Raw genomic sequence first — 42,131 nt, forward strand, 5'->3', positions numbered from 1 at the left:
ACTTCATGGATCATTAAGGTAACTCCTTTTATTCTTACAATTTTACATTGTTCTTATTATAACAAGATCATTGGTAAATATTGAGCATTTCAACTTGACCAAAAAAAATAAGCCGGGATCAAACCCTCGGCTTATTCACTAAAAGCAGCCATCTCTTTCGTATCTTCTTCATTAAAAAAGTGTTTCATCGCATAGAATACATCAGCTTTCTTCCGAAGAATATGATAACGGAATTTTTCATGACCTATTGATTTGTAGGCCTGCATTAAACTAGAGGAACGGTTGTATTGATTGACTTCTCCATAACCAAACATTTGTGATACTTCCATAAGCTCATGAATTAAAGACACGCATCGCTTATTATCCGATGTTAAGTTATCGCCATCTGAAAAGTGAAATGGGTAAATATTATAACGGTCTGGTGAATATTTCTCTTGAATTAGATCTAACGCCTTTCGGTAAGCAGATGAGCATATCGTTCCTCCGCTTTCCCCTTTGGAGAAAAAGTCATCCTCTGATACAATTTTAGCCTGCGTATGGTGAGCAATAAACTCAACATCAACAGTCTCATAGTTTTTGTTAAGGAAACGATTCATCCAAAAGAAAAAACTTCTCGCCATATACTTCTCCCATTGCCCCATAGATCCACTGGTATCCATCATAGCAATAACAACGGCTTTAGATTCAGGCTTATCTTGGTCTGTCCAAGCTTTAAATCGGATATCTTCTGGATAAATAGGTGCAAATGAAGAGTCGCCGCCAAGTGCATTACGTTTAAAAGCTTCAAGCATCGTACGTTTTTTATCAATATTCCCAGTCAATCCTGTTTTCCGAATATCCGTAAACTCAATGTCTTCATGAATAATTGTATCTTTTTCCTTTTCAGCTAAATTCGGCAGTGTTAATTCTTTAAAGAAAGCTTCCTCAAGTTCTGCTAATGACACTTCAGCTTCATAATAATCTTCACCAGCTTGATCGCCAGCGCCTTCTCCCTGACCTGGCTTCTTCTGAGCCTCCTGTGACTGACCGACTACATCCCCTACTTCACTGTCCCCATCCCCTTGACCCGCATGCTTATTCTTATCGTAGTTATATCGAATCTTATATTCATCAAGTGAGCGAATAGGGATTTTCACAACACGTTTTCCATTAGACATCACAATATTCTCTTCAGTAATGAGGTCGGGCAGCTGTTTATTCATCGCATCTTTGACTTTTTCCTGGTGTCTCCTTTGGTCATCATAGCCTTTTCGATGGAGGGACCAGTCGTCTTCAGCAATGACAAAATTCTTCTTATCATTCATCCTAAAATTCCCCCTCCTCTTTGTGGATTACTCTATCATATGCAGGACAAGTTCAATGGATGAGACTAATTACGATATGACAACATTTTTTTATTTGAATTTTCAGTTTATTCTACTATTATGATAAATCTTATTTCATCTAAAATAGAAAAACCCCCTTTGTTTTAAAAACAAAGAGGGTTTTTTACTATATTAACCTTCTAATAAAAGATCATAAGGATCTTCAATCATCTCTTTAATGCGGCGAAGGAACTGCACTGCGTCTTTTCCATCAACAATACGATGGTCATAGGATAAAGCAATATACATCATTGGACGAGCTTGGATCGTATCGTCCGGCATTACTTTCGCGCGTTTCTCAATATTGTGCAATCCTAAAATACCGACCTGCGGAGAGTTCAGAATCGGTGTGGAAAGCATAGAACCAAAGATTCCGCCATTCGTAATCGTAAATGAGCCACCTTGAAGGTCGTCCAATTGAAGTTCTTTGTTACGAGCTTTTTGAGCCATGTCCATAATGCCTTTTTCAATTCCGGCAAAATCAAGGCGATCTGCATCGCGAACGACTGGGACAACTAAACCTTCATCAGTAGATACGGCCATACCAATGTCATAGAATTTCTTCTTGATAATTTCATTGCCTTGAATCTCGGCATTAATTAATGGAAATTCTTTAAGAGCACCGACAGCTGCTTTTGTAAAGAAAGACATAAACCCTAGCTTTACATCATGCTTCTTCTGGAATGCTTCTTTACGTTCGCTGCGCAGCTTCATCACATTCGTCATATCTACTTCATTAAAGGTTGTGAGCATCGCTGAACTTTGCTGAGCATCAACTAAGCGCTTCGCAATCGTTTGACGGCGGCGTGACATCTTAATGCGCTCGACCGGCTTATCAAATTCAGTCTTTTCGCTGGACTCTTTTGCTTTTTTATCTTGCTTAGGAGCTTCTTTCTTCTCTTCCTTCTTACTCTCCTTATCACTTCCGCTTGCCGCCGCATCTACATCCTCAGGGCGAATTCTGCCTAGTGGATCTTTTGCCGTGATTTCACTTAAATCAATTCCTAGTTCACGAGCGCGTTTGCGAGCTGCAGGTGTAGCGACTACATCATTTTTAGATCCTTTTTGCTCCGTTGACTCTTTTTTATCTTCCTGTTTATCTTGCTGCTTATCTTCTGCTTTTTCTTCCTTATCTTCTTTTGATTCTTCTTTCTCTTCTTCTTGTTGCTCTTCTTCTTGCTCTGAAGCCTCTTCCTCAGAAGAACCTCCAGCTTCCCCGTTCTCATCGACTTTAGCAATAACGTCTCCGACTTCGACGTCATCCCCTTCATCTTTTAATATTTCAGCGAGTACGCCGCTCGCATCAGCATTCACTTCTACGTTTACTTTATCTGTTTCGAGCTCAAGGATGGGGTCACCCTTTTCAACTTGATCACCTTTTTTTACTAACCACTCGGCGATCGTACCTTCTGTAATGGATTCAGCTAATTCAGGGACCTTGATTTCCTTCATGATTTGTTTCCTCCTTTAGACAACTGTAGCGCTTCATTAATGATTCTTCTTTGTTCTGTTTTATGAATATTTGGTTCACCTACAGAAGGAGATGCACGATGTGGTCTGCCAACATAACGGTGAATCTGTCCTTTTTCCAGCATGCGGTGCAGAATACCTTCGACAAAATACCAGCTTCCCATATTCTGTGGTTCTTCCTGCACCCAAACAAGTTCTTCTAAGTTTGGATATTCTGATAAAATCTCTTTTAAATGCTTCGTTGGGAATGGATAAATTTGTTCCACCCTTACCGCATCTAAAGTTTCAAAGGATTGATCTTCCATCTTCTCGACAGCGTCTTCAATTTCAACCATAATTTTACCGCTGCCTAGCAGCAATGACGTCACTTTGGACTTTTCTTTTTTCGTTTCTTTCGTCAATCCAGGCTGACGTAAGATTGGCTGAAAATTTAATTTACTAAACTTGCTGCTGTCCGTCGCTACTCGTTGATTTCTTAACAAACTCTTCGGTGTCATCAGCACAAGAGGACGAGATTCCTCTTGATCATTGATCGCTGCTTGACGTCTTAGGAGGTGGAAATATTGAGCTGACGAAGTTACGTTTGCGACCGTCCAGTTGTTCTCAGCCGCTAACTGTAAGAATCGTTCTAAGCGGGCACTGGAGTGCTCCGGACCTTGCCCTTCATAACCGTGAGGAAGCAGAAACACCATATTAGACTTCTCTCCCCACTTCGCCCGGCCAGCAGCAACAAATTGGTCAAAAATGACTTGTCCTGCGTTAGCAAAGTCACCGAATTGAGCTTCCCAAATAACTAGGGCTTCTGGTGCTTGTACACTATAACCATATTCAAAGCCAAGTACGCCTGCTTCTGATAATGGACTGTTATAAATATCAAACGAAGCTTTTGCTTGTTCAATACCATGAAGTGGACAATACGTTTCATCTGACTCAATATCATGGAGAACTAAATGACGGTGAGCAAAAGTTCCTCGCTCTGTATCCTGACCAGTGATTCGAATTGGATTTCCATCTTCAATAATGGACGCAAAAGCTAGTGCTTCGGCTGTTGCCCAATCTACCTTATTGCCTTCATCCAGCATATTGCTGCGTTTCTGAAGAATTTTCTCAAGCTTTTTAAACCCATTAAACCCTTCAGGACGCTTCAATAGTTCTTCGTTTAGTTTCTTTAAACGATCTAAATCAATCGCTGTAACGATTTCATCTAACGGCCGTTCTACTCCGCCAGGACGATCTTTCACATCCGCTTCTTTATTTTCATTTTCTTTCATATTATTGTAAATTTCACGCAGATTCTTTTCTACATTATCGAACATTTCTTTAAGTGTACCCTCTTCTATCGTACCTTCTTTTATAAGGCTCTCTTCGAAGTGATGGGACACCGTAGCGTGCTCATCAATTTGTTTATAAAGTAATGGCTGCGTAGAACGCGGTTCATCCATTTCGTTATGCCCGTATCTACGGTAGCCGACAAGATCGATGAGAATATCCTTTTTAAATTTCTTTCGATATTCATAAGCTAGTGATATCGCTGAAAGACAAGCAATTGGATCATCTGCATTTACATGAACAATCGGAATTTCAAATCCTTTTGCCAAGTCACTAGCATAACGAGTGGAACGGCCATCACGACGATTCGTCGTAAAGCCGACTAAGTTATTCGCAATAATATGAATCGTCCCGCCTGTACGATAGCCTGGCAAATCTTTCATATTTAAAGATTCAGCTACGACGCCTTCTCCAATAAAGGCAGCATCTCCATGAATAAGAATGCCAAATGCTTCTTCTTCATCAAGCTGCGCGTATCCAGGCTGCGTGCGATCATCCTGTGCCGCTCTTGTAAAGCCTTGAACGACTGGGTTTACGTATTCTAAGTGGGATGGATTGTGACTTAACGTTACTTGAGTAGATGATTGTTCACCATTACCAATCTCACGGTGAGCACCAAAATGATATTTTACGTCACCTGTCCAACCATAGTTAATTCCTGTTGAACCTTCTGATGGAATCAATTCCTTATCCGGTGAATGGTGGAACTCAGAAAAAATACGGTCGTATGGTTTCCCTAAAACATGAGCCAATACATTTAAACGCCCACGGTGAGCCATCCCCATCATAATGTTGGAGATTTTGTCGGAAGATGCAGCTTGAACAATGTGATCAAGCATCGGTACCATCGAATCGAGTCCTTCGATGGAAAATCGCTTCTGCCCAACAAAAGTCCTTGCCAGGAAATTCTCGAACCCTTCTACAGTTGCTAACCTTTTAAGTAATTGTTTTTTCTCTTCATTCGTTAAATTGACTTGAAATTCAGATGAATCAATTCTATTTTGCAGCCACTGTCTTTCATTCTCGTGACTTACATGATCATATTCAAAGGAGATTGTCCCAGCATACCTCTCCTTAAGGGTGCGTACCACCTGAAGTGCATTGTCTAGTTTCACAGGTGCATCCGGCCATACCAGGTCAGCCGGAATGTTTTTTAAATCCTCTTCGCTTAATCCATATCTAGAAATCTCTAGCATATTCGTAGGTGCTCTTTCATTGCTTCCTACGGCGTAAATTTTTGCATCGAGATGACCATGACGTCGAATAGCCTCAACAAGTTTAAATGCTGAGGTTACTTTTACCATATCTACAGATGAGGTTTGTGCCGCTCCATTTGTCGCCGAAGAAGCAGGTGCACTCATCCACTCAGGTGCTCCATGCTCATCAAACAATTCTTTCAATGTTGAATCTACAGACTTCGGATCTTTTTCATATAATTCATACTGTTCTTCAATATAGCCCATGTTAGGACCGTGAAATTCTTCCCAAAACCTTTCGTTGGCACCTTGATTAGCCACGTCAAATACCTCCAAGTAGTTGTTGTCTAATGCTGGAACGTAAACGTTTGCAAACACACTTACTATTATAGAGTTGAAACGTTATGAAATTCAACATTTATCGCTTTTTTTCTTTTTCTGGATTTTCCCCTCCATTATAACAATAAAGACGCACCGATTGGTACGTCTATTTCACTTTTTTCAGAAAGTTATACACCTTTCTTACTCTTCGTCTTCAAGGACTTGATACGCCGACTCAAATAAAGTGAGCTGACTATCTACAAAAGAAGCGTCCCCTTCTTGTTTTACATAATGATACTTTCCCTCAGCATCTTGTTCTCTAGCTTTTACATTATCGTTTAAAAACAACTGCAGAATTTCAATTAGTCTAACTTTAATGTGATGATCATATACAGGAAACAATAATTCTACTCTTTTCACCATGTTTCTAGTCATAAGATCAGCCGATGATAAGTAGACTCTTTCTTCTCCGTTGTGGTGAAAATAAAAGATTCGGCTATGCTCTAGAAATCTACCGACAATGCTAATCACTCGAATGTTATCACTAACCCCTTCAATTCCAGGGCGTAAACAACAAATCCCGCGTACGATAAGATCGACCTTAACGTTTGCTTGTGAAGCTTCGTAAAGCTTCTTAATAATCTGCTTATCCGTGAGCGAGTTCATTTTTGCCACAATATGCCCATTCCCATGCTCTTTTTGAAACAGAATTTCCTCATCAATCTTCTGAATAAAATCATTTCTAAGATCAAAAGGAGCCATCGAAATATGGTGATAATCAGGCTTTTCCGTGTAGCCGCTCAAATAGTTAAAGAAGTTCGTAGCATCAATGCCAAACTCATTATTCGTTGTAATCAAGCCCATATCTGTATAAATCTTTGCTGTTTGATCATTATAGTTCCCTGTTCCTAGATGAACGAAACGCTCAATCGTGTTTTCCTTTTTTCTAACGACGAGTGTAATCTTACTATGCGTCTTTAAATAGGTCATTCCGTAGATCACGTGACAGCCCGCTTTCTCTAACTCCCGAGCCCACTGCACATTATTTTCTTCATCAAAACGTGCCTTCAACTCAACCAGGACGGTCACTTGTTTTCCGTTTTCAGCCGCCTCTTTCAACGCTTTAATAACCGGAGAGTCTCCACTTACACGATATAGCGTTTGTTTAATAGCCAGAACATCCGGATCTTTTGCCGCATCTGCTAAAAACTCCACAACTGGTTCAAATGACTCATAAGGATGATGTAGAAATATATCACGATCCAAAGCGGCTTCAAATAAGTCTTCCCCATTTTTAATATCACGCAGCGGTTGAGGAATTAACTGTTGGTAAACTAACTCCTCCTTTTCATCTGCCAGTTCTTTATAAAAATCAAATAAATAACTTAGATCCAATGGGCCGTCTGTGATATATAAGTCATCTTCATGAATTTCTAATACACTTAGTAAAAAGCGCACCATTTTATCATCAAGCTTGCCTTTACGAACTTCCAGTCGTACCGCTGCTCCCCACTTCCTTTTTTTCAACTCTTTTTCAATCTCTCTTAACAAATCCCGCGCGCCTTCTTCATGAATCGTCATATCCGCATTCCTCGTAATTCTAAACTCTGTGATTGTTTTCGCTCGATAGCCTTTGAACAGTTTTTCTGCAAAATGGCTGATGACGTCTTCTAATAAAATGAATTGGGAGGAGGAAGGAGCCTTTAATTCTACAAAGCGTGAAATAACAGAAGGAACCTGAACGATCGCCGTTTTTTCCGTCTGATCGTTTAGATCAATTTGATCTTCTAACACGACAGCCAAATTGATCGTTTTGTTTAAAAGTTTTGGGAAAGGACGGTAGGCATCGACAGCCATTGGGGTTAAAACAGGAAAGATCTCCACTTCAAAATAATGTTCAAGTTCTTGTAATTGATCATCGGTAAGGGCATCGATTTCCGTAATCTCAATTCCTTCATTCACTAATTCAGGCTTAATGGCTTGATACGTATCATATTGACTTTTCACGAGACCGTGATTTATGAGAGCGATCTCTTTAAGCTGTTGTTTAGGGGTTAAGCCGGCCTTATTCTCTGGCTTATTATAACCGGCTTTTACTTGATCCTTTAGACCTGCGACCCTAACCATAAAGAATTCATCTAAATTTGAGGAGAAAATGGCTAAAAACTTAAACCGCTCCAGCAATGGTGTTGTCGTATCTTTCGCTTCTTCCAGTACACGTTCGTTAAACGCAAGCCAGCTCAGCTCACGATTATTGTAATACCCGGGATGGTTTAAATTTCTAATACCCTCGTCTGTACTCATTGCCTACTCCCCTTATGACAGTGGTTTCTAAAACAATCGTACTACGCGAATTTTGTCAGCAAACAAAGTTTACGTTAAGTTTTTGTAAAAATTTCAACTGTCCTGCAATGCTACAAATGATAAGCTGATTTTGCTCTTTAACGCTTTTTCTAAATGTTTCTTTTGTTTTTCTCCTTGATATTCTTCAGGCATAAAATCCTTATTACAATAGAGAGTAATGGTGATTTCCTCATTCTTCCTATCGACTTCTAAAGATTCTATTGTGGATCTGCGTGTACTATCAAGGCTGTAGCAAAACTTTAGAAAAGCACCCAGCAAACGAATATGCTTTCGTTCTTCCTTAAGAAACCACGTTTTATACGGATTAATAAATTGCTTAAACACCGTTTTATTTTTAAAAGAGGCCATTAATGCGAGCTTTAAGCGGTCAATGTGCATTAAACCATCGATCGTACGGTTTGCTAATAAGTAAAACGTGTGCTGCGCACTTGCTTCGTCATCAATATATTCCCCAAGATTAAAGACATAACTCGCACGTTTAACATTTGACCAGTCTTCCTTCTTTAAAGAGCCAATTCCCTTTTCGTGAAACTGAGTAAACAGCTCTTTAGCTAAATGTTGCACGTGTTGGATTTGCTTCATATTCAACTCATAATCATTGATAAGCTCTTGAATGCTCTCTTCAAGAACGTTTGGAAACAGATGGGTGCCCATACCTTTAGTGAGCTGCTCATAAAATACACCATCCCTTAAACCTTTACGGCTAAGGATAAAACCGTCCGCTCGTACCGTATCATATAAGCTATGAAATACTTCTGTAGCCGGGATAATAATATCCGCTCGATCTTTTGACAGACCCTCTACTTTTTGCAATTTTTTCATGGATAACGTAAGCAAATAATTCTTAATAAATGAAAGGTCACTATCGAGCATTTTATATTGATGAAGACCAGCTAAAGGATATTCTTTGAGGTTCTGATCAATTTGAACAACATTCCTCGCGCCGCCTCCAATCCCAACCAAAGGGACTTTTTTGCCATTTAACCACGACAGCGTTTGAAAACTGTCTTTTAAAAATTGACGTAAGTTCGTCATCTCTTCTTCAGTAGGAAGATCTTTTTTAAAGAAGCGCTGTTTTAGTGTAACGGCTCCAAACGGAAAGCTATGCGAATGAATAAGTTTGCGATCTTTAAAATACGTAATTTCCGTACTTCCTCCCCCGATATCCACGGTGAACCCTTCCGTTAATGAAGTAGAGTTCACTACAGCTAAATATCCATAGAACGCTTCTTCTTCTTCAGAAAGTATTCTCATATCAAAACGAGTACGTTCCGTCACTTCTTCAAGAATCTCAGCTTGATTAACTGACTGGCGTATGGCCGCCGTAGCCACACAAACCGTTTGTTCCAAATCGTATGTAGCAAGTACTCCTTCAAAGCTTTTCAATGTATCTAGCAGTTTATCAATCCCGTCTCTTGAAAGCTCTCCTTCTTCTTGCAAATAGGTGCTCAGCCTAGCTACAGCTTTTACGTTTTCAACTTCTCGAAGTCTTCCGCCTTTATCTCTCAAATAAACAACTAAACGGATCGAGTTTGAACCAATATCGATGATGCCATAGTACTGTTTCGCCATTCGTTCCACCTGCCCTGCATTTTTGCACATTATAACATAAAGGGACTCTAGACCATGTCTAGAGCCCCTCTGCATGTAGAGAAATCACTTTCTCTGGATTTCCATCTTTTCATTCAAGAATACAGCAAAAGGCTTCGGGAAATGGATCGCTTTCCATGGGCGTACGGTGAGCTTCCTCGGGCTTTGCCCTCGGTGATCTCACCATGTACGTTTCTCCCATAGGAGTCTCACCATTTCCCTTCGCCTTCTACCCAGTCTAATTTTCTTTCAGGGGACAAATTAACTTTGTTGCAATTTCAAAGTGTAAAAATTCCATACGTTATGCAGACACATGATTTTAGGAATACAGGAACGACCCAGGTTTACATCGAATACACAGCAGAGCAATGATTATACAATAATTCCAGAATCTTTATTGTAAATGAAGATTCGCGGCGTCCCGGTTTTATAACTGTTCAGCCTTTTTCCCAATTATCTAAAGGAAATCAAATCTATCTCAGGTTTAGCGGTTTAACAGGCTTCCCACGTATTTTAATAACTCGTTGGCAGAAGTGGAATTGTAGCCATGTTCATCTACAAGGGTAGCGACCACCTCATTGATCTTCTTCAGCTGTTGTTCATCTGGAGTCTTCGTTGACGTTGTAATTTTCACGATATCTTTTAAGTCAGCAAATAGTTTCTTCTGAATCGCTTCTCTTAAGCGTTCATGGGACTGATAGTCGAACTTCTTCCCTTTTCGTGCATAAGCTGAAATTCGAATGAGAATCTCTTCACGGAATGCTTTCTTCGCATTTTCTGAAACGCCAATTTGCTCTTCAATGGAGCGCATAAGTCTCTCGTCTGGATTCATCTCTTCACCCGTTAATGGATCTCTAAGCTTCGTCTTATTACAATAAGCCTCCACGTTATCTAAATAATTATCCATCAGCGTAATCGCTGATTCTTCATAGGAGTACACAAATGCTTTCTGAACTTCTTTCTTCGCCAGGTCATCATACTGCTTACGAGCAAGCGAGATAAACTCCAAGTAACGCTCTTTGTCCTCTTTCGAAATCGAAGCGTGACTATCTAACCCATCCTTGAGTGAACGAAGCACATCCAGTGCATTAATCGAAGTCATTTCTTTTTTAATAATCGTAGAAGAAATTCGGTTAATCACGTAACGAGGATCAATCCCATCCATACCCTCATCCGAGAATTCTTTTTTCAGTTCTTCCACATCTACATCACTAAATCCTTCGAGTTCTTCTCCGTTATATAAATACATCTTCTTCAAAAGATCAATCGATGCTTTTTTCGATTCTTTCAATCGGGTAAGCACGGTGAACATCGCAGCAACCTTTAACGTATGAGGAGCAATATGAACATCCCGTATGTCACTTTCTCTAATCATTTTTTCGTAAATTTTCTCTTCTTCCGTTACTTTTAAGTTATAAGGAATTGGCATGACAATCATTCGTGAATGAAGAGCTTCGTTTTTCTTATTTGCAATGAAAGAACGATACTCTGCTTCGTTCGTATGGGCCACAATGAGTTCATCAGCAGAGATTAAAGCAAATCGGCCAGCTTTAAAGTTACCTTCTTGCGTTAGACTGAGGAGGTGCCAGAGAAATTTCTCATCACATTTTAAGATTTCCTGGAACTCCATTATGCCTCTGTTCGCTTTATTTAGTTCTCCGTCAAAACGATACGCTCTAGGATCAGATTCAGACCCAAATTGAGCAATGGTTGAGAAATCAATGGAACCTGTTAAATCAGCGATATCTTGAGACTTTGGATCGGAAGGACTAAATGTCCCTATACCGGTACGTTTGTCTTCAGAGAAGAACACTCTCTCAACAAGTACATCTTCAATTCGTCCACCATAATCCTGTTCTACACGCATCGTGTTTAATGGAGACAAGCTGCCTTCAATTCGAACCCCATACTCTTCTCTAAATTCATCTCTTAAATGGTGCGGAATCATATGGAGCGGGTCTTCATGCATTGGACAGCCTTTAATTGCAAAAACGGCCCCTTTGTCTGTATAAGAATACTTTTCTAAGCCACGCTTTAATAAGTTAACAAGTGTTGATTTACCTCCACTTACAGGACCCATTAATAGTAAAATTCTTTTTCTAACATCTAACCTGCGTGCAGCTGGATGAAAGTACTCTTCCACTAGTCTTTCCATCGCTTCATCTAATCCGTAAATGTCTTCGTCAAAGAAAGAATATTTCTTGTGATGCGACCCTTCCTCAACTCCGGCTTCTGTAATCATATTATAAACACGAGAATGAGCAGACTGAGCCAAGTAAGGTTTGTCTCTTAATAGCTCTAAATAATCCCTAAAAGTTCCTTCCCACTTCAATTCCTCTTCATGTTCGCGATGATCTTGTATTCTTTTAATAATATCCACTCAACGACCTCCCTCGTCGTAACTAGCAAATTTAATACATCCTATGCGCAGGAGATTGGAAACATTCGTAAAGGTACAAGTTACTTTTGTAACAAGCTATACCGCAAACGTATATTTGCGTGATCGCGCAAGACAGCGCAATAAAAGCGTTTTCCCTTATTATTGGTGCTTCCTTACTTTGACACCGTATAGTCCCCTTGTTAGAATTGTCTTGACTATTTTAATTGAATAAAGGATTACTTATGGAAAGAAGGTCAAGTAAATGGAAACATGGTCCTTTGTTGATTCTGGACATTTGTCGCCAGCCTTAAATATGGCGTTAGATGAAGCCTTGATGAATTGGCATAGTGAAGGGAAAGTCCCTCCCGTGCTTCGCTTTTATGGGTGGAAACCCGCCGGGCTTTCAGTGGGATACTTCCAAAAAGTACAAGGCAGGATTGACCTCGAAGGTGTTAAGAGAAATGGTTATGAGCTAGTAAGAAGACAGACCGGTGGACGGGCTGTTCTTCATGATGATGAATTAACATATAGTATAATTGTTTCAGAAGACCATCCCCAAATGCCCGCTTCCGTAAAAGAAGCCTATCTCGTTCTTTCTCAAGGGCTGCTTGAAGGGTTTAAAGAGCTTACTATTAATGCTGAATTTGCTATCCCTGAAGAAAAGTTAAACTCTACAGGATCAGCCGTTTGTTTTGAAGAACCTTCATGGTATGAATTAATTGTAGATGGAAAGAAAGCCGCTGGAAGTGCACAGACGAGAAAGAAAGGCGTGATTCTTCAGCACGGCTCCATCCCCATTAATGTAGATGAAAATAAGCTGTTTGATATGTTTATTTACAAGAATGAACGCATTAAAGAAAGAGCCCGCAAATCTTTTGCAGATAAAGCCATAGCAATTAACGACATTATTGATCAGCCTGTGGATTATCAAACGACGCGAAATGCATTTAAAACAGGTTTTGAAAAAGGATTGAATATTGAACTGCAGCCTCTCGAAATTAGTGAAGGCCAGTGGAAAGAGATTTATGAACTTTCTGAGAAAAAATACAGCAGTGACGAGTGGAATTATTCTAGATAATAAAAGGAGACGATACAAGTGGCAAAAAAAGACGAATACATACGTAAACCCGATTGGTTAAAAATTAAGATTAATACCAATAAATCCTATACCGGCCTGAAAAAATTAATGCGTGAGAAAAAACTTAATACGGTTTGTGAAGAAGCACGCTGTCCAAATATTCATGAATGTTGGAGTGAACGTAAAACAGCCACTTTTATGATTCTTGGCGATACGTGTACTCGCGGCTGTCGTTTTTGCGCTGTAAAAACAGGTTTACCAAATGAATTAGATTGGGGAGAGCCTGAACGTGTAGCTGAATCTGTAGAAATCATGGGATTAAAACACGTGGTTGTTACTGCTGTAGCACGTGATGACCTAAAAGATGGCGGAGCGGCTGTTTTTGGTGAAACCGTTAAAGCCATTCGCCGACGTGTCCCTGGATGTACTGTTGAAATTCTTCCATCCGACATGAAAGGGGACTATGATAGTCTTCATACACTCATGGGCGGGGAACCAGACATCTTCAACCACAACATTGAAACTGTGCGTCGTCTAACGAAAAAAGTGCGTGCCCGTGCGATGTATGACCGTTCCTTAGAGCTATTGCGCCGAGTAAAAGAAATTCGTCCAAATACACCAACGAAATCCAGCCTTATGGTCGGACTAGGTGAAACGAAAGAAGAAATCATTCAAGCTATGGATGATCTTCTTGCTCACAATGTAGATATTATGACGATCGGCCAATACCTGCAGCCAACGAAAAAACACTTAAACGTGGAGCGTTATTATCACCCTGATGAATTTGAAGAGTTAAAGCAAATTGCGATGGAAAAAGGATTTAAACACTGCGAAGCCGGTCCTATGGTTCGTTCCTCCTATCATGCCGATGAGCAAGTGAATGAAACTTCCGCTCAGCGCCGTATTAAGTATATGCAAGGCTATGAGTCTCAAGGCGAAACACTAGATAAAACAACATTTTAATTATTATAAAAGCCACCTTTATAAGGTGGCTTTTCTCAGCTTGTAGAGAAACCTCAGTTTTCTCTACAAGCATTTTTTACCTTAGGAATGTAAAAGTTTCTTGCGTTAGGAAGAGGAAAGGGTTTTAGGAAAGACCACGCAGGACGCAGGACGAGGAGGATTTTCGTCATGCCCCGCGGAAATCGACTCTTTTTCCAGTTCCTGTTCTTCATACAAAAAAGAAGGAGCCGTGTACTCTCATGTCCACAAGTCGTCCAAGCTTTTTCGACAGCCTGAGAAAGCCACCTTTCAGGGTGGCTTTTCTTATTCTTCTTCGTCTTGTTTTTCTTCATTTTCTTCTTCCGGTTCTTCTGGTTCTTCTCCTTCTTCCTCTTCTTCCTCTTCGCCCTCGTCCACTGCGCCGTCATCTTGTTTTTCCTCATCAGAGTCAGTTTCTTCTTTCTTATCTTCCTTTTCTTCTGCAGGGGGCTCTTCTTCAGTAGAATTAGTAGTCTTCTCAGATTGTTGTTCCTCATTCGTACCTTCTGATGAAGATGAGTTAGAGTTAGAACTAGAGGAGGAAGATTCTGTTGCATTTGATGAATCTGAGGAATTCGATGAACCTGAAGAACTCGATGAGTTGGTTGAACTCGACGGAGTAGAGCTGGGACGGCTGGGAGAGGTTGGAGGTTCTGGCGCATAGGCTTCCTCTTCAGCATTTTCAATATATGTAGACTCCTCTGTCGTGATCGAACCATCAGGGTTAACCTGTTCCTCTGACTGCTCGTCTAATTCTTCACCTTCCTCCAGTTCTTCAGCTACTTCTTTTTCTAAATCATCAACCTCATTTTCAGGAATCTTTCCTTCAATTTCCTCTTCAGGTAACTCCTTTTCTTCTGGTTTTTGACTTTCAATTTGTTCAAGCGTTACTTCAATAGGATCACTTTCTTCTGCCTGGCTCGACCCACATGCCGAGGCGAATAGGAGAACAGCACCAGCGGCGAAGTAACCTATGGCTTTCTTCATCCACACCAATCCTTTCAAAATAGAAATAAATATGTAAAATTATGTCGTATTTATTTTACCAATTATACCATACTCTACTTATACAAAAAGCTGTGTTAAACGAAGATGTCGATATTCTATTGTTGACTAGGAATCCAGTAAATCACATCCGATTTACCACCCTAAGCGTTAACAGATCTACAGAAAAAAGACCGTCAGGAGAGACGGTCTTTATTTTACCAGTAATAACCTCCATAAGGGTAATAAGGAGGCGGCGGACCAGTGGGGCCGTAATAAGGAGTTGGTGGATAATAGCCTCCACCTCCACCATAAAACGGTGGAAATATGGCGCTTCCTAATAATCCTCCTAAGAAGCCTCCCACAAAAGGACCTCCGATAAACCCTCCGAAAAAGCGGTCATCTTCATGATCATATCCGTAAGGTTCCAGGATACGCATATCATCTTGCATGTCGTACGAATAAGGCAGCATGTCATCCCTCCATTGCAAAGCGGGTTCTTTACCTACATTTCAACATATGTCCCGATCCTGGGTCGTGTATGGGCGAAAAGCTCGAACTTTTTAATTAATAACTGCCAAACAATTCACATCAACCTAAAAATGGGGTATAATAACAGTCATCAATGCTTGTCTGTTCAGCTATTAAAGGAGGCCGCTATACATGAAATTAACTTTAATTATTTTAGTGTGCGTAACATACTTAGTTTCGATTTTTTCTGCTGGCTACGATGTAAAGCCAGGTCGTCCAAGAAAATAGTCCATAACAAAAATCGCACCTCTTTAGAAGAGGTGCGATTTTTTCAGCTAGTAGAGAAACCTTAAAGAGTGTAAATTTCCTTGCATTAGAGAGAGTAATGGTTTTAGGAAACGACTCCCTTTCCGCGAGCGAATGGTGTGCCTCCTCGGGCTTTATCAGCCCTCCGGGGTCACACCTTATTCGTATCTCCCTCAGGAGTCTCGCCGTTTCCTAAAACCTTTTTTAAAGTAGATTATTAGAAAAAACCACTTAATCAAGCTGTGCCCTTATGTTAACAGCGTTTGCAAAAGGGCATTCACTCTACGAGGGTTTCAAGATTCCATTCTGGTCAAAGGAACGGAAAAAGTGCCGACTCCTGCGGGACGAGCAGACAGGAGAAGTCCCGCAGGTCGCAGACCGAGGAGATTTTCCGTCTTGCCCCGCGGAAAGCGGTGCTTTTTCCTGTTCCGTTCTCCATACTTATATGAAGTACTTCTTAGCTGTTTCGACAGCCTAAAAAAAACATCTCTTTTATAGAGGTGCGTTTCAGAACATGAAAAAGATTGTCTTCCATCTAGCCAGAGTGAGCTAGGTGAAGGAGAGTCTTTTTCTATCTTAAAGAAATTCCAAGGAGCGAGGCCCCTTCCACTCCTGCGGAAGAACGAGTGAGCCGAGATCGCCGAGCGTGGGTTTCGCGAGGAAGCTCGGGCGCTCGTCCGCGGAAAGGGAAGGGGCTTTCGCTCCTGACGACAAGAAGAAAGCTTGCGGAGAAACAGGGGTTTCTCCACAAGCTGGTTTTTCACTTAATTAATTGAGGAAAACCTTGCTGCTTTAATGCATCAAAAAGAATAATGGAAGCTGTGTTTGCTAAATTTAAAGACCTTACCTTATCGGTCATCGGAATGCGAAGGCAGCGATCTTCTAATCCTTCTAACAAATGCTTAGGAATTCCATCCGTTTCTCTGCCAAAAACGAAAAACCATTCTTGTTCTACATCGCTAAAATCAAAATCAGCATAGGATTTTGTACCGAAGTTCTCTATATAAAAGAATTCGCCGGCTGGATATTTTTCATACAGCTCATCAATCGAATCATAATAATGAATCGTAACATCATGCCAGTAATCTAAACCAGCTCTGCGCAGCATTTTATCATCTGTAGAAAACCCTAGCGGGCGAATGAGATGAAGCTGTGTGTTTGTCGCTAAGCAGGTACGTGCAATGTTCCCTGTATTTGCAGGAATCTCTGGTTGAAATAATACAATATGATTGGACATTCTTCTCACCTCGTTCTCTACGTCATCAACTAGATAATTATATCACATCGATCAACCGCCAATGCGAAAAAATTTATATTGAATATTAGGGGTGTACGCTGTAGAATCCGTGTATTTCCAATAGCGCTGCCGACTGTTGGTCGTATGCGCATTTACTAATGGTTCTCCCTGACTGTCTTTATTCACCACAATCGTCGTGTGATCGAAACGGCCGTCACCTTGAAAGTCATAGCAAATAATATCTCCTGGCGAAAGCTGGTGGGCTTCTGCGGCTTCGCTTGCGGCAAGGCCTTTTCTTGCTCCACTTAAATACCAGCGCAATGAATGAGCAACGGACCAGCTATAGCTCCAATTGTTATTCTTACTTCCATACCACCATCCCTTGCCACGATTCGGCTGTCCCCACATCGGTGCGCCTCCAGCTCGTAAGCATTGCGAAATGTAATTTGTACAATCCACATCAAAATGTTTGTAAGCTGGATTATAGCTATCCCACCATTCTTCTGCATAACGAACGGCCTCTCTGCGATTATAATGAAACGGGGCTCGATCCTCTTCACTTTTTTCTATAAATTGTGGAGTTAAGTGTGTTTTATGGGGAGAAAGAAGTTTTTCTGTCAATGTCGTTTGCTCGATCAATTCTCCCGCTTCTATATGCGCTCGACATGGATAGACACCCTCTTCTAAATAGGATTTACGTCCATCTTTAATATATAGATGAATGGAAACAAGATAATCAAAGGATTGGGCTCTATCATATGTAATTCGATGGTACGGGCGTATCGAAAACGTAGCCCTTTTCAGCATCTGACCTCGTTCCACGATCCCTTGCACTTTACGCTGCAGCCACACTTCCTCGTCCTGTGTCAGTAAACGATTGATGATATCCTCCCAATACATTTGAATTGTATTCATTGCCTATCCCCTCCTGTTCTATCACTATATGAACAAGTAAAGAAAACCATACAAAAAAACTCCCTAAACATAGGGAGTTATCCTTTGACCTTCATCCTTTGACGATAGGATTCAAGCTCTAATAATTGTCTTTTGCGATCTAAACCACCTGCATACCCAACTAGCTTTCCATTACTTCCAATCACTCGGTGACAAGGCACAACGATGGAAAATGGATTCTTATTGATCGCCCCACCTACAGCTCGAACAGATTGAGAAGCCTGGAGCGCCATGGCAATGTCTTTATAAGATTTAGTCTCACCCAGAGGGATATGCTCGATTAGAGCCCTCCATACGCTTTTTTGAAAAGGGGTCCCATAACAAATTAGAGGGAGAGTAAACGTTTCTCGTTCTCTTGCAAAATATTCATGAAGCTCCTTGGCAGCTTGCTTCACATACTCATGTTCAGGCTGATGTGTAAATGAGCTTCTGAGCAGATGTTTTTTTGTCCATGTGTGATAAAAAGAATGTAGTTCTTCAAATCGTCCATAGTCCACTCGCAAAATTCCTTCATCCGTGGCTAAGATCGTTAAATCTCCGACGGGTGTATCCATCACATCGTAATAGATCATGGATTGATTGCTCATATAAAACCCCTCTAACTAACAGTTTTTTCTATTATACAAAACCTATTATATTCTGAAAAGGGAGATTTGCTTATCTTTCTTCAAATTGAAGACCTTTTTTCATTTCATATAAAACCTGTTCATTATCTTCCTTTTCAATCGCTTGTTCTATCGCTTGAAAACACACCGGGGTCCCAATTTTCCCGAGAGAATAAGCAACAGTTCCTCGAATAACCGGACGAGGGTCCTTTTCCATGAGACGGACTAATTCGTCAATTGCTGATTCTTCACGGTAATGACCAAGGGCAAGAATCGCATTACGCTGAATCGGCTTTTTCCCCCGCCAAGATCCTGAGATGGAACCAAACTTCTCTTTAAATTCACGGTTGCTTACCGATAAAAGAGGAATCAATTGCGGCTTCGCAACCTCTGGATCTGGTTCAAATTCTTCGTGATTGTGAAAGTCTTTCTTTTTATTTTTAGGACAAACGGTCTGACACGTGTCACATCCGTATAAACGGTTCCCTATCTTCGTGCGGAACTCTTCAGGCAGAAAATCCTTTGTCTGTGTTAAAAAGGCAATACAGCGCTGGGCATTTAACTGCCCGCCTTGTACTAGAGCATCTGTAGGGCATGTATCCACACAAATATTACAATCGCCACAGCTGTCATCTACAGGTTCATCTGGAGCAAACGGTATATTCGTAACGATTTCTCCTAAATAAACATAGGATCCAAATTCCGGAGTAATAATCGCACAATTCTTTCCACTAAAGCCGATACCCGCTCGTTCAGCAACTGCACGGTCGGATAGCTCTCCGGTATCGACCATCGATTTTAATTCGACTTCAGGAACGTGCTGCTTTAAAAATGCTCCCAGCTGATTCAGCTTATCTCTCAATACATCGTGGTAGTCACGCCCCCAAGAGGCACGCGCAAATACTCCCCGGCGCTCTCCCTTCTTACTTTTAGGAGCATTCTCCATTTTAGAAGGGTAAGCTAGCGCAATTGAAATGATCGATTGAGCTTCAGGAAGCAAACGGTCAGGTTCTGCCCGTTCCTCCGGTGAACCTTTTTCAAAACCAGATTGATAGCCAAGGGCTTGCTGTCGTTGAAGTCTCGCTTTTAGTTCACCAAATACGTCCGCAGAGGCAAACCCTATCTTATCGATACCGATTTCCTTGCTGTAAGCGATCACTTCGTCTTTAAATTGATGATAATCCACCTTGACTACCTCCTTTCTAATCTATCGAATATCATTCACCTTTGCCGTGCGAATACGGTTTAAGGCTGCAGCGATTTCAAATCGGCGCGGTCTTGCTAACTCTCCAGGGTGCTGGTCCTTAAACGGAGCAAACGAAGCCAGCCCTTCCTTATTAAATTGATTTTCAATTTGATCAAGAAGCTGAGATAAAGGCTGTTGTTTACCCAGCACGCCTTTTTTAGATAAATGCATGAGTAAGTCTGCAATCATCCTCGTTTGTGAGGCATCAACTAACTGCTCGACTCCATCTAAATCTATTTCAGTCGATCCCATAAGAATCATTGTTCTTCCTTTAGCTTGGACTTTTTCTTTCTTACCTTTTCGAGCTTGAATCGATTGAGGCAGAAAGTGACGAGACGGTAACCGGCCAAATCCTTCCTCAATCATTTGACGCTTACTCGGATATTTTTCAGCAATTTCCTTTGCTCGATTGGTCACATTATAAGGTACGTACTGATCCATCATAATGACGTCATCGGCTTCTGAGAAATAATCTCCGGATCCCCCCATGACTAACACAGTAGACACATCTAGTTCATCTCTTAAGCTTTTAATTTTATCAATAAACGGGGTAATCGGTTCTTTCTCACGTACCACTAATTCCTGCATACGCTCGTCACGGATCATAAAGTTGGTGGCACTCGTATCTTCATCGATCAGTAAAGACTGCGCTCCAGCTTCAACGGCCTCAATGACATTAGCCGCCTGAGAAGTACTGCCACTCGCATTCTCAGTAGAAAATTGGGTCGTATCCGCTCCACGAGGCAGATTTTTAATAAATGGAGAGATATCCACGTTTGTTACCTGGCGCCCGTCTTCCGCACGAACTTTAACAGCCGACGGATCGGTTAAAACAAACTCACGTCCATCCCCCTTAATATGAGGATAAACCCCACGCTCAATAGCATTCAACAGGGTACTTTTACCATGATAACCCCCTCCGACAATTAACACAATGCCCTTAGAGAGGCCCATTCCTGTTAAAGGCTCATCGCGATGAGGAACGTCAATCGATACTCGATTTGCTTCTGGACTGCTGAACGGAATCGCATCCTTCATTGGACGATCACTTACTCCGCTGGCTCTCGGCAAAATGGAGTCATCTGCGATGAAAGAGATTAGATTGTCCTCTTTCATTTTAGTTAAAATCGCATCATGCTGATCAGCCAGCTCAACAAACTCCCAAATCTCCTTATCTTTGATCGCCAAGATTGAATCTTTGATAAGATTAGGCACGACAGTGAAGAACAGTTTATCTGCCTCTTTCCCATTAATTCGACGACCATTGGCAGGCAGCCCTACCGTCAAACAAACCGTAATTTGATCATCGTCTACGCTGACAGCGGTGCGTTCCAAAATCTCTTGCTTCGGTCGATCAATTGAAACCATTCCGCTTTTTCCAGATCCCCGTACATTCGGCCGGCTTTTCTCAAGGACTTCTGCCACTTTACGAGCCAATACATCCTCCGTATACGTCTGTCTGCTCTTTGTCTCTTTCCACTGAGGGTCCACTTTCTTTATCTTCTGAGGAATTTGCACACGAATTTTAGAAGGAGCCGCAAACGGATCTCCCTGCACATAATCCACCTTTAACTGATAGGAAGAGAACGAATAGCTTCCTTGAATTTGTTTATACCCTTTGTAGCTTTTGCCATCAATTTGTTGTAGTACATTTTTTAGTCGATTCATCTTAGTCTCTCCTTTCTCTCTCTTATTGGTGTATCCGTTTATCATCAATAAAAAACGCAATGCCTCGTTTTTTTAAACAAGACACTGCGTTGGTTCACGTAGTTAGTTAAAATAATAATTTCAATGGAGCGGGTGAAGGGAATCGAACCCTCGTCATCAGCTTGGAAGGCTGAGGTTTTACCATTAAACTACACCCGCATATATAAACTTTCATTAGCCTCGTTCTTTCATGCCTCTTCCTCTAAAAGCTTATTCGAAGAAGTTTATCCGTCGAGGCAACTCGCAGATGATTCGGTAGAAGCTCAGCTCGTGGCTGAGGTTTTACCATTAAACTACACCCGCATTTAAGTTGTCAGACCTTTTTGAAAGGACAGTTATAATTATAACAACCACTTCATAAGGTGACAACCGATTTTTGCACTTTTTTCTACAAAATTCGCTAAGACTTCGATTACGTTTCTAAATACAAGAAATACAATACAATAAATGTAATGATGATAATCATCAACGTCGATACTAGCGTCACTTGTGCTTTAGAAGGTAGAAACGTTTCTTCGTTCATAATTTTCCTCTTCCTATGAAAATAAGCAAAAGTAGACATAATAATGATGACAAATCCTAAAATACATGCAAAAACACCTAAAGCAATACTGATGATGTCAACCGTTAGATTGCGCTCTACACCTATCGTGAAATGAAGGCTCGTATTCAAAAAGCCGATCCCGACAATTGCAATCACGGTTCGTACCCAGGCTAAATACGTTCGTTCATTTGCTAAATGCTGCTGGGCATATTTTATTTGATTATTCGTATTTTTCATAGATCCACCATACTTTAATGAAAAATTTAAACACTTCTAAACGACATTCTTCTATAATCCTACAATACTCTATAAGTATAACCCCAAAACACTCGCCATTAAACCATAAAAAAACCTGCTGTAAGCGATAAATGCTTCAGCAGGTTTTGCAATTATACCACTTTTTTCTTTTTCTCTTCTTCAAAGTTAAGATTTTCCCAAGTTTCTGTTCCACTAATTCCTAGTCTGCTAGGTTCAAACACAGGGTCTTTATTTGCTTTTCGCTGTTCCATGTAATCAGAAAGAACATGAAACACGATCTTACTGAGCCTAATCACCGCATACATATTAATCACGGTCATAAGACCCATGAAGACATCGGCTAGTGCCCAAACAAGGTCAAGACTGGCTACGGCACCAAACATGACCATCCCTAATGTGGCCAAGCGATAAATGAAAATGGCCTTAGGATTATTGCGGATAAATTCTATATTCTTTTCACCATAATAATAGCTTCCTGCAATCGAACTAAAGGCAAACAGGAAAATGGCTATAGTGATGAATATACTTGCCCAGCCACCAATTTGCGTCGCCAGCGAATCCTGCAAAAGCGTAATACCCGCTTCATTTCCAAACTCAACAATATCTGAAACTAAAATAATAAACGCTGTAGCTGTACACACAACAAGCGTATCAAGAAACACACCTGCGGCTTGAATAAACCCTTGCTTCACTGGGTGCGAGACGTGTGAAGAAGCAGCGGCATTAGGTGCACTACCCATACCAGCTTCGTTAGAAAATAAACCACGGTTAACACCTTGCATAATAGCAGCACCGATCCCCCCGCCAATGACCTGTTCAAAACCAAATGCATTGGAGACAATAAATCCTATTACTTCAGGGAGCGCTGTAATATTCATAGCCACTACGACTAGCGCAATTAATATATAAATACCTGCCATAATCGGAACGACCACACTAGAGAAATTTGCAATACGGTGTACTCCACCGAATATAACAACAGCTGAAATAATGACTAAACCAATCCCCACTGCAGCAGTTGGAATATTAAAGCTTGAATTAACTGACTCGGCAATTGTATTACTTTGAACTGAATTAAAGATGAGTCCGAAGGTTACTGCGATAAATAACGCAAAAACTACCCCTACCCATCTTTGCTTCAATCCCTTTTCAATATAATAAGCGGGTCCGCCTCTAAATGCATCTTTTCCATCGCGAACTTTGTAAACTTGTGCAAGCGTACATTCAAAAAACGCTGTAGCTCCACCTACAAGAGCTACAATCCACATCCAAAAAATCGCGCCGGGTCCGCCCATAGTTAATGCTACGGCAACCCCGGCAAGGTTACCAGTCCCTATCCTTGTAGCGGCACCTATACAAAAAGATTTAAAAGCCGATATTTCTTTTCCATTCTTTCCAGGCGTCTTTTCAAATAAAACACGAAATGTTTCCTTGAAATATCTAAACTGAACAAAACGAGAGAAGATTGTAAAAAATATTCCCGCCCCTAATAATACAGGGATTGTTAAGTATGTAGACAGAATCCCGTTAATCTGTCCAATGAATTCCATAATCTGATTCATTTTTCCACTCCTTGGTAATTAGTCGAATTATTCAGAATATTACTTCTATAGACTATCATGTTACATAGAACCTAACAACTATATTGTCAGATTTTTTTACAAAATAACGAATTAAGTCACATTATGAGGTTTTTCAATATAACAAACATGTCTATCTAACAAAAAAATCGCTATAAATAGCGATTCCCGTTGGTTTTATTAATTTTCGTAGTACCGGTGGGCAGTAATTTCCTTTACACCCACTTTCAATATTAATTGCAGGTCATCTTTATTCACCTTATATTTTATATCCACTTTAGTACTTCCATCATCAAGGTCTTGTACAACAATTTTTGCAATAAAACGACTAACTATTTGATTAATTTGCTTTCTATCAAAAGTTTTAAGGAATTCAATATCCAACTCAAAAGGAGATCATGGGTTATTACATCTAATAATTGCGTCTAACTTTAAATTTTGAGGGCTAGTTATTAGGAATGGGATTAAAATGAACTCTCCTATTAACTACTTCTGTTACTATTCGGGTATTGCTCCTCGTTACACTCTTTTCTAGAACTATAAAATAATTTAACTTCCGCACCTACCTATATACAATACATAAAATAAGTTGAAAGCTAAAAAGAAGGAGGACAATCATGTATTCAAATCAACAATATTATGTTCCATATTATAATGATTTTTATCGGACGGTGCCTGATACTCAACTTTTAAATGATATACAAAAAGCAATTAATGCCGAGTATAGTGCTGTTGCTTGTTACGAGAAATTAGCAAAAATGTCACCAACACAAGATGAAAGGAACAAAATACTTGAAATACAAAAAGATGAAAAACGACACCTTGAAGAATTCAGTAAAATTTTCACAAATTTAACAGGGAGACAGCCATCTTATCAAATCATAGAAGAATGTCCAGACAATTATAGAGCAGGCATTGAATTTGCCTTTAAAGATGAACAAGAGGCTGTAGATTTTTATTTAGATACCTCAGATAAAGCACAGGATTTTACAATTAAAGATAGATTTCGACGTGCAGCATCAGATGAACAAAATCACGCTGTATGGTTTTTGTTTTTTTTTCGAAAAATCCAAATGTAACGTACACCCAAAGGCAAGTTGAAGACTATGGTGCTAAAGGGGCTTTAAACGCTTCTTCGTTATCCTTACCTCAAATGTTGACTTATGCCCTTCAGGACGAGTTTTTGGCCCAGGCAAGATATAATAACATTATCCAAACCTTTGGGAACATACGAACATTTGTACAGATTAGAGAAGCTGAAATGAGACATATAAGTGCATTATCACCGCTTTTCGAACGTTATCAAGTACCATTCCCTAATGATATTTCTCAATCTTTTGTTACAACTCCAGATAATTTAAAGGCTGCATATGCTTCAGGCGTTCAAGGAGAAATAGATAACATATCTATGTACGAAAGATTTTTATCACTAAACATCCCTAATGATGTAAAAACTGTCTTTTCTCAACTACGTAATGCCTCTTTAAACCATTTAGCAGCATTTGAAAGAGGGCTTGCTAGAAATTAATTTCATTAACATGTTAGGGGGCGACTACGTCGTCCCAGTTACTTTTAATTACTCTAGTTCAGCGGAATAAATTATTAATTACCAATTGGAGAATAAACATATCTCTAAATGTTTCAACATACATGTTACCATTGGGTGCCAGTACTAATCAGCTTTCTTCTAGTAATTAATGACTTTCTTAAGGAACTGAATTTACCCGCTCTTGTATAAACAAAGCAAACGGAGAAGCACGTGATATAAGCGCTTCTCCGTTTTGAATTTATAGTTTTCTAATACTTGACTTCTTTTTTGCAACCAGTTTATTCACTGGACTAGCTTTATCATGAGCCTCGCGCAAATCTTGACCTGTAATATTTAAGTATCGCTTAGTCATATCTATACTTTCATGTCCCATTAGTTTTTGTCGTAAAGAGAAAGCATTCCCCTTATTTCTCAAATACATGATTGTAAAGGCATGTCTTAAGTCATATGGTCTTATTTTGAAGTACAACATAAACCTATCATTGATACACCAATCATAAAAAGCACGTGCTGATAAGTGCTCTAGGACACCCTTCTTAGTTACTTCAACCATTCCCCATACATCAAGGTTCTTTTTATAAAAGTGCTAAATATGGTTAGAATAGCCTTTCAGAGTAGCCTCACTAATAATGTGCCTTTTTCCATAAAAGAAAGTCATCCATCGCCTTATGCTAAGTGATAGCTATTTTTTCTGTTTTAAAATTTGACCAGGTATATCTTTCAAAACTTCTGGTATGCTGCTTCTTGGTTTTCTCATTCTTCTGTCTAACATAATAAAAAAATCCCCCGTTTCAATTCAACGAAAGATAAGATGTATTAGCAAAGGTCGTGTCGCCCTCACGGATTTCCATTTAGGGCGACACGGCCCTCCCAAATTGACACCGTTTTTGAACATAAAAAAATCGCTATAAAAAGCGATTTCCGTTGTCGTTTCTGAATATTCAGTACCGGTGGTCGGGGTCGAACCGACACTCCGTAAGGAACACGATTTTGAGTCGAGTTTTAAATGTTTTTAATCAGTTATCTGCTGTGAAATACCGTGATATTAACGTTATTCATCAATAGATTGTGGCTTAGTCAAAAATACTTCATACGATTAGTGAACTACTCACATTGTACCGTTAAGTACCCTTAAAATCAATTAATTTACAGTAACCTTTTTACTTAACGACAAAATAGGGGATTAACTTAGCCATTATTTCTGCATCAGGCCTATATTCTTTAGCAACATATTTTCTATCTTCATTTGTTCGATTAAATTCTGCAACTAAATAATCGGATACTTCTAAGACCCTTCCTATATCTCGGTTAGTCATTCTTAAGATACCTTCATTTCTTAAACGTATGATGAACATTATCATACCCCGTATTTTTTCTTCTTCAGAAACATAGAAAACATCAAACCTTTTAAATATATCTCCTACATTATCCGGAATCAGTAAAGGAACATTTGCATGTGTTTTTCCCTTTTTTATGGAACTAACATTTGATGGAGTTACTTCATAATATTCAGCAAGTTGGGCCTGACTTAATTTTAGTACATCTTTTTCTATTAAATCTAAAATATATTTAATATTACCTACCCTAATTTGATCATCAGTATAAGAATTAACATGGTATTTATGTATTATTTCGTTAATGTTTTCAGGTAATAAAGGATCTATATCCGTATAGTGTTCACTATTAACAATCTGCCATACGGTTGACTGGTTTAGTAATAGAAGGTTTGAAATATCTACTAAACTCATCTGTAAAACACCTTTTTCAACTAAAAATGAAAGATATTTCACATATCCAATAGCTTCTTTTTCAGTAGGCTTAACACCGCCAGGCATTATATTTGTTAACATTACTCCACTAGCCCGATATTTTTCAATTAAATCCCTTTCAATACTTAAGGCTTCATCTTCAGTAATACCTTCCTCTACAATCCTGACCTTCCACTCATATTCAGCTTTTATTTTTTCACATTCAGGATTACGTACATCTTTCCATGCACGATTTCCTTTCCCTTTACCTACATAGAAAACTTCATTACTTTCTTCAATATAATACTCATAAACGTAGTATTCTTTATAATTATTAATTAAATCTGATTCAGTATTTTGGATAGCTTCTAGTTCTGTATTTATAATATTTTCTTCATTAATATCAGACAATTTGATCCCCCTCAATCACTATGCCTTTTTCCAGTATTATACCATTTCCAAGAATGAACCCCCTACATTTATTTGTAAGGGGTTAAATTAACATGAAAATTACTTAGTTCTTTACTAATTATACTTTTATCAATACTATAAGCTTCAGGTTTCACTTCCTTACCCTTTCCACTGGTAAGTAGTGCATACTGTTCTAACATGGTTTCATCATAATAAAATCCGTAGTCATGAAAAGTATCATGTAGCACCTGATCAGTATTAACCAAAGCTGAGTAAGATGCACCTAAACTATTAACCTTTTTCATATACTGTTGCTTAAGGTTCATTAGTTCATCATGTATTTCTTCAGACTGATCTGCAACTGCATTTGTATAGCGATCTTTCAGGGACTGCAATTCCCCTAAAATTTTCAACACATCTTCTTTTTTATATTCTTCAAGCTTATCAAGTTCTGCACCTGCTTCATGTACTGCTTCCCTTAAACTTGTTAATTCCTTTTCAATTGCATCAAATTCTTTCTTTGGCAAAATGTCTGTATGATGCTTTTTAAGTGCCTGATTATATTCACTATCATAAAAATCCTTAAATACGATATCAGCCTTATCAAATTCAGTCTGCATCATTGCAATATGTTTATCATAAGCAGTTTGAACCTTTTTCAGTTCTTCCTTCAAACCTTCTACTTTTCTAATAGTTTTGTTTTCTGGCACGGCTGCAGGTGCTTCCTTCGGATAACTTTTACCTTGTCCGAACAGTTTTAAAATAAAGCTTTTAATAAATTTCATATAGTAATTTAACAATGTCTTAAACCCCTTTGAGATATTAAAAGAAGGTACTAAAGTTAGCACCTCTTTCCTTTATCGCTTCCAATATGCTTGTCGTATATCTTCTCTTGTAACGTCTATACCTTTTGTATTATTAAAAGGATTAGAAACAAGATCAAGGTATTCTTCAGAACGATTTGCATAAATCATCTTTTTAACACCTGCATCAACTCTTAAATTTTCTGTAAGCACCCTGTACCGTGCAGTAGTAGTTATTACTTTCTGTGCATCGTTAATTGCCTGAAGATATTCTTCTTTAGCTTTCAGTAGTTTCTGTCTTTGAGTAGCTTTGTTAGTTCGATCAGCTTTGTAGTATCCATGATTAAGTTCCTCAATCTTACTAAGCAGGTGCTTCAGTTCATCCTGTTTTAGTGCAGTTACATCCCGTATTTTCGCTTCTATTATCTGCAAGGTGCTATGCATATCTTGCAAGGCTTGTTTTTCAGCATTATAAGTTTCTAGTGTTACATTATCTAGCACATAGCTTTTATATAATTGTTTTACTTCTGCATCCTTCTCTTGAATATCCTGAAGAAGATCAGCCTGTTCTTTCTTTGCCTTTTGTTCAGCTTCTTCATATGTTCCCTTTACCTTGTCCACTTCTTCAAATAGTTCTCTTAACTGTATAATTACTTTCGCAGTACGTGCCATTATTCAGTATCCCCTTTGTTATCTGTTTCTTCAGTATTAGTAGTTCTAGTTTTATCTTTAACTTCAGCAGTGACTTCTTCTGCAAGTTGTTCAGCAGTCTATTCAATACCTAAAGTTGTTTCTACTGCTTCAGCATATTCCTTCATCTTTTAAAAAATCTGTAAGATAACATTAACTGCACTGATACTTTTTGCAGTAGCTTCTGCATAGCTTTACTTCCAGTAGCTTAAGCATTCAAGCTTATATCAAATGTTTTCATCAAGTTAATCATCAAATCATTCCGCATCTTTATCTTCTTTTCCTTGTGGCGTTAATCGCTGAATAAGTACCGCTTTTTTATCTTCTAAGCTTTTCTCACTTCCACGTTTTTCATGTTCAGGTACTATACCTAACTCTTTCATTCGTGCTTGCTTTTCTGCTTCTACTACATACTCAAACGATTCCATAAACAAACTTATTTCTTTAGCACCTGCTTTTTCACTGGTTGCAAGTTTCATTATCTTTTTCTTTACCTGCTGCCATGCTTCACTTTCATCATCAGTAACAATTGTTTCCCCTAAAGCAGTTAGATAGCTTGAAAAAACTTTATCATCTTTCCACTGGTAAAAGGTCTTGGTACTAATACCTTCCCTTTTGCAAAAGTCTGTAATGCTTATCCCTTCCTGATGCCTTGCAATTACAAAACGTTTAGCCTTTTCAGCTTGTTCTTTACTTATTCCATACGGAATAGATATTTCTTTTTTATCTGCCATCCTTAACCAATCCTTTCATTTAACTGTAATAGTCTGCTTATATTCTCGATCCACACAGATTTTTGGAGTCCATATATTAATCATTCTCTGTACTTCATTTCTGTATAAACCGGTGGCCAATATGCGTTTTATAATAGCCATAACCCTATTAACTTTTATATTTTTTTGACTAAGTTCTATTTCTAAATCCTTAAGATCAGTTAATAATTTCGCCTTTCCTTGCTTTGCTTTATTAGCAATTGCATCAAAATGATGCTTATTGTTTTCATTTATATAACGATATTTATAAACAAATTCTTTTTCTTTAATCAGTTCATAACCTTCAGAAACCAACAAAAGTAATATAGGAATCTTATTCTTATAATTTCCTGTTTCAACTGTGCTTTTGATGTAATGAAGATCAATTATTAGTTGTTTCATGTTACCGTACCTCCTGCCATTCCTTTCTTTGTTTCTTCATTGTTTTAGCTTCAAATAGTTCTGACAATAACTTGATATATTCGGCAGTAATGCCTTCATGTTTAAATACTTCTCTTACTTTTCTTTCTGTTTCTTCATGAATTGGAATAGTACCGGCTTCTATCTTACTAATAAGTGACTGATCAACCTGTACCCTTTTGGCTAGTTCAGATTGGTTTAGTTCGGCCAATTGGCGACAATGCTTTAATAGTTGAATATTCATTTTCAATAAATCCCCCCCTGATTTTCATAAAATATGATCTGAAGATAATAAAAAAGGCTGCCGGCTAAGTACCGACAACCCTTAAACAACCTGTGTACTAATTACAGACACTAAGTTATAAAACGAATATCATGTTGGAAGTAAACAGTTGATTACTTTTCCTTACTAATAGGTGCAGCTTTAGAAGGGAAAGTCAGACAAAAGATTGAAAATGTGTATCTGATTCAACAAAAATAATTCCACACCGAAAAATCAAATAGCACTAAAATTTGGTACGTGTATTTTCAACAGGCTAACCCCACGAATCCAGACCCCCCGTCCCCCCATGTACCCCCCTTATTTCATGGTGGAACTGCTGAAGGTTTTGAAGATTAATATTCAATGATCTGTTCAGGTGAAGGAACGCTGAAAAGGAAAGAAAAATAAAAAGAAATTAAAATAAAAATGTTTTGTTTTCAGAACACGAAATTATTTATATGTAATTGTTTAGGGGAACACGTAATTATTCTACGTAACAATGCAAGCTGAAGAAGATCAGTTATAACAATATGTTCGTGTTCCTATATGGAATATGAACTCTAATAGTACTGTAAATAGTACGCTGAATAGTATGTATATATGTACTGTATGTGACTGCATGAAAGATACTGTACAGGCCGTTATATATTACTCAATACTTACTAGGTCAAACTGATATAAAGGAACAGGCACGGCCTTTTAAAACAGGCCTACACCCTTTAAAAAATAGACCACCTACCCCCTTAAAAAAAAGAAGGGTACACCCGTTAAAAAATTACAGGTATACCCCCGTCAACATGCTAGACGGTATTAAGGACAAATTAACTATAACACTACCCACCTTTTTTATGGAAGCCATTTCACTTCCCTTTATAATTCAAAATCCACTCTACCTTCCGAATGTATGAAAATACTATAAAAACACACATTCAAAATTATGTATTTATTGACTTTGCAAGCTTTCAAGCGTATCCTTGTAGCATATCAAAAAAAACATACATTCAAAACATTGATTTTACTGTGCTGAAAGGATGCTGGAATATTGAACAAGAACCCCAATCCAATAAAGAATGTGCAACCAATCAGAGATAGAAAACTAATAGAAGATATGAAATGGTCACTGAAAAGGCACTGTTCAGATCGAGATTACATACTTTTCCTGATTGGTATTAACACCGGTTTACGTGTTGGTGATATGTTAAAACTTAAAGTGAAAGATGTTATGAAGAAGAAAGTGGTGAAGGTTAAAGAAGGGAAAACCAATAAATTCAGGGAAATAAACCTTACGAATATTTACCCTGAAATTCAATCATATCTTGATGTTAATTCTTCTGAATGGTTGTTTCCTAGTCGTAAAGGCGATAAACCGATAAGTACCACGCAAGCATATAGACAGTTAAAAAAGGCCGGTGAAATGGCTGATATTCCTGAAGGTATAGGGACTCATACCATGCGTAAAACGTTTGGGTACTGGTACTATAAAAGAACTCATGACATATTTATACTACAAGCAATACTTAACCATTCCAATATAGCAGTAACTAAAAAGTATATTGGTATCACACAGGAAGAAATGAACGATAGCTTAATCGACTTTGTACTCTAAATGAACTGGTCTAGTGGCCGGTTCTTTTTTATATTACAAAAAAATAAATAGCCCTACGTTTTCTTTTTCATACGCAGGGCATTAAGCTTGTTAGTTCTTACAAATTATAACTATTCATTATAAATTAAGTGCTGTTTTAGATCGAGGTATCTCCTGTAATAGTCTATGGTTAGATTTCAGTGTATCTATAATCTCACTCTCATCTATACCTAATTCTTTAAATAATAATACACTTGAAAGGGTTTTTAGAATAGATGTAGCATAAAACAATTCCACTCCTGAATACTTTTTCATGTCCTTTTTCTCATCATAGTGGGTTAAAAAGTTTCTTGTATTGACCAGTTTAAAAACAAAGTTCTTTGCATTTTTGGTACTGTTAAATAAAAGAATTCTGGTTTCCTCTGATATTCTCTCCTTTGTTATATCCGTTAAGCGTTTATTAAGAGTGTACTCATTTAGATGGCTAATTTTCTTATTAATAGTATTTAGAACATCCTCCTCTAGAGTATCCTTTAAGAGTTCATTAACCAATGAGATGTATTCATCTTTCTTTTCATCATCAAATAATTTACCATAACCTAATGCACGATGATAAACTTCTAAAGTCTGAACCGCATTAAGTAACTTTGTTTCTAAATCAGCTTTTTTATTGAAAATATCGCTGAAATGTAGATTATATACATTCTTTAATAAAGGTTCTTTCTGAAACCAATTGTTAAATATATCTTTTATGCTGTCTTTTAGCTGAAGATTTGTAAACATCATTTTATGTGAATTTAGTTTTTCATTAATTTCCACATTACGTTGACTTAAATATAAATGATATTTCTTAGTTCTTTTCATTTCTGGGGAGTCTTCCCCAATAAAAGAATCTTTTTCTTCTTCTCCTTCAAAAATTACCTGTTCTAGATGCATAGCTTCACCTATTAATAAAGTCATTAGTCTATTTAGGCTAAATATTTTATGTTCAAACCATTTATAATTCTGCCAACCTTCAGGGACTAACTTAATTCCTTCCTTATAATTAAAACTTTTATTCTCATTTCTTTTGTTTGTAGTATTAAATATAAAATTGTTCTTAATTTCAGCATTTATGCTTTCTACATAATAAGATGTTACTTCTGGGGTAATGTAAGTGCTTGAATAATTTAATAGCTTACCATCTTTATCATTAATTAATTCAGTATGAAACGGACTACTTTGAAACCATTCGGTTAAATAAGTGCCATATAAAGTTACTGACTTAAATTTAAACTCCTCTAAATCTGTAAAGTGATCACCTACAATAAATGAAGGAATCAGTAACTTTTGATGTGGAATCCCCGGCATATTTTGCGTTTCATTTAAAGTGAAAGTATTAATTAGTGTTACTTTTTCCCCTTTCACTGTTATTCCATGAATATACTGTTCATTTACCTTATCATCACTTAAGGGACCAAAATCATGAAAAACACCTAATGTTTCAAGATAAAAGTTTTGTCCTTCCGAATATAGGTTTCCACTTACTTCCTGATTTTCATTACCCGGTAACCACCAGTGACCTTGCACACTAAAATCTTCTAACATTGTAGTGTCTGTAATCTTATTGTTTCTGTTCAATAGATAACCCCACCTTTAGTTCAATTTACTACATAAGTAATATTCTCTAAATCAGCGAAAATACCTTCCAACAATTACATATTTTTTGAACATTTATGCTTACGCCTTCTCGAACAAGTTCTCGAAGAAACTACAGTAATTAATACTGAATATGTTTACTATGTTCAGGGGTGGTTTAATCATTTAATTGGGAAGCTTGTCTTCCCCTGCTGAACGTATAGTGAAGCAGTATAATTAATTGTACAGTTATTATATATTTCTCTTTAAGGGATTAAGCTGTAAAGATTGTTATATCAACGTTTGTTAAGAATTTGTGCAGGAATTAAAATGCAGTACTGTCTGATTTCAGTCCTTCTGTTGTTTAAGGGTTGTAAAAACCTAACGGAAGGATGATTTGTGTGAATATTTATGTTGTAGACAGCATTATGGGGAGTGGAAAAACTTCATGGTCTATTCAGTATATGAAGCAGGCAGATAAGGAAAAGAATTTCATCTATATTACCCCTTTCCTAAACGAAGTTAAAAGAGTTAAAAATGCAGTAACCGGCCGCAATTTTATCGAACCTGAAAACAAAGGAAAGGGAAAATTAGACAACTTTAAGAAGCTAATTATGAATGAAAGGGATATAGTAAGTACCCATGCATTATTCAGGTCAGCAGACAAAGATGTGATAGACCTTTTAAAAGCCAGCAACTATACACTTATTCTGGATGAAGTAATGGATGTGGTTGAACAGTTTCCTTTAGATAGAGACGATTTTAAACTACTAATTGATTCAGGCATGGTTTCTGTAGATGAAATCTCCGGTGTAGTTCAGTGGAATGACACAAGTACTTATCAACAAACAAAGTATAACGAAATTAAAACTCTATCGAAAAGTGAGAACCTAATCTTTTATGAAAACTCGATTCTCTTTTGGTCTTTTCCTATATCAGTATTTCAAGCTTTTACAAATGTCTATGTAATGACCTATTTATTTGAAGCACAGCAGCAAAAGTACTATTTCGATATGAATGAAATTGAATATGAAGTGAAGGGTGTTTCTAGAGACTCACATGGTTATTACTCTTTAGTAAGTCATAATGAAAAGAATCTTGAAAATAGGCAATGGCTAAAATCATTAATAAACATATATGATGGGAAATTAAATAATATTGGAGAAGAAAGAAATGCACTATCTGTAAGTTGGTTTAGAAGGGATAATAACAAAACACTAATTGACAAACTAAAGAAGAATATCTATACGTATTTCAGGAGACATGCTAAAACTTCTTCTAGATTTAACTTGTGGACTTGCTTTAAAGATGATAAGCCAAAACTAAAAGGGAATGGTTATGCAGGGTCTTCCAAAAACGTGTGCTTTATTGAACATAATGCACGTGCAACAAATGACTTTAAACATAAGCAGTCCCTGGCATATGTAGTTAATAAGTTTATGCACCCTTACGAGAAGAAGTTTTTTATATCTAGAGGTGTGACTGTAAATGAAGATACGTATGCTTTGTCTACACTTTTACAATGGATATGGCGTTCCCAAATAAGAGAAGGAAATCCTATAAATCTATATATCCCTAGCAAAAGAATGAGAAGACTCCTTGAAGAATATCTGGATAACAACAAAGAAAAAGACTAGCTATTAATACAGCAGCTAGTCTTTTCTTTCTTCCTTGCTTTCTTTTTGTTCTTTTGATTTAACTGTAGAGGTGCGATCAAAAACTTTAGCAAGAGAAAATTCAGTCCGTGATGATATATCATCAAAGCTGATTATTCGCCTTTTCTTTTCTTTCATTACTATACCCCCAATAATAAAGTTATACTATCCGTTAACCTCTTTATTCTGTTCAAGAAAATCAATACCCCTTAATGTAATATTCTTCAAAAGGGATATTTATCCTTTATATTTTAAAATTAAAATTATTTTTTAAAAAAAGTCTGTTTTTCTCTTGCTAGTTGTTTAAGGGGTGTAAATACCAATAATACAAAAGGTGGAGATTAAGATGAAAAAAAAATTGAACATGGAAACACAAGAAGGAAGTAAGTTAATTAAGGAATTGACAGTTAAGGTTTTCCAGCAAATTACGGAGAAGGAAGTTATGGAACTAAGAAAGATATTTGAAGTAGATTCCTGTAAGTATCAGCAGCTTATAAAACTAAAATATATAGGCCCATTAGGTCTTTTAAGCTTAAACTATGTGATAACAAAGGAGGTAGAAGCTGTATTGTATGAATTTATAAATGAGATCTTACATAAAGTGCCTGTATCAGGAAGCAATAATTATTTAAAACTAGAAATCCAGTAATTTATAAAGCTTTTTCAGTTACTCGACTTAATAGGTAAAGGAGAAAAAATAATCTATATACCAAGTATCGTCTTGGGACTTTAAAGTGCTAACGATACCATTACTTTATTACTATGGAGTTTTTTTGGTAAACTGTAAATTGATAAAATCACTAGTAATAAAAGGGGGGGGAATTGGCTATTAATTTGATAACTATTAGTATTCAAGAGAATTACGAAATTGACGAATGGCGATATGCATCAGGTGTAAAAAACATTACTCCTCCCCCTATTAAGTTCATAGGAATAGATTGACCAATTTTTAATGCTTTCACCATTGCTTTACATTACAGAAGAAATTAAATATTACTCACTAATTAACTTCAATGTGTTTTTAAAATACATAACCCAATTTACTTATATACATACAAACTGTGTTTAGCCTTACTAAAAAAAATCCGGGTAAGAAAACGTCTGTTTCTCTTCTTTAGTTATATTAAAAAGGTAAGCATCTAAAAAGAGGTGTTTTAAATTCATATCTTTACTTATACATACTGCAGAAGGAAATGATAACTTATTGCACAGATTATTATAAAATGTCTCTCCCAATAAATGTTCTCCAGTATATAGGTAAGTATAAATCTTTTCAAACTCATATTCGTATGTATGGAAGGTTAAATTTATTTCTTTAATAATCATTTCTTGAAGCCCATCTTTAATTTCACTGATTAATGACTTTAAATACGTTCTATAATTTTCTACAATTTCCTTACAAAAGCCTTCGTAATTCATACCATTAATTCTAACTTTTAAAAGGTTGTATAAGTAGGTTATTAAAGAGGCATAACCATCCTTACTTCCAAACCTTTTTTTATTTTCCTCAAAGAGTATCTTTAAATCTTCTAAAGAATCCCCTGCAGTTTGAATAGCCCTAGATTTATAGTAACTTAGGTGGTCTTTCTTTATTAAACTTGCCTTTTCTTTTAATTGTTCTAATAACCTATAGCGTTTCTCAGAATACTTGTTTAAATCACTTATATTAATACCTAAAGAATTCGTTTTATCTCTGTCAGGTAAATTACTATATAATGATACCGCAAAATCATTCTCTATACCTTTATAAACCCAACTAGCATAAAACTTTTCCCCATCTTCACTTATTACTCCGTCTAAACTTTTTAAATTAACAGGATGGGTACTAAAAACTGCACGTAAGTGTTTGAAATAAATGTCATCACTTAATTTATTATGGTTAAATATTTCCTTACTTCCTTTCAATGGATATGGCTTTTTAGGGTCTAATACTCTATATAATTGGATTATGGATTCTACCATTACATCAATTGTAATTATATATTGCATTAAGTTAATTGTGTCTTTGTGATTATATCCGAACCCATTTGATTTAAGTTCAATTGTCGGTAACCCTTCAGCTGCAGTATTTATCCAGTCCATAGCAGAACATAAAACATTCCAATGATTCTTACCTTCTTTGTTACTTAATTGGTTATAAAAGAAAGATTCTTCATTTATTAATTCCCTGAATTCATCTATTAAGTAACTATCTAAATCTATTTTTTTACACATAAAAGTCTGTCCTCCTATTAGTCTTCTCCTAAAGGAAGTGTCCCCCTTTCTTTTTGATATTCATAGGTTTGAAATAGAAAACCTACAATAGTTTTAGCAGAATTTACTGTTAAAATTGCATGATGCTTTGAAGGAGTTCTCTTTACAACATGCCCATCACCACTCATATTTCTAATTTCATTTAGGCCGTTTACCACTTTATTCAATCCTGTTATAACATTTTTTAAAGGTTCTTCAAGTTTTTCGTTACTAGCATCTAAATTTAATACATTGCGGACATTTTTGAATAGTGAAGGTAACTTTTGATTATCTCCCTCTAAACTGTTAAATCCATTTATGACTAATATTTCCTTACATACACCTTCAATAAGCGACCGTGCTGAAGTTATAGCCCCAGAGTAATCTTCTTTTTGTATCCTATCATCACAGTTTTGAAAATCTTGAAGTATACGGTCAAAAGTTAACTCGGCTGGAATAGTGCATTCAATTTTCATCATCTCTACTTCATACATGTTATCTTCCAAAAAATTTATATAGTCATTAAACAAATAGGTTATAAAATTTAAATGGTCTTCATTCCAATTTTCACTAGCCATGTCCAAGCAAAATTCCTCAATAGTTCTATTTGATAAAATTAAAGCTGGTGCTTCCTTACCTCTCTCTTCATCTATCTTCTTGATTATTCGCCTGACTTCTCTAAATTCTTCATCTGTGATATAGCGATTATAGTTCATTTCCCTAGGATTCACTTCTGAAAAAATATCGTATGTTGATTTTAAGCTTTGCTTAAAAGATTCTAATAAATCCACTGTATTATTTCTCACTTACTACCCCATCCTTATGTATATCTTTTATCTCAAATTATACCAGTTTTCGCCAGTCCTTTTGAAATATAATTAAGAATTTTACAGGGGTTATTGTTTTTGCCAACATGGGTTGAGAAATTTGGAAAATGGCTTGGTGCAAAAAATCGACTACCTACAGGAAAATAAAGTGAGAATTTACTTGTAAGGAAGTAGACGATTTTTGCAATTGCACAACATGGTATATCGAATTTTGGTTTCCGTATTGTATGCACCTTATTTAATCGCTGGATTTCCCCACACAAACCTACTATTTCAGATGCCCCTGATAGTTTCCCAACTGGTACTTATGGCTTGTCCTACTGCAACCGTAATTGCAACATCCTTCCACGCCTAGCACTAACGTAGCTTTCACGTAGTCTATTCACACAGAAATAAGGAACTGCTAACGTGAATAACGCTGAACTTATTGCAGTGGCTTCAGCTTACCTCTCAAGGTTTGATTTACTTGCTATTATTAGGCTTTCCAGCAAGTGAATAACCAACTGTCCTATCTAAAAAAGACAATAGGAAACTAAACCTTGCAGATATCAATTTTTTTGATAAAATGAAGGTAATTGAAAATGCTGGTTAAACAGCTATTCAGTTATAGTTTAATTTTTAAAATTAGTCACCTTCTGCAAAAGGTGGCTTTCTTTTTGTTTAGTGATATCTTTTATTTAAGACCTTAACAGGTGAAAATTTCTTATGACTGTCTCTTACATCAGTGCCAAATAAATTTACATATGTTTTAACAATCTCCATACTTGTATGGCCTAAGATTGCTTGTAGTTCAAAAATATTCGCCCCCTGCTGTACGCTTAATTTAGCGAATGTATGCCTAAATGTGTGACAGCTGCACCTTACCCCTTTTAACTCTGCTAACTTCCCGTAGCGTTCTACTCTTTGCATTATTCCACGCCTGGTTAATGGTGTCTCGTCAATTGTTATAAATAACTCTTCGCAATTAACTGAACCACGTAACTTTAAGTATTTTTCTAACTGATTCTTCATTTCACTCTGTATAGGTACTAATCTCTCTCTATAACTCTTTGCATTTCGTACACAGATTAAATTATCTTCCCACCGTATATCTCTAAGGGTAAGTCCAGTGAGTTCACTGACCCGTATTCCAGTCTCTAAGAAAAGCATCATGATCGTATAATCACGATATCCTATAAACGTTCTTAAATCAGGCTGCCTAAACAACTTATTTAATTGTTCTTTCGAGAATGTTGGTATTACAGCTTTCCTATCTTTTAAAAGCTTAATATTAGCCATAGGATTTTTAGGTATATGTTTATGCCGGTACAAAAAATTAAAGAAAGCACGTAATGCCCGTAAACGAGTATTGATAGTGACCACCTTTAACCCTTTATATTTTTTCATATACATAATGACATTCTCTTTAATTTGTTCTTCAGTAATGTTTATTGGCTTAAGTTTTGTTAAATCGAATCCTTGTTCAGATAAATAACTAAGGTATGCTGAAATTTCATTACGGTAATACCTTATGGTATAAGGCCTTAAGTTGCGTAACTCACAGTCCTTTTCGAACAGTTCTATAGCACTTTTAAAACTTTCCACATACGATTGCTTATTATGTTGAACAAAGGATAGTTCAGAATCATTTAAAGCGTTCCTACGCCTAGCCAATACTGATACACCCCCTTAATTGAACACGATTTAGTTCACACGATCAGAAGGTATTTAATAAAGACTAAAACGATTTTTAAACACAAAAAAACCGTTCTCCACAATGTGAAAAACGGTTGATATTACGGTATATTCACTTAATATAACTGATAATCTAAAGTACCGGTGGTCGGGGTCGAACCGACACTCCGTAAGGAACACGATTTTGAGTCGTGCGCGTCTGCCAATTCCGCCACACCGGCATTTCATGGAGGCGGCAACCGGAATCGAACCGGTGATAAAGGAGTTGCAGTCCTCTGCCTTACCGCTTGGCTATGCCGCCATTGAAATAAAGAATTTAATAGATTATATTCATTTATTATATATGTGATGCAATATATTCTGGAGCGGGAGACGGGATTCGAACCCGCGACCCCCACCTTGGCAAGGTGGTGTTCTACCACTGAACTACTCCCGCAGTATAAAATGGCTGGGCTAGCTGGATTCGAACCAGCGCATGACGGTACCAAAAACCGTTGCCTTACCGCTTGGCTATAGCCCATTAATTAACTAGATAAAAAAATGGGGCGGCTGATGGGAATCGAACCCACGAATGCCGGAACCACAATCCGGTGCGTTAACCACTTCGCCACAACCGCCACAAAACAAAGCAGGGGTAGTAGGAATCGAACCCACATTGACGGTTTTGGAGACCGTAGTTTTACCATTAAACTATACCCCTATTTGAATGAATTATAAAATTAAATGGTGGAGGGAGTAGGACTCGAACCTACGAACCCGATGGGAGCGGATTTACAGTCCGCCGCGTTTGGCCAACTTCGCTATCCCTCCATGTAATAAAAGCACTTGATGGTGCCGGCCAGAGGACTTGAACCCCCAACCTACTGATTACAAGTCAGTTGCTCTACCAGTTGAGCTAGGCCGGCTAGTCAAAAAAGATGGTGGCTCGGGACGGAATCGAACCGCCGACACACGGATTTTCAGTCCGTTGCTCTACCGACTGAGCTACCGAGCCAAACAATGATTGATCTAGCATATGTAAATGTGTAATCAGTGGCGGTCCGGACGGGACTCGAACCCGCGACCTCCTGCGTGACAGGCAGGCATTCTAACCAACTGAACTACCGGACCGTTATAGAATTATGTTTTAGCTGCGCTAAATTAATTTGGTTGCGGGGGCAGGATTTGAACCTGCGACCTCCGGGTTATGAGCCCGACGAGCTACCGAACTGCTCTACCCCGCGATAATGTAGACATGATGTCTGCTATAATTGTTTCTCTTTCGAGAAGTCGAAATGGTGGAGGATGCAGGGCTCGAACCTGCGACCCCTTGCTTGTAAGGCAAGTGCTCTCCCAGCTGAGCTAATCCTCCATATGAGTGGTGACCCGTACGGGATTCGAACCCGTGTTACCGCCGTGAAAGGGCGGTGTCTTAACCACTTGACCAACGGGCCAGTCGTAAATGTTAAAATGGCGGAGAGCGAGGGATTCGAACCCTCGAAACCGCGTGAACGGTTTACACGAATTCCAATCGTGCTCCTTCGGCCAGCTCGGACAGCTCTCCAGAAGAATGGCTCCACAGGTAGGATTCGAACCTACGACCGATCGGTTAACAGCCGATTGCTCTACCACTGAGCTACTGTGGAATAATGTATAACCTGGCAACGTCCTACTCTCACGGGGATCGACCCGACTACCATCGGCGCTGAAGAGCTTAACTGCTGTGTTCGGCATGGGAACAGGTGTGACCTCTTCGCTGTCGTCACCAGATCTTTTCGGTTTTCTTTTTTGCGGACAAGATATATTATATTGTCCTTTTAAGAAAAATTCAAGGGTTTTTGAAAACTTTTTTCTAAACCCTCAAAACTGGATAAGACCTTTCGGACATCATGTCATCAAACTTTTTCACAAAGGGAAATAGTTAAGTCATCGATTGATTAGTATCCGTCAGCTGCACGTGTC

General features: G+C 37.9%; 35 protein-coding genes, 16 tRNA genes and 1 rRNA gene (1 of these 52 cut by a window edge). 7 read left to right on the forward strand and 45 right to left on the reverse strand.

All coding sequences use genetic code 11. The features are described 5' to 3' along the window. The 7 genes from IEV27_RS07165 to prkA all read right to left on the reverse strand — a co-directional run. Window positions 1–14, reverse strand: partial view of a potassium/proton antiporter gene (locus IEV27_RS07165; protein ID WP_188376737.1) — the 5' end (the start) only. The gene continues 1,507 nt to the left of window position 1, outside the view; 14 of the gene's 1,521 nt are visible here — the first part of the coding sequence; its start codon is at window positions 12–14; its stop codon lies beyond the left edge, outside the window. A gap of 117 nt (window positions 15–131) precedes the next feature. Continuing rightward, a complete protein-coding gene (yhbH, locus tag IEV27_RS07170; RefSeq protein WP_188376738.1) occupies window positions 132–1,304 on the reverse strand; it encodes a sporulation protein YhbH in 1,173 nt (390 codons plus the stop codon). Between the two features lie 192 nt (window positions 1,305–1,496). After that, window positions 1,497–2,816 carry a 2-oxoglutarate dehydrogenase complex dihydrolipoyllysine-residue succinyltransferase gene (odhB, locus tag IEV27_RS07175; RefSeq protein WP_188376739.1) on the reverse strand — a complete coding sequence of 440 codons (1,320 nt, stop codon included), beginning with the start codon at window positions 2,814–2,816 and terminating at the stop codon, window positions 1,497–1,499. Then, the gene (locus IEV27_RS07180) at window positions 2,813–5,626 is read right to left on the reverse strand and encodes a 2-oxoglutarate dehydrogenase E1 component (protein WP_229734971.1); all 2,814 of its coding nucleotides are present in this window, start codon (window positions 5,624–5,626) and stop codon (window positions 2,813–2,815) included. Before IEV27_RS07180 ends, odhB begins: the two co-directional genes overlap by 4 nt. A gap of 255 nt (window positions 5,627–5,881) precedes the next feature. Further along, complete coding sequence (locus tag IEV27_RS07185; RefSeq protein ID WP_188376741.1) at window positions 5,882–7,984, reverse strand: RNA degradosome polyphosphate kinase; 2,103 nt, start codon at window positions 7,982–7,984, stop codon at window positions 5,882–5,884. Window positions 7,985–8,077: 93 nt separating this feature from the next. Further along, entirely contained in the window at window positions 8,078–9,616 is a 1,539-nt protein-coding gene (locus tag IEV27_RS07190) for a Ppx/GppA family phosphatase (RefSeq protein ID WP_188376742.1), read from the reverse strand. Between the two features lie 502 nt (window positions 9,617–10,118). Then, window positions 10,119–12,014: a PrkA family serine protein kinase gene (gene prkA, locus IEV27_RS07195; RefSeq protein ID WP_188376743.1), complete on the reverse strand. Its 1,896-nt coding sequence runs from the start codon at window positions 12,012–12,014 to the stop codon at window positions 10,119–10,121. Window positions 12,015–12,276: 262 nt separating this feature from the next. On the opposite strand from prkA, the gene lipM reads away from it, so the two are divergent. After that, a complete protein-coding gene (gene lipM / locus IEV27_RS07200) occupies window positions 12,277–13,092 on the forward strand; it encodes an octanoyltransferase LipM (RefSeq protein WP_188376744.1) in 816 nt (271 codons plus the stop codon). An 18-nt stretch (window positions 13,093–13,110) separates the two neighbouring features. Further along, the gene (gene lipA, locus IEV27_RS07205; RefSeq protein WP_188376745.1) at window positions 13,111–14,055 is read left to right on the forward strand and encodes a lipoyl synthase; all 945 of its coding nucleotides are present in this window, start codon (window positions 13,111–13,113) and stop codon (window positions 14,053–14,055) included. Window positions 14,056–14,358: 303 nt separating this feature from the next. Here the strand turns inward: lipA and IEV27_RS07210 are convergent, their stop codons facing one another. The 10 genes from IEV27_RS07210 to IEV27_RS07255 form a co-directional block, all read right to left on the reverse strand. Further along, window positions 14,359–15,060: a hypothetical protein gene (locus IEV27_RS07210; RefSeq protein WP_188376746.1), complete on the reverse strand. Its 702-nt coding sequence runs from the start codon at window positions 15,058–15,060 to the stop codon at window positions 14,359–14,361. A gap of 215 nt (window positions 15,061–15,275) precedes the next feature. Further along, window positions 15,276–15,530 (reverse strand): hypothetical protein, encoded by a 255-nt coding sequence (locus IEV27_RS07215; RefSeq protein ID WP_373868070.1) that lies wholly within the window; start codon window positions 15,528–15,530, stop codon window positions 15,276–15,278. A 1,064-nt stretch (window positions 15,531–16,594) separates the two neighbouring features. Beyond that, window positions 16,595–17,071, reverse strand: a complete 477-nt coding sequence (gene trmL, locus IEV27_RS07220) for a tRNA (uridine(34)/cytosine(34)/5-carboxymethylaminomethyluridine(34)-2'-O)-methyltransferase TrmL (RefSeq protein WP_188376747.1) — start codon at window positions 17,069–17,071, stop codon at window positions 16,595–16,597. A gap of 51 nt (window positions 17,072–17,122) precedes the next feature. After that, on the reverse strand, window positions 17,123–17,986 hold the full coding sequence (locus IEV27_RS07225; RefSeq protein ID WP_229734867.1) for an amidase domain-containing protein: 864 nt from the start codon (window positions 17,984–17,986) through the stop codon (window positions 17,123–17,125). Between the two features lie 77 nt (window positions 17,987–18,063). Further along, window positions 18,064–18,612, reverse strand: coding sequence for a methylated-DNA--[protein]-cysteine S-methyltransferase (locus IEV27_RS07230; RefSeq protein WP_188376748.1), 549 nt, complete (start codon window positions 18,610–18,612; stop codon window positions 18,064–18,066). A gap of 70 nt (window positions 18,613–18,682) precedes the next feature. Beyond that, a complete protein-coding gene (queG, locus tag IEV27_RS07235; RefSeq protein WP_188376749.1) occupies window positions 18,683–19,816 on the reverse strand; it encodes a tRNA epoxyqueuosine(34) reductase QueG in 1,134 nt (377 codons plus the stop codon). A 21-nt stretch (window positions 19,817–19,837) separates the two neighbouring features. Then, window positions 19,838–21,544: an ABC-ATPase domain-containing protein gene (locus IEV27_RS07240; RefSeq protein ID WP_188376750.1), complete on the reverse strand. Its 1,707-nt coding sequence runs from the start codon at window positions 21,542–21,544 to the stop codon at window positions 19,838–19,840. Window positions 21,545–21,668: 124 nt separating this feature from the next. Continuing rightward, window positions 21,669–21,742 (reverse strand) — tRNA-Gly (locus tag IEV27_RS07245). A gap of 253 nt (window positions 21,743–21,995) precedes the next feature. Next, window positions 21,996–22,364: a YidH family protein gene (locus IEV27_RS07250; RefSeq protein ID WP_188376751.1), complete on the reverse strand. Its 369-nt coding sequence runs from the start codon at window positions 22,362–22,364 to the stop codon at window positions 21,996–21,998. 152 nt (window positions 22,365–22,516) lie between these two features. Further along, on the reverse strand, window positions 22,517–23,947 hold the full coding sequence (locus IEV27_RS07255) for an alanine/glycine:cation symporter family protein (protein ID WP_229734869.1): 1,431 nt from the start codon (window positions 23,945–23,947) through the stop codon (window positions 22,517–22,519). 635 nt (window positions 23,948–24,582) lie between these two features. Between IEV27_RS07255 and IEV27_RS19815 the strand changes: the two genes are divergently transcribed. Both IEV27_RS19815 and IEV27_RS19820 read left to right on the forward strand, forming a co-directional pair. After that, window positions 24,583–25,044, forward strand: coding sequence for a ferritin-like domain-containing protein (locus IEV27_RS19815; protein ID WP_229734880.1), 462 nt, complete (start codon window positions 24,583–24,585; stop codon window positions 25,042–25,044). Between the two features lie 104 nt (window positions 25,045–25,148). Next, a complete protein-coding gene (locus tag IEV27_RS19820) occupies window positions 25,149–25,493 on the forward strand; it encodes a ferritin-like domain-containing protein (protein ID WP_229734888.1) in 345 nt (114 codons plus the stop codon). Between the two features lie 259 nt (window positions 25,494–25,752). On the opposite strand, the gene IEV27_RS07265 is transcribed toward IEV27_RS19820, so the two are convergent. The 7 genes from IEV27_RS07265 to IEV27_RS07295 form a co-directional block, all read right to left on the reverse strand. Beyond that, on the reverse strand, window positions 25,753–26,067 hold the full coding sequence (locus IEV27_RS07265; protein ID WP_188376752.1) for a site-specific integrase: 315 nt from the start codon (window positions 26,065–26,067) through the stop codon (window positions 25,753–25,755). 607 nt (window positions 26,068–26,674) lie between these two features. Further along, on the reverse strand, window positions 26,675–27,673 hold the full coding sequence (locus IEV27_RS07270) for a GIY-YIG nuclease family protein (protein WP_188376753.1): 999 nt from the start codon (window positions 27,671–27,673) through the stop codon (window positions 26,675–26,677). Between the two features lie 68 nt (window positions 27,674–27,741). Then, the gene (locus IEV27_RS07275) at window positions 27,742–28,473 is read right to left on the reverse strand and encodes a hypothetical protein (protein ID WP_188376754.1); all 732 of its coding nucleotides are present in this window, start codon (window positions 28,471–28,473) and stop codon (window positions 27,742–27,744) included. Between the two features lie 57 nt (window positions 28,474–28,530). After that, the gene (locus IEV27_RS07280) at window positions 28,531–29,148 is read right to left on the reverse strand and encodes a hypothetical protein (RefSeq protein WP_188376755.1); all 618 of its coding nucleotides are present in this window, start codon (window positions 29,146–29,148) and stop codon (window positions 28,531–28,533) included. 275 nt (window positions 29,149–29,423) lie between these two features. Next, entirely contained in the window at window positions 29,424–29,900 is a 477-nt protein-coding gene (locus IEV27_RS07285) for a phBC6A51 family helix-turn-helix protein (protein WP_188376756.1), read from the reverse strand. 15 nt (window positions 29,901–29,915) lie between these two features. Further along, the gene (locus IEV27_RS07290) at window positions 29,916–30,320 is read right to left on the reverse strand and encodes a hypothetical protein (RefSeq protein WP_188376757.1); all 405 of its coding nucleotides are present in this window, start codon (window positions 30,318–30,320) and stop codon (window positions 29,916–29,918) included. Window position 30,321: 1 nt separating this feature from the next. After that, entirely contained in the window at window positions 30,322–30,582 is a 261-nt protein-coding gene (locus IEV27_RS07295; RefSeq protein WP_268235638.1) for a helix-turn-helix domain-containing protein, read from the reverse strand. Between the two features lie 1,126 nt (window positions 30,583–31,708). On the opposite strand from IEV27_RS07295, the gene IEV27_RS07300 reads away from it, so the two are divergent. Next, entirely contained in the window at window positions 31,709–32,206 is a 498-nt protein-coding gene (locus IEV27_RS07300; RefSeq protein WP_188376848.1) for a tyrosine-type recombinase/integrase, read from the forward strand. 117 nt (window positions 32,207–32,323) lie between these two features. Here IEV27_RS07300 and IEV27_RS07305 read toward each other — a convergent pair whose 3' ends face one another. Next, window positions 32,324–33,805 carry an ApeA N-terminal domain 1-containing protein gene (locus IEV27_RS07305; RefSeq protein ID WP_188376759.1) on the reverse strand — a complete coding sequence of 494 codons (1,482 nt, stop codon included), beginning with the start codon at window positions 33,803–33,805 and terminating at the stop codon, window positions 32,324–32,326. A 398-nt stretch (window positions 33,806–34,203) separates the two neighbouring features. Between IEV27_RS07305 and IEV27_RS07310 the strand changes: the two genes are divergently transcribed. Beyond that, window positions 34,204–35,439 carry a YonV family putative phage-derived protein gene (locus IEV27_RS07310; RefSeq protein ID WP_188376760.1) on the forward strand — a complete coding sequence of 412 codons (1,236 nt, stop codon included), beginning with the start codon at window positions 34,204–34,206 and terminating at the stop codon, window positions 35,437–35,439. A 15-nt stretch (window positions 35,440–35,454) separates the two neighbouring features. Here IEV27_RS07310 and IEV27_RS07315 read toward each other — a convergent pair whose 3' ends face one another. Then, window positions 35,455–35,595, reverse strand: coding sequence for a hypothetical protein (locus IEV27_RS07315; protein WP_188376761.1), 141 nt, complete (start codon window positions 35,593–35,595; stop codon window positions 35,455–35,457). Window positions 35,596–35,803: 208 nt separating this feature from the next. On the opposite strand from IEV27_RS07315, the gene IEV27_RS07320 reads away from it, so the two are divergent. Continuing rightward, window positions 35,804–36,106 (forward strand): hypothetical protein, encoded by a 303-nt coding sequence (locus IEV27_RS07320; protein WP_188376762.1) that lies wholly within the window; start codon window positions 35,804–35,806, stop codon window positions 36,104–36,106. A 425-nt stretch (window positions 36,107–36,531) separates the two neighbouring features. On the opposite strand, the gene IEV27_RS07325 is transcribed toward IEV27_RS07320, so the two are convergent. From IEV27_RS07325 to rrf, 19 genes are all read right to left on the reverse strand, one after another. Beyond that, the gene (locus IEV27_RS07325) at window positions 36,532–37,671 is read right to left on the reverse strand and encodes a hypothetical protein (protein WP_188376763.1); all 1,140 of its coding nucleotides are present in this window, start codon (window positions 37,669–37,671) and stop codon (window positions 36,532–36,534) included. 17 nt (window positions 37,672–37,688) lie between these two features. Next, window positions 37,689–38,495 (reverse strand): abortive infection family protein, encoded by an 807-nt coding sequence (locus IEV27_RS07330; protein ID WP_188376764.1) that lies wholly within the window; start codon window positions 38,493–38,495, stop codon window positions 37,689–37,691. A 681-nt stretch (window positions 38,496–39,176) separates the two neighbouring features. After that, window positions 39,177–40,169, reverse strand: coding sequence for a tyrosine-type recombinase/integrase (locus IEV27_RS07335; RefSeq protein WP_188376765.1), 993 nt, complete (start codon window positions 40,167–40,169; stop codon window positions 39,177–39,179). 160 nt (window positions 40,170–40,329) lie between these two features. Continuing rightward, window positions 40,330–40,411 (reverse strand) — tRNA-Leu (locus IEV27_RS07340). A 6-nt stretch (window positions 40,412–40,417) separates the two neighbouring features. Beyond that, window positions 40,418–40,491, reverse strand: a tRNA-Cys gene (locus IEV27_RS07345). A gap of 60 nt (window positions 40,492–40,551) precedes the next feature. After that, window positions 40,552–40,626: transfer RNA gene (locus IEV27_RS07350), tRNA-Gly, on the reverse strand. Between the two features lie 9 nt (window positions 40,627–40,635). Further along, window positions 40,636–40,710, reverse strand: a tRNA-Gln gene (locus IEV27_RS07355). A gap of 21 nt (window positions 40,711–40,731) precedes the next feature. After that, window positions 40,732–40,807, reverse strand: a tRNA-His gene (locus IEV27_RS07360). Between the two features lie 12 nt (window positions 40,808–40,819). Beyond that, window positions 40,820–40,890 (reverse strand) — tRNA-Trp (locus IEV27_RS07365). 24 nt (window positions 40,891–40,914) lie between these two features. Then, a tRNA-Tyr gene (locus tag IEV27_RS07370) sits at window positions 40,915–41,000 on the reverse strand. 19 nt (window positions 41,001–41,019) lie between these two features. Continuing rightward, window positions 41,020–41,095, reverse strand: a tRNA-Thr gene (locus IEV27_RS07375). A 13-nt stretch (window positions 41,096–41,108) separates the two neighbouring features. Next, a tRNA-Phe gene (locus IEV27_RS07380) sits at window positions 41,109–41,184 on the reverse strand. A gap of 39 nt (window positions 41,185–41,223) precedes the next feature. After that, a tRNA-Asp gene (locus IEV27_RS07385) sits at window positions 41,224–41,300 on the reverse strand. A gap of 36 nt (window positions 41,301–41,336) precedes the next feature. Then, window positions 41,337–41,413 (reverse strand) — tRNA-Met (locus IEV27_RS07390). Between the two features lie 52 nt (window positions 41,414–41,465). Then, window positions 41,466–41,541, reverse strand: a tRNA-Val gene (locus tag IEV27_RS07395). Window positions 41,542–41,548: 7 nt separating this feature from the next. After that, a tRNA-Glu gene (locus IEV27_RS07400) sits at window positions 41,549–41,623 on the reverse strand. Between the two features lie 17 nt (window positions 41,624–41,640). Next, a tRNA-Ser gene (locus IEV27_RS07405) sits at window positions 41,641–41,733 on the reverse strand. 7 nt (window positions 41,734–41,740) lie between these two features. Further along, a tRNA-Asn gene (locus IEV27_RS07410) sits at window positions 41,741–41,815 on the reverse strand. Between the two features lie 10 nt (window positions 41,816–41,825). Beyond that, a 5S ribosomal RNA gene (gene rrf, locus IEV27_RS07415) occupies window positions 41,826–41,939 on the reverse strand. Window positions 41,940–42,131: the final 192 nt, after the last annotated feature.

Source organism: Halobacillus andaensis (assembly GCF_014636475.1).
GTDB lineage: Bacteria > Bacillota > Bacilli > Bacillales > Halobacillaceae > Halobacillus_A > Halobacillus_A andaensis.

Excerpts from the sequence above, each read along its gene's own strand:
- yhbH (WP_188376738.1), bottom strand. The coding sequence starts at position 1,304 with ATGAATGATAAGAAGAATTTTGTCATTGCTGAAGACGACTGGTCCCTC.
- odhB (WP_188376739.1), bottom strand. The coding sequence starts at position 2,816 with ATGAAGGAAATCAAGGTCCCTGAATTAGCTGAATCCATTACAGAAGGT.
- IEV27_RS07180 (WP_229734971.1), bottom strand. The coding sequence starts at position 5,626 with ATGGGCTATATTGAAGAACAGTATGAATTATATGAAAAAGATCCGAAG.
- IEV27_RS07185 (WP_188376741.1), bottom strand. The coding sequence starts at position 7,984 with ATGAGTACAGACGAGGGTATTAGAAATTTAAACCATCCCGGGTATTAC.
- IEV27_RS07190 (WP_188376742.1), bottom strand. The coding sequence starts at position 9,616 with ATGGCGAAACAGTACTATGGCATCATCGATATTGGTTCAAACTCGATC.
- lipM (WP_188376744.1), top strand. The coding sequence starts at position 12,277 with ATGGAAACATGGTCCTTTGTTGATTCTGGACATTTGTCGCCAGCCTTA.
- IEV27_RS07210 (WP_188376746.1), bottom strand. The coding sequence starts at position 15,060 with ATGAAGAAAGCCATAGGTTACTTCGCCGCTGGTGCTGTTCTCCTATTC.
- IEV27_RS07215 (WP_373868070.1), bottom strand. The coding sequence starts at position 15,530 with ATGCTGCCTTATTCGTACGACATGCAAGATGATATGCGTATCCTGGAA.
- trmL (WP_188376747.1), bottom strand. The coding sequence starts at position 17,071 with ATGTCCAATCATATTGTATTATTTCAACCAGAGATTCCTGCAAATACA.
- IEV27_RS07225 (WP_229734867.1), bottom strand. The coding sequence starts at position 17,986 with ATGAATACAATTCAAATGTATTGGGAGGATATCATCAATCGTTTACTG.
- IEV27_RS07230 (WP_188376748.1), bottom strand. The coding sequence starts at position 18,612 with ATGAGCAATCAATCCATGATCTATTACGATGTGATGGATACACCCGTC.
- IEV27_RS07240 (WP_188376750.1), bottom strand. The coding sequence starts at position 21,544 with ATGAATCGACTAAAAAATGTACTACAACAAATTGATGGCAAAAGCTAC.
- IEV27_RS07250 (WP_188376751.1), bottom strand. The coding sequence starts at position 22,364 with ATGAAAAATACGAATAATCAAATAAAATATGCCCAGCAGCATTTAGCA.
- IEV27_RS07255 (WP_229734869.1), bottom strand. The coding sequence starts at position 23,947 with ATGAATCAGATTATGGAATTCATTGGACAGATTAACGGGATTCTGTCT.
- IEV27_RS19815 (WP_229734880.1), top strand. The coding sequence starts at position 24,583 with ATGTATTCAAATCAACAATATTATGTTCCATATTATAATGATTTTTAT.
- IEV27_RS07265 (WP_188376752.1), bottom strand. The coding sequence starts at position 26,067 with ATGGTTGAAGTAACTAAGAAGGGTGTCCTAGAGCACTTATCAGCACGT.
- IEV27_RS07280 (WP_188376755.1), bottom strand. The coding sequence starts at position 29,148 with ATGGCACGTACTGCGAAAGTAATTATACAGTTAAGAGAACTATTTGAA.
- IEV27_RS07285 (WP_188376756.1), bottom strand. The coding sequence starts at position 29,900 with ATGGCAGATAAAAAAGAAATATCTATTCCGTATGGAATAAGTAAAGAA.
- IEV27_RS07290 (WP_188376757.1), bottom strand. The coding sequence starts at position 30,320 with ATGAAACAACTAATAATTGATCTTCATTACATCAAAAGCACAGTTGAA.
- IEV27_RS07295 (WP_268235638.1), bottom strand. The coding sequence starts at position 30,582 with ATGAATATTCAACTATTAAAGCATTGTCGCCAATTGGCCGAACTAAAC.
- IEV27_RS07300 (WP_188376848.1), top strand. The coding sequence starts at position 31,709 with ATGAAATGGTCACTGAAAAGGCACTGTTCAGATCGAGATTACATACTT.
- IEV27_RS07315 (WP_188376761.1), bottom strand. The coding sequence starts at position 35,595 with ATGAAAGAAAAGAAAAGGCGAATAATCAGCTTTGATGATATATCATCA.
- IEV27_RS07320 (WP_188376762.1), top strand. The coding sequence starts at position 35,804 with ATGAAAAAAAAATTGAACATGGAAACACAAGAAGGAAGTAAGTTAATT.
- IEV27_RS07325 (WP_188376763.1), bottom strand. The coding sequence starts at position 37,671 with ATGTGTAAAAAAATAGATTTAGATAGTTACTTAATAGATGAATTCAGG.